The 56,593-nt window shown below is 59.2% G+C and carries 52 protein-coding genes, 1 tRNA gene and 1 pseudogene (2 of these 54 cut by a window edge); 24 read left to right on the top strand and 30 right to left on the bottom strand.

Features of this window, described 5'->3' with window-relative positions; genetic code table 11:
• On the bottom strand, nt 1–40 hold the 5' end (the start) of the coding sequence (locus ACLH0H_RS18410) for an ABC transporter substrate-binding protein (RefSeq protein WP_411379096.1). 884 nt of this gene lie to the left of the window's left edge; the window shows 40 of its 924 coding nt (coding positions 1–40); its start codon is at nt 38–40; the stop codon falls past the left edge of the window.
• A 242-nt stretch (nt 41–282) separates the two neighbouring features.
• Between ACLH0H_RS18410 and ACLH0H_RS18405 the strand changes: the two genes are divergently transcribed.
• On the top strand, nt 283–1,524 hold the full coding sequence (locus tag ACLH0H_RS18405; RefSeq protein WP_411379095.1) for an acyl-CoA dehydrogenase family protein: 1,242 nt from the start codon (nt 283–285) through the stop codon (nt 1,522–1,524).
• Nucleotides 1,525–1,612: 88 nt separating this feature from the next.
• On the opposite strand, the gene ACLH0H_RS18400 is transcribed toward ACLH0H_RS18405, so the two are convergent.
• Complete coding sequence (locus tag ACLH0H_RS18400; protein ID WP_411379094.1) at nt 1,613–2,194, bottom strand: CGNR zinc finger domain-containing protein; 582 nt, start codon at nt 2,192–2,194, stop codon at nt 1,613–1,615.
• Between the two features lie 96 nt (nt 2,195–2,290).
• Here ACLH0H_RS18400 and ACLH0H_RS18395 point away from each other — a divergent pair, with 96 nt between their 5' ends.
• Nucleotides 2,291–3,226 (top strand): alpha/beta fold hydrolase, encoded by a 936-nt coding sequence (locus ACLH0H_RS18395; protein WP_411379093.1) that lies wholly within the window; start codon nt 2,291–2,293, stop codon nt 3,224–3,226.
• Between the two features lie 469 nt (nt 3,227–3,695).
• On the opposite strand, the gene ACLH0H_RS18390 is transcribed toward ACLH0H_RS18395, so the two are convergent.
• Nucleotides 3,696–4,820 carry a mechanosensitive ion channel family protein gene (locus ACLH0H_RS18390; protein ID WP_411379092.1) on the bottom strand — a complete coding sequence of 375 codons (1,125 nt, stop codon included), beginning with the start codon at nt 4,818–4,820 and terminating at the stop codon, nt 3,696–3,698.
• Nucleotides 4,821–5,065: 245 nt separating this feature from the next.
• On the opposite strand from ACLH0H_RS18390, the gene ACLH0H_RS18385 reads away from it, so the two are divergent.
• From ACLH0H_RS18385 to ACLH0H_RS18375, 3 genes are all read left to right on the top strand, one after another.
• Nucleotides 5,066–6,010: a hypothetical protein gene (locus tag ACLH0H_RS18385; RefSeq protein WP_411379091.1), complete on the top strand. Its 945-nt coding sequence runs from the start codon at nt 5,066–5,068 to the stop codon at nt 6,008–6,010.
• A 48-nt stretch (nt 6,011–6,058) separates the two neighbouring features.
• Nucleotides 6,059–6,490, top strand: a complete 432-nt coding sequence (locus tag ACLH0H_RS18380) for a bleomycin resistance protein (protein ID WP_411379090.1) — start codon at nt 6,059–6,061, stop codon at nt 6,488–6,490.
• 77 nt (nt 6,491–6,567) lie between these two features.
• Entirely contained in the window at nt 6,568–7,200 is a 633-nt protein-coding gene (locus ACLH0H_RS18375) for a hypothetical protein (RefSeq protein WP_411379089.1), read from the top strand.
• Between the two features lie 92 nt (nt 7,201–7,292).
• Here the strand turns inward: ACLH0H_RS18375 and ACLH0H_RS18370 are convergent, their stop codons facing one another.
• Genes ACLH0H_RS18370 through ACLH0H_RS18360 form a run of 3 tightly spaced genes read right to left on the bottom strand, consistent with a single transcriptional unit; the run spans nt 7,293 to nt 11,627 of the window.
• Entirely contained in the window at nt 7,293–8,948 is a 1,656-nt protein-coding gene (locus ACLH0H_RS18370) for a N,N-dimethylformamidase beta subunit family domain-containing protein (RefSeq protein WP_411379088.1), read from the bottom strand.
• 44 nt (nt 8,949–8,992) lie between these two features.
• The gene (locus ACLH0H_RS18365) at nt 8,993–10,327 is read right to left on the bottom strand and encodes an MFS transporter (protein WP_411379087.1); all 1,335 of its coding nucleotides are present in this window, start codon (nt 10,325–10,327) and stop codon (nt 8,993–8,995) included.
• Nucleotides 10,328–10,376: 49 nt separating this feature from the next.
• Nucleotides 10,377–11,627, bottom strand: a complete 1,251-nt coding sequence (locus ACLH0H_RS18360) for an MFS transporter (protein ID WP_411379086.1) — start codon at nt 11,625–11,627, stop codon at nt 10,377–10,379.
• 102 nt (nt 11,628–11,729) lie between these two features.
• Between ACLH0H_RS18360 and ACLH0H_RS18355 the strand changes: the two genes are divergently transcribed.
• Nucleotides 11,730–12,698, top strand: coding sequence for an AraC family transcriptional regulator (locus tag ACLH0H_RS18355; RefSeq protein ID WP_411379085.1), 969 nt, complete (start codon nt 11,730–11,732; stop codon nt 12,696–12,698).
• 31 nt (nt 12,699–12,729) lie between these two features.
• Here the strand turns inward: ACLH0H_RS18355 and ACLH0H_RS18350 are convergent, their stop codons facing one another.
• Nucleotides 12,730–14,358 carry a methyl-accepting chemotaxis protein gene (locus tag ACLH0H_RS18350; RefSeq protein WP_411379084.1) on the bottom strand — a complete coding sequence of 543 codons (1,629 nt, stop codon included), beginning with the start codon at nt 14,356–14,358 and terminating at the stop codon, nt 12,730–12,732.
• 210 nt (nt 14,359–14,568) lie between these two features.
• Between ACLH0H_RS18350 and ACLH0H_RS18345 the strand changes: the two genes are divergently transcribed.
• Nucleotides 14,569–15,297: a hypothetical protein gene (locus ACLH0H_RS18345; RefSeq protein WP_411379083.1), complete on the top strand. Its 729-nt coding sequence runs from the start codon at nt 14,569–14,571 to the stop codon at nt 15,295–15,297.
• 716 nt (nt 15,298–16,013) lie between these two features.
• On the opposite strand, the gene ACLH0H_RS18340 is transcribed toward ACLH0H_RS18345, so the two are convergent.
• Nucleotides 16,014–16,592, bottom strand: a complete 579-nt coding sequence (locus ACLH0H_RS18340; RefSeq protein WP_411382433.1) for a DUF1349 domain-containing protein — start codon at nt 16,590–16,592, stop codon at nt 16,014–16,016.
• A 328-nt stretch (nt 16,593–16,920) separates the two neighbouring features.
• Between ACLH0H_RS18340 and ACLH0H_RS18335 the strand changes: the two genes are divergently transcribed.
• The 3 genes from ACLH0H_RS18335 (at nt 16,921) to ACLH0H_RS18325 (ending at nt 18,918) form a co-directional block, all read left to right on the top strand.
• Entirely contained in the window at nt 16,921–17,214 is a 294-nt protein-coding gene (locus ACLH0H_RS18335) for a metal-sensing transcriptional repressor (protein ID WP_411379082.1), read from the top strand.
• A gap of 6 nt (nt 17,215–17,220) precedes the next feature.
• Nucleotides 17,221–18,105 carry a nickel/cobalt efflux protein RcnA gene (locus tag ACLH0H_RS18330; protein WP_411379081.1) on the top strand — a complete coding sequence of 295 codons (885 nt, stop codon included), beginning with the start codon at nt 17,221–17,223 and terminating at the stop codon, nt 18,103–18,105.
• A 468-nt stretch (nt 18,106–18,573) separates the two neighbouring features.
• Nucleotides 18,574–18,918: a DUF6124 family protein gene (locus ACLH0H_RS18325; protein ID WP_411379080.1), complete on the top strand. Its 345-nt coding sequence runs from the start codon at nt 18,574–18,576 to the stop codon at nt 18,916–18,918.
• Nucleotides 18,919–19,332: 414 nt separating this feature from the next.
• Here the strand turns inward: ACLH0H_RS18325 and ACLH0H_RS18320 are convergent, their stop codons facing one another.
• From ACLH0H_RS18320 to ACLH0H_RS18305, 4 genes are all read right to left on the bottom strand, one after another.
• Nucleotides 19,333–20,313, bottom strand: a complete 981-nt coding sequence (locus tag ACLH0H_RS18320) for a hypothetical protein (RefSeq protein WP_411379079.1) — start codon at nt 20,311–20,313, stop codon at nt 19,333–19,335.
• Between the two features lie 39 nt (nt 20,314–20,352).
• A complete protein-coding gene (locus ACLH0H_RS18315) occupies nt 20,353–21,171 on the bottom strand; it encodes a GIY-YIG nuclease family protein (RefSeq protein ID WP_411379078.1) in 819 nt (272 codons plus the stop codon).
• A gap of 658 nt (nt 21,172–21,829) precedes the next feature.
• The gene (locus ACLH0H_RS18310; RefSeq protein WP_411379077.1) at nt 21,830–22,531 is read right to left on the bottom strand and encodes a hypothetical protein; all 702 of its coding nucleotides are present in this window, start codon (nt 22,529–22,531) and stop codon (nt 21,830–21,832) included.
• 227 nt (nt 22,532–22,758) lie between these two features.
• On the bottom strand, nt 22,759–23,643 hold the full coding sequence (locus ACLH0H_RS18305) for a LysR family transcriptional regulator (RefSeq protein WP_411379076.1): 885 nt from the start codon (nt 23,641–23,643) through the stop codon (nt 22,759–22,761).
• 113 nt (nt 23,644–23,756) lie between these two features.
• Here ACLH0H_RS18305 and argC point away from each other — a divergent pair, with 113 nt between their 5' ends.
• The 3 genes and pseudogenes from argC (at nt 23,757) to ACLH0H_RS18290 (ending at nt 28,047) form a co-directional block, all read left to right on the top strand.
• Entirely contained in the window at nt 23,757–24,686 is a 930-nt protein-coding gene (gene argC, locus ACLH0H_RS18300) for an N-acetyl-gamma-glutamyl-phosphate reductase (protein WP_411379075.1), read from the top strand.
• Between the two features lie 1,339 nt (nt 24,687–26,025).
• Nucleotides 26,026–27,180: pseudogene (locus ACLH0H_RS18295) on the top strand (FIST signal transduction protein); the annotation flags it as partial.
• Nucleotides 27,181–27,552: 372 nt separating this feature from the next.
• Nucleotides 27,553–28,047, top strand: a complete 495-nt coding sequence (locus ACLH0H_RS18290; protein ID WP_256664870.1) for a methyl-accepting chemotaxis protein — start codon at nt 27,553–27,555, stop codon at nt 28,045–28,047.
• A gap of 55 nt (nt 28,048–28,102) precedes the next feature.
• Here the strand turns inward: ACLH0H_RS18290 and msrA are convergent, their stop codons facing one another.
• From msrA to ACLH0H_RS18270, 4 genes are all read right to left on the bottom strand, one after another.
• A complete protein-coding gene (gene msrA / locus ACLH0H_RS18285) occupies nt 28,103–28,609 on the bottom strand; it encodes a peptide-methionine (S)-S-oxide reductase MsrA (RefSeq protein WP_411379074.1) in 507 nt (168 codons plus the stop codon).
• Between the two features lie 109 nt (nt 28,610–28,718).
• On the bottom strand, nt 28,719–30,065 hold the full coding sequence (locus ACLH0H_RS18280; protein ID WP_411379073.1) for a hypothetical protein: 1,347 nt from the start codon (nt 30,063–30,065) through the stop codon (nt 28,719–28,721).
• A 73-nt stretch (nt 30,066–30,138) separates the two neighbouring features.
• Nucleotides 30,139–30,522 carry a hypothetical protein gene (locus tag ACLH0H_RS18275; protein WP_411379072.1) on the bottom strand — a complete coding sequence of 128 codons (384 nt, stop codon included), beginning with the start codon at nt 30,520–30,522 and terminating at the stop codon, nt 30,139–30,141.
• A complete protein-coding gene (locus ACLH0H_RS18270) occupies nt 30,519–30,644 on the bottom strand; it encodes a hypothetical protein (RefSeq protein WP_411379071.1) in 126 nt (41 codons plus the stop codon). Before ACLH0H_RS18270 ends, ACLH0H_RS18275 begins: the two co-directional genes overlap by 4 nt.
• 245 nt (nt 30,645–30,889) lie before the next feature.
• Here ACLH0H_RS18270 and ACLH0H_RS18265 point away from each other — a divergent pair, with 245 nt between their 5' ends.
• The 4 genes from ACLH0H_RS18265 (at nt 30,890) to ACLH0H_RS18250 (ending at nt 34,980) form a co-directional block, all read left to right on the top strand.
• Nucleotides 30,890–31,927 (top strand): alpha/beta hydrolase family protein, encoded by a 1,038-nt coding sequence (locus ACLH0H_RS18265; protein WP_411379070.1) that lies wholly within the window; start codon nt 30,890–30,892, stop codon nt 31,925–31,927.
• 92 nt (nt 31,928–32,019) lie between these two features.
• Nucleotides 32,020–32,265 (top strand): helix-turn-helix domain-containing protein, encoded by a 246-nt coding sequence (locus tag ACLH0H_RS18260; RefSeq protein WP_186692170.1) that lies wholly within the window; start codon nt 32,020–32,022, stop codon nt 32,263–32,265.
• Entirely contained in the window at nt 32,258–33,493 is a 1,236-nt protein-coding gene (locus ACLH0H_RS18255) for a type II toxin-antitoxin system HipA family toxin (protein ID WP_411379069.1), read from the top strand. The genes ACLH0H_RS18260 and ACLH0H_RS18255 overlap by 8 nt, the downstream gene beginning before the upstream one ends.
• Before the next feature lie 92 nt (nt 33,494–33,585).
• Nucleotides 33,586–34,980: a PLP-dependent aminotransferase family protein gene (locus ACLH0H_RS18250; protein WP_411379068.1), complete on the top strand. Its 1,395-nt coding sequence runs from the start codon at nt 33,586–33,588 to the stop codon at nt 34,978–34,980.
• Here the strand turns inward: ACLH0H_RS18250 and panB are convergent.
• Entirely contained in the window at nt 34,968–35,783 is an 816-nt protein-coding gene (panB, locus tag ACLH0H_RS18245) for a 3-methyl-2-oxobutanoate hydroxymethyltransferase (protein WP_411379067.1), read from the bottom strand. The two genes, ACLH0H_RS18250 and panB, sit on opposite strands and share 13 nt — an antisense overlap.
• Before the next feature lie 150 nt (nt 35,784–35,933).
• On the opposite strand from panB, the gene ACLH0H_RS18240 reads away from it, so the two are divergent.
• The gene (locus ACLH0H_RS18240) at nt 35,934–36,095 is read left to right on the top strand and encodes a DUF2986 domain-containing protein (protein WP_411379066.1); all 162 of its coding nucleotides are present in this window, start codon (nt 35,934–35,936) and stop codon (nt 36,093–36,095) included.
• Nucleotides 36,096–36,240: 145 nt separating this feature from the next.
• Here ACLH0H_RS18240 and ACLH0H_RS18235 read toward each other — a convergent pair whose 3' ends face one another.
• A complete protein-coding gene (locus tag ACLH0H_RS18235) occupies nt 36,241–37,455 on the bottom strand; it encodes a YeeE/YedE family protein (RefSeq protein WP_411379065.1) in 1,215 nt (404 codons plus the stop codon).
• A 512-nt stretch (nt 37,456–37,967) separates the two neighbouring features.
• On the bottom strand, nt 37,968–38,765 hold the full coding sequence (locus ACLH0H_RS18230; protein ID WP_411379064.1) for a DNA/RNA non-specific endonuclease: 798 nt from the start codon (nt 38,763–38,765) through the stop codon (nt 37,968–37,970).
• Nucleotides 38,766–38,921: 156 nt separating this feature from the next.
• Between ACLH0H_RS18230 and ACLH0H_RS18225 the strand changes: the two genes are divergently transcribed.
• The 4 genes from ACLH0H_RS18225 to ACLH0H_RS18210 all read left to right on the top strand — a co-directional run bounded on the left by ACLH0H_RS18225 (nt 38,922) and on the right by ACLH0H_RS18210 (nt 44,183).
• Nucleotides 38,922–40,001 carry an SDR family oxidoreductase gene (locus ACLH0H_RS18225; protein ID WP_411379063.1) on the top strand — a complete coding sequence of 360 codons (1,080 nt, stop codon included), beginning with the start codon at nt 38,922–38,924 and terminating at the stop codon, nt 39,999–40,001.
• A 232-nt stretch (nt 40,002–40,233) separates the two neighbouring features.
• On the top strand, nt 40,234–40,755 hold the full coding sequence (locus ACLH0H_RS18220; protein ID WP_411379062.1) for a sigma-70 family RNA polymerase sigma factor: 522 nt from the start codon (nt 40,234–40,236) through the stop codon (nt 40,753–40,755).
• Entirely contained in the window at nt 40,752–41,702 is a 951-nt protein-coding gene (locus ACLH0H_RS18215) for a FecR family protein (RefSeq protein WP_411379061.1), read from the top strand. Before ACLH0H_RS18220 ends, ACLH0H_RS18215 begins: the two co-directional genes overlap by 4 nt.
• A gap of 75 nt (nt 41,703–41,777) precedes the next feature.
• On the top strand, nt 41,778–44,183 hold the full coding sequence (locus ACLH0H_RS18210) for a TonB-dependent siderophore receptor (RefSeq protein ID WP_411379060.1): 2,406 nt from the start codon (nt 41,778–41,780) through the stop codon (nt 44,181–44,183).
• A gap of 85 nt (nt 44,184–44,268) precedes the next feature.
• Here the strand turns inward: ACLH0H_RS18210 and ACLH0H_RS18205 are convergent, their stop codons facing one another.
• Both ACLH0H_RS18205 and ACLH0H_RS18200 read right to left on the bottom strand, forming a co-directional pair.
• Entirely contained in the window at nt 44,269–44,727 is a 459-nt protein-coding gene (locus tag ACLH0H_RS18205) for an Hsp20 family protein (RefSeq protein ID WP_411379059.1), read from the bottom strand.
• A gap of 325 nt (nt 44,728–45,052) precedes the next feature.
• Entirely contained in the window at nt 45,053–46,906 is a 1,854-nt protein-coding gene (locus tag ACLH0H_RS18200) for an ABC transporter ATP-binding protein (protein ID WP_411379058.1), read from the bottom strand.
• Nucleotides 46,907–47,089: 183 nt separating this feature from the next.
• On the opposite strand from ACLH0H_RS18200, the gene ACLH0H_RS18195 reads away from it, so the two are divergent.
• Nucleotides 47,090–47,626, top strand: coding sequence for a sterol desaturase family protein (locus tag ACLH0H_RS18195; protein WP_411379057.1), 537 nt, complete (start codon nt 47,090–47,092; stop codon nt 47,624–47,626).
• Here ACLH0H_RS18195 and ACLH0H_RS18190 read toward each other — a convergent pair.
• Genes ACLH0H_RS18190 through fni form a run of 5 tightly spaced genes read right to left on the bottom strand, consistent with a single transcriptional unit; the run spans nt 47,508 to nt 53,482 of the window.
• Complete coding sequence (locus tag ACLH0H_RS18190) at nt 47,508–48,506, bottom strand: phytoene/squalene synthase family protein (RefSeq protein WP_411379056.1); 999 nt, start codon at nt 48,504–48,506, stop codon at nt 47,508–47,510. The genes ACLH0H_RS18195 and ACLH0H_RS18190 overlap by 119 nt on opposite strands.
• Nucleotides 48,506–49,996, bottom strand: a complete 1,491-nt coding sequence (locus ACLH0H_RS18185) for a phytoene desaturase (RefSeq protein ID WP_411379055.1) — start codon at nt 49,994–49,996, stop codon at nt 48,506–48,508. Before ACLH0H_RS18185 ends, ACLH0H_RS18190 begins: the two co-directional genes overlap by 1 nt.
• Nucleotides 49,993–51,159: a lycopene beta-cyclase CrtY gene (crtY, locus tag ACLH0H_RS18180; protein ID WP_411379054.1), complete on the bottom strand. Its 1,167-nt coding sequence runs from the start codon at nt 51,157–51,159 to the stop codon at nt 49,993–49,995. Before crtY ends, ACLH0H_RS18185 begins: the two co-directional genes overlap by 4 nt.
• On the bottom strand, nt 51,156–52,430 hold the full coding sequence (locus ACLH0H_RS18175) for a glycosyltransferase (protein ID WP_411379053.1): 1,275 nt from the start codon (nt 52,428–52,430) through the stop codon (nt 51,156–51,158). The genes crtY and ACLH0H_RS18175 overlap by 4 nt, the downstream gene beginning before the upstream one ends.
• The gene (gene fni / locus ACLH0H_RS18170; protein WP_411379052.1) at nt 52,427–53,482 is read right to left on the bottom strand and encodes a type 2 isopentenyl-diphosphate Delta-isomerase; all 1,056 of its coding nucleotides are present in this window, start codon (nt 53,480–53,482) and stop codon (nt 52,427–52,429) included. The genes ACLH0H_RS18175 and fni overlap by 4 nt, the downstream gene beginning before the upstream one ends.
• Nucleotides 53,483–53,687: 205 nt before the next feature.
• On the opposite strand from fni, the gene ACLH0H_RS18165 reads away from it, so the two are divergent.
• On the top strand, nt 53,688–54,593 hold the full coding sequence (locus tag ACLH0H_RS18165; protein WP_411379051.1) for a polyprenyl synthetase family protein: 906 nt from the start codon (nt 53,688–53,690) through the stop codon (nt 54,591–54,593).
• On the opposite strand, the gene ACLH0H_RS18160 is transcribed toward ACLH0H_RS18165, so the two are convergent.
• The 4 genes from ACLH0H_RS18160 to ACLH0H_RS18145 form a co-directional block, all read right to left on the bottom strand.
• Nucleotides 54,594–55,061, bottom strand: a complete 468-nt coding sequence (locus tag ACLH0H_RS18160) for a hypothetical protein (protein ID WP_411379050.1) — start codon at nt 55,059–55,061, stop codon at nt 54,594–54,596. It abuts the gene before it with no gap.
• Between the two features lie 272 nt (nt 55,062–55,333).
• The gene (locus ACLH0H_RS18155; protein ID WP_411379049.1) at nt 55,334–56,146 is read right to left on the bottom strand and encodes a DUF1206 domain-containing protein; all 813 of its coding nucleotides are present in this window, start codon (nt 56,144–56,146) and stop codon (nt 55,334–55,336) included.
• A 161-nt stretch (nt 56,147–56,307) separates the two neighbouring features.
• Nucleotides 56,308–56,383 (bottom strand) — tRNA-Asn (locus ACLH0H_RS18150).
• Nucleotides 56,384–56,443: 60 nt separating this feature from the next.
• Nucleotides 56,444–56,593, bottom strand: partial view of a LysR family transcriptional regulator gene (locus ACLH0H_RS18145; protein ID WP_411379048.1) — the 3' portion only. Its footprint extends 747 nt past the window's final position; the window shows 150 of its 897 coding nt (coding positions 748–897); its start codon lies beyond the right edge, outside the window; it ends in the stop codon at nt 56,444–56,446.

The following is a 56,593-nucleotide window of genomic DNA, read 5'->3' as shown; positions in this document are numbered from 1 at the left end:
CCAGGCCCAGCAGAGAGAGCAGTGTTCGACGATTGATCATGAAATCACCCACAGGGTAGTTGGTCGGTTTCAACCATCTGTGAGCATGCAGTCTGGTCGTTCGCCCTGGAAGCTATCGCAATAAAAGCGCGGCGTTTAATACTGTTGTGCACTATCGATAGAACTGCCTCACAGCTCGCTAGCTACTTTTCGTATTAAAAATTTCGCCACCCTTGGGTTAGGGTGACGTCACCAGACCACTGGACCCCTGCACCTGAACCACTTTCAGCAAGGTCCATTGCAATGTCGATTCCCGCTTTGAATATCTGGGGCGCACCGCCCACCGCCCGCTACGAACAACTGGCCGCGCCGTTTCGCCCGCTGTTTGCGCAGATTCTCGCGCAGGCCGCCGAGGCGGATCAGACACGCGGCAACCTCGCCTCGGTGATCCAGCAACTCAACGCCCTGGGCTTGCCCCGTTGGCGTCTGCCCGTCAGTTATGGCGGCCAGGACGCCACCCTGGTCGAGCTGCTCGCCCTGCTCACCGAACTGTCCGCCGCCGACTCCAACATCACCCAGGCCCTGCGCGGCCACTTCGGTTTTTGCGAAGACGTACTCAGCGCCAAGGACCTCGACTGGCGTGCCAAATGGCTCGATCGCCTCGGACAGGGCGCCCTGCTCTCCCCCGGCAGCACCGAAGTCGGCACCCAGGCACGGGGCGATTTCGAGACCCGCCTGCACCGCGACGCGACCGGCGCCTTGCGCATCAGCGGCAGAAAGTTCTACACCACCGGCGCGCTCTACAGCGACCTGATCAACACCATCGCCACCGGTGAAGACGGCACGCACTACAGCGTGGTCGTCGACCTCAAGGCGCCCGGCGTGCAGATCGTGGATGACTGGAACGGCTTCGGCCAACGCCTCACCGCCAGCGGCACCTGCATTTTCGACAACGCACCGGTGGTGGACGACGACCTGCGCCCGACCCAGCAGCGCTTTGGCCACGGCCAATCGTTCTTCCAGCTCTACCACCTCAGCACCCTCGCCGGCATCGCCCGCCGCGCTGCGCTGAGTGGCGCCGAAGAACTCAGCCGGCGCGCCCGCACGTTCACCACCGGCAACGCCGACACCGCCGCGCAGGACGTGCAACTGCTGCAGGTGATCGGCGAGGTGGCGAGCCAAGCCTACGCCGCGCAAGCCATCGCGCAGCAGGCGGCGCAACGCCTGGAGCGCACGGCGCACCACGTGATCGCCCATGACCAGCCGCTGCACAATGACGACTCGCACGTGGCGCTGGCGGAGCTGGAAGTGTGCCTGGCGGTCAACCCGGTAGTGGATGCGACGCTGGCGGCCACCACCGCGCTGTTCGATGCGCTGGGCGCCAGTGCCACCGCCAGCGACAAAGCGCTGGACCGGTTGTGGCGCAATGCGCGCACCTTGGCGAACCATAATCCGCGGGTATACAAGTCGCGGATTGTGGGCAATTACCTGGTCAACGGGGTGTTGCCGCCCGCGCAGTGGCGGGTGGGTGTGGCGAAAGTTTAACCTTCTGCGGGAAACCGCGATCCCCAAGAATAGCCTGTCCCCGCAGGGGCGGGTCCGCTCCTGCAACTTGCTATCTTCAACTCCCCCGTCAGGTTTTCTTCCTGGCCCGAAAAGCCGCCACCTTCATCCGATTGCCGCAGGTCGCCATGCTGCACCAGCGGCGGCGGTGTGACTTGCTCAAGTCATGGAACAGCAGCACGCAATCATGGGCCTCGCATTGGCGCACGAATTCGAACTTGTCGTGCGTGACCAGGCTGGCCAAGGCGTCGGCCACCGGCCAGAGCAGGCTGGCCGCACTGCTGTCTTTGGGCTGAGTGGCGACGCGCAACGTCGCTGTATCCGCCGCCCATTCCAGCCTGCTTACCGGACGCCCCGCTTCAAGCACCTGGTTGATCACCGTGAGATCGGCAGGACCGCCGGTCTTTGCAGCGTTCACCACAGCGCCTGCACGCGCGCGAAGGTCACGCGCGAGGGCCAGCAGCCCCGGCGGCGCCATTGGCTCGGCGTGCTCGCGCAACAGCCCCGCCTGCGTCAGCCAGCTCATGACGCCCTGATCATCGATAAAACAGTCATGGCGCTGATCACCCATACCGTACTGCGTATTGATGAAGTCGAGCGCCAGGTTGTCAGCCAGAAAAAGTGCGCCTGGGGCAGTGCTGATCGAATTCATGGGCAGCCTGTAACTAATGAAAATATGTTTGACAGGTTACCAGACTCAGGCATAACCTTCAAACCACCACTTAAACGGTTACACAGGAATCGCATCATGACCACGTCCAAATCCATTGCCGCCGCCGGGCTCACCGCCTCTCTGCTGATCAGCGGTGCGTCCGCTGCAGACACCCAAGTGCATTACCGCCATGCGCAGGTCGGCGACGTGAAGGTCTTCTACCGTGAGGCAGGCAACCCGGACGCGCCGACCGTCCTGCTGTTGCACGGCTTCGCCGGCTCGTCCTTCATGTTCCGCGACCTCATGCCTGCACTCGCCGACCGTTACCACGTGATCGCGCCGGACCTGCCGGCCTTCGGCTACACCGAAGCTCCGCCGCGCGGCAAATACGCCTACACCTTCAGCCAATTGGCAAAGACCATCGGTGAGTTCACCGAACAGCTCAAGCTGGACAAATACGCGCTCATGGTCCACGACTACGGCGCGCCCGTGGGCTGGCGCCTGGCCGTTGCCCACCCTGAGCGGGTGACCGCGATCATTTCCCAGAACGGCAACGCGTATGAAGAAGGCTTGGGTACCGGCTGGGCGCCTATCCAACGTTATTGGCATGCGCCCACCCAGCAGAATCGTGAAGCCCTGCATGACTTCCCGACCCCGGCCTCGATCAAGTGGCAATACCTTGAGGGTGTGGCCGACAAAAGCTCGGTCTCGCCCGATGGCTACACGCTGGAAGGCTTGCAGATATCCCGGCCAGGCAATGCCGAAATCCAGCTCGACCTGGTGCTGGACTACGCCTCGAACGTAGCGATGTACCCGGCGTTCCAAGCGTACTTCCGCCAGTACCAGCCGCCGTTGCTGGCGGTGTGGGGCAAGAACGATCCGTTCTTCCTGCCGGCCGGGGCCGAGGCCTGGAAGCGTGATATTCCAAAAGCGGATATCCGGTTTTATGACACCGGGCACTTTGCGCTGGAAACGCATGGCCAGGAGATCATTCCGGTTATTCGGGCGTTTCTGGACAAGAACATTCGGTAAGGCTCCTGTGGGAGCTCCCGAGCTTTAGCGAGGCTGCGAAAGCGGTGGGTCAGGCGATAAAGATGCCAGCCTTGCCGCCGCCTTCGCAGCCTCGCTGGGGCTCGACAGCTCCCACAGTTGAGCGCTGGTGTTGCTGAGATAGCATTCGCAGGTACAACCTAAATACCGCTGACAGAGAGCCGATCCCCTGTGGGAGCTGTCGAGCTTTAGCGAGGTTGCGAAAGCGGTGGGTCAGGCAATGAGATGCCAGCCATGCCGCCGCCTTCGCAGCCTCGCCGGGGCTCGACAGCTCCCACAGTTGAGCGTTGTTGTGGTTGAAATAGCATTCGCAGGTACAACCTAAATACCGCTGACAGAGAGCCGATCCCCTGTGGGAGCTGTCGAGCTTTAGCGAGGTTGCGAAAGCGGTGGGTCAGGCGATAAAGATGCCAGCCTTGCCGCCGCGTTCGCAGCCGGTTCGTCAGTCTCATCAGGCATGCTCCACACGCGATGGAACCTGCGTCCGCGAAGGCACTGCCGCCTCTGGCAGCGAAGCCACATGCACGGTACGCGACGGGAATGCAAAGCAAGCCCCCAGCTCGGCGACCGCTTCCATGATGCTCAGGTTGATCCGTTGCTGCACATCCATATAGACGTTATAGCTCGCGTCCAGAACGATATAGACGGTCTCGAACTCCAGCGCGCTCTCACCAAAACTCCTGAAATGACAGCGGTCGAACCTGGCCAGTTCTTCACCTTTGATAATGTCCTGCACCCGTTGCGTCACCCGCCGGATCTGTTCGGTGGAGCAGTCGTAGGTCAGGCGAAATTCGAACACGATCCGCCGCTCCTGCAGCCTCTTATAGTTCTGGATGGTGCTGCCGATCATGTCGGCGTTGGCCATGACTATCTGTTCGCCACCCAGGCTGCGGATGCGCGTGGTCTTGAGGCCCACATGCTCAACCGTACCGGCGAGCGTGCCCACCACGATGAAGTCGCCGACTTCAAAGGGTTTGTCGACCGCAATGGACAGCGAGGCGAACACATCGCCCAGAATGTTCTGCACCGCCAGCGCCACCGCGATACCGCCCACGCCGAGGCTGGCGACAAACGCAGTGATATTGACGCCCAGATTCGACAGCATCGCGAGCAGGATCACTGCCCATAACAACACCCTGACGCCCCACAGACTCAGGGTGGCCAGGGCGCTCGCCTGGAACGTGCCAGTGGCGCTGTGCCGAGAAAAATAGCGGTGCAACCCAAGCGCCAAGGCGCGGTTGGCCCACAGGCCGATCTGCAACGCCGCCACCACAAACCACAGGCTGCTGACCCGGCCAAGCCAGCGCTCCGGCAGATCAAGCAGGCCAATCCCGACCAGGATAGAGGCCAACAGCAGCAACGTGGTGCTGGTCGCCGACAGCACTCGGCTGGCGATATAGCTGAGATGACCATTGTCGACGCTTGCCCTGGCCTGGACCTTGCGAAAAACGAAACGGATAGCGGTTCTTGCCAGCCAGTAGCTGAGCGCAGCGGCGCAAACGGCAAGGGCCCAACTGGTCAGCGAAATACCCAGAATGGTGTACGTGGTGAAAAAATCTGTGAAATCCTCGGTCATTGAACCCCCTTTTGCAGCCTGCGTCGGCGCCTGCTTCATCGTGCATGGCCGGTCGTAGCCAGGTAAACGCCGCTTGCTCTGGCGGTGCAGTCAAGTGGCCTGTCTGGGTTAGGCGGCCTGGGTTTTCGGGTGTTCAATCTAATCGAGGGCAATCGCGACGAGGCCGGCATAGGGTATCCTGCGCTGCATCAACCTCGACCCCGGCCTGCGCGCCGACCTTGAAGCCAGTGCATAGAGACCCCGGCATGCTAATTGGGCACCGATTCGAACGCACCGCCAACGGTGATTTGCACATCCACTCATGCAATCGGGTACAGACCGCAACGGTGCTGCTGGTCGGCGCAATCGCCTTTACCCTGCCGGTGGCATGCGTGGGATTCTGGCTCACCGAATGGCAATCACAACTGGCGGACCTGGACCCACTGTCGACCCTGTTGTTAGTGCTCGCGCTGCTCCTGATGCCTGCCCTGGGCCTGTCGCTGATGGTGTACATGGGCATGCGCGAGTCGTTGTTGTTGTCGCGCGTCGACGGTGAAGGCAAGCGCCGCACGCAAAACTTTTTCGGGCGTCGCGAACGTATCGTGTCGGTCTTCAAAATCGACACACCGCGCGCCCTCGAACTTCGCCGCCGCGAGCAGGCCGAGCCCGCCCACACCCAGCTATGGCTGGTGATGCGCGACGGCAGCGAACAGCGCTTGACCACCGATAACGTCCCGGTGGTGCCGGGAAGCAAGCGCACCGATGCGTGGCTGCAGGCGCTGGCCGACTACCTGGAGGTCGCCGCTCCCACCGAGGTCGTCGTTGGGTCGGCAGCCGGTAAGCCGGCACCTTATCGACCTGCCCCGTCGCCCGCAAAAAGCGCCAGATTGCGCAAAGCCAAAGACCCCGCGCCTGCGGTTGAACCCTCTGAAAAACTCGGCATCCCCCTACGCGCCCTGCTCACCTTGCTGGGTGCTTTCCTGGCAGTGCTGGAGCTGACCCAAGTTGTTGCATTGGTGCCCGCGGTGTTCAGTGGACGACTTCGGATCAACGGCTTTCGCTCGGGGTATACGACGTTCTACTGGGCTGAGCAACCGCTCACTTTTTCATTCAATGTGCTGATGGGTGTAGCCGAGGTACTGGTTATTGGCTTCATCGCCTGGGGTTGCCTACGGACGGCGGTGCTGGGGCGGCTGAAAGCCAACCCCTGAGTTCGGTCAGGAACATGACGGAAGGTTTTATGAAATGGAGGTCATCTTATGTTCGAACGTAACAAACTGGTCCCGGAGTTAATGGTCACCCACCTGGATAACAGCCTGGCGTTCTGGGCTTCTTGCCTGGGCTTCAAAATAGCTTATCAACGTCCGGAAGACGGGTTTGCCTATCTGGATTTGAATGGCGCCCAAATCATGCTTGAGCAGGTTGATCCGGACGCGGGTCAATGGTTGACTGCGCCGTTGGCCAAGCCGTTTGGACGGGGTATCAACCTGCAGATTGATGTGGAGGCTGTTGCCCCCATCATCTGCAAGCTTGGTGAGGCCGGTTTTCCACTCTATCGAGCATGCAAAGACACCTGGTATCGGGCTGAACAGGTAGAGGTAGGCCAGCGCGAGTTCATCGTCCAGGATCCCGACGGTTATCTTGTAAGGTTGGTAGAACGGCTGGGCGAGCGACCGGTTTGCTCAAGCTGAAGCCAAGCCGACTGACTGTCTTGGACGCTCTGAAGCGCTGATACACATGGATTGTATAGTCTCATTGGGAGAATAACGTGAACAAACTTCTTGGCACTGCTCTATTAGTTTTTCTGATACAGGGCTGCAGTTATCAAAAAACCAACATCACTAACGAAGTCGAAAAAAACAGCTATAACCCCGAGTCTAGCTCGCGTGTCAGAGTCTTCACATCACCCGAAGTGACGGGCAGATTCAAATCATTTGAAAGCTGCGAGCAAACCCGTCAAATAAAAAACGAAAATGATATGGGATTCAAGAATTTCAGAGACCGCACGCCCACCAAAACATACCTATTATGGCGGCGTGTCGATTTGCTGGGCATGATGGAAGAGGATTACAAAAACAGAGTCATTGGAATACCCGCCACGTTAACGACGGAATCAGTCAAGACGGAGCGTTTAGGCTATAACGAATACGTACTACCTGCGGGGAAGCCTACGCTATTCATAATGAAATATTTTGTCACATCAGATTCCGGTAAATTTTGGTGCTACCCTGATTCAGCCTATCTGACGCCCAAACAGGGCAAAGATTATGAAGTGAAACTAGAGTTCGAAAAAACTGGCCTAATGTCATCCGCATGCAAAGTTGTGGTAAGCGAAATAACAGGTGGCGAATCGATAAAACAGGTTCAAAGCGTTAACTCGAATTCCTGTATGAGTGACTAGCATGCGCTGACAATAGGCATCCGAAATTCTTTACACCTTGGAGATAGCCAGTCGTTGTGACCACCGCCACAACGACCCGGCGATTTCGCCTCCTACCGCGTGCGCAAGAAATGATCGAGCACGTTTTTTGTGATCATCACGGTGTAGATGTCTGCCTGTATAAGTCCATGTACCCATTCGCATGTAGCGGCGGTAAACACCTGGCCTCGACCTTTGTGAAAGTGCACCACCATGCCAGCACCGCGGCTATGCAGACTGATGTTGGCCTCACTAAGGTCGGGCGCCAGGATCGACGCACGAAACCGGGCATCGCCATCACCGAGCATGAATGAATACGCATCCTCGGCGCGGCCGTGCTCGGCGTTGGTCGCCCAGCCCATGGCGAGAATCTGCAGTCCGGCGGGCGCACCGTCTGTGCCGAGCGGTTCCGGGAGACCGTCGACGAAGGTGTATTCCAGGCCATCCACCTCATAGCCAAAAATGTTGGCCTCATCTCCAAACATATCGGCGTAACCCAGGCCCGTCCCCGCAAACGCCCAGTGCTGGTGCCTGAAGACCGTATACCCACGAGGGTTGCGCGGCGCCATTGCACCAAAGCCGGCGTATATCCCCCGCACTGCATTCACCCCAAACGTCTTCGCTCCGGGATGGTCCACCCTCGGGTCTTCCCACGCGCCGGTTAGCCGACGAGGGTCAGTAGCCGCCAAGGGATCGAGTGCGCCGGCGTCGTACTTGTAGGCCACCTGCCGCTGGCCCTCATCTTCCAAGCGAATCTGCCACATGAAATTGCCGGCGAAGCGCGCAACATTGCCGCCCCCTTCGACAAAGGCGTCGACATGGTCGCGCATCTCCCGCGTCCAGTACTCGTCGTGCCCTGCGAAGACGGCGCAGCGGTAGCCCTCAAGCGCATGCGGGTCGTGGTGCAAATCGTCCTGGGTCAGGATGTCGACCGTATAGCCTTGCTGTTCGGCCCAGACCACAAACGGTCTTTCGTAGGAGGCCCACCCCGCCAGCGCGTAGTACTTGGCGTAGCCGTTAAGCGAGGCCCATTCGATGAACGTGTAACGCGCCGGCCCGGGCTTGCGTTGCCGGGTCGCATTGATGGAGCGTGGCGCGCCCTCCGGCAGCCAGACCTGCCCTCGCGCCCAAGGGCGCTGTGCTGAGAGCAACGGCGCGCGGCCACGCGGCGTACCGGGATGAACACCGAAGTAATGATTGGCGCCGCCCCAGTCGTTATAAGCGGCCCAGGTCGAAGTGGCTGCGACGAGCACCAAGGCATCGGCACGCTTGCGCGCCGCCTTGACGATGAACAGGTGATGCCCGAGCACGCTGTCAGCGCTGTCCCGCACTTCCACTACATAGCCACCTGGCTCGGCATCAGCCGGAATTGACCATTGCATAAAGACTGGCCATCCACACCCATGCTCATAGGCACGGTCGGGCACGGGATGGAATCGAGCGTCGAGGCTGCCGGTTTCATGCAGCGTGCGAGCCATGGCTCCATCACGGTAGATCCTGAGTTTCACGTGCAGGCGGTTCGAAGACACATAGAGGCGCACCGAGTCCGCCGGGCTGTAGGCGCGGCGATCCGAGTAGCACCAGGCGGCCGCCGGGCCTGACTCGGTAGGGACTTCGACCCAGGTCTCGCGCGCGGCCTGACGTGGCCCCGAAGTCTGGCTGACCGTTACGCCGGTGCCCGGCCTTTCACCGCGTGCAGCGGTATTTTCCAGGTCTGTTTCTGGGTTCATGGAAGTTGCACTCCTTGGGTCGGCTGATGCTGCGGATAGACCCGTCAATTGAATGAGTCCTGAGCGGCCATTGGCGGCCGTGCGCCTGCTGCCACCCGAGCGCCGGGCGCCTGGATATGCGCAAGATCGATGCCCGCCGTTTCGTCGATAAGCACACCTGCCAGGACGGTGATCACGCCCAACCCCATGACATAGCAGACGTACAGATAGCCAAGGTCGGCGCCGCCAAGGTAGCTGTGTAAATAGGGGGCGGAGCCACCAAAAATCGCCACCGACACCGACGACACCAACCCAACGCCCTGCGCGCGCGCCTGGGTGGGCACCTGCTCGCAGAGCACGGCGGGGAAGATCGCGGCAATCAACGACCAGGCGCCCAGCCCCAGGACTTGAGCCAGGAACAGCGTGTAGGGCTCAGTGGTCACCATTATCGAAATGGGATAGGTCAGCCCGATCACGCCCAGGCCCCAGGCGATGACCATGGGCCGGCGGCCTACCCGATCGGATAACATTCCGCAGATCGGCAACCAGCACACACAGAGAACCTGCGCCAAAAGGCTGGCCACATAGGCGCCCGTAGGGTCCATGCCCTGGGCAATTGCCGTCGAAGCACCGAACGTGACCCAGGCGTAGTAGGTGACATTGGCGGCCGCAGCAAGCATCACGATATTGCGCGCGACGCGCAGCATCTCGCCCCTGGACAGTTTGCGCGGCGGCCGAGCCAGCCCCTGCTGCTCTACGAACACGTGAGACTCCTGCGCACCGCGACGCAAAAACAGCGCGTAGATACCGAGCAATCCACCGATGGCGAAGCCGATCCGCCAGCCGTAATCGCCCATGGCCTGCGCGCCCAGCAGCCAGGTCAGCGCCGCAGCCACGGCGGTGGCCGCCATCACCCCGAGCGTCACCCCGACGTAGACTGAACTGGACCACAAGCCACGGTGTTTACTTGGCGCGATCTCGGCGACATAGGTGTAGGAAACGCCTGTCTCGCCGCCATGGGCGAGCCCCTGCATCAGCCGGAAAAACAGCAGCGCGACCGAGGCATACAGGCCGATGCTCTGGTAGGCGGGGATCACCGCGATGCCAAGGCTGCTGATCGCCAGCAGCATCATGGTGATCACCATGACGGTCCGGCGCCCCAACCGGTCGCTCAGCCGGCCAAACAGCCAGCCGCCGACAGGACGCGCGACAAACCCCACCGCAAACACGGCAAGGGTCGCGAGCATGGCGGAGCGGGCATCGGTCTTGTCGAACAGATTGCTTGCCAGGTACACCGAAAAGGTTGCGTACAGGGTCCAGTCGAACCACTCGAGCGCATTGCCGATACTGGCCGCGCGCAGGGATTTGAGGCGTCCTTGGTGAGACGTCGTATTGTTCATGTTCTATCTCCGGATTACGGACGGGATCGAAGCGGCTTGGGGAGCTGGATCAGAGGTGCAGTGCCGGCTTGTTCCCGCCGGTGCCATGGGCCGAAGGGACACGCACGCGCAGTGCAATCAGCAGCGCGGCCAGCAGCATCAGAACGGCCGCCGCAACGAAGACGCCTGCGCTGCCACCGAGGCTGAACATTGCACCGCCAGCGGCCGCGCCTGTGGCGATGGCCGACTGCACAGACGCCACCACCATGCCGCCTGCGCTTTCCGCCTGGTCAGGGACCGCGCTGGCGACCCAGTTCGACCACGCCACCGGCACACCGCCAAAGGCCAGGCCCCAGACCGCCAGCAGAACGGCCTGCCCTGGCACCGAGGCCGGCAACAGGACCAACGCCAGCGCCGCAACGCCCACCAGCGCGGGCATCAGCACCAAGGTAGCCAGCGGATGACGGGGCAGCAGCCAACCGGCTACCAGCGTGCCGACAAAGTTGGCCACACCAAAACCCAAAAGCATCAGCGACAGCCCTTGCGGCCCAATGCCGGTCGTCCCTTCGAGGAACGGCCGAATATAGGTGAACATCGCGAAGTGGCCGCTGTGCACCAGCACACAACCCAACATGCCCACGGCGATGCCTGGGCGCTGCAACACTTCAAGCACCGTGCGCAGGCGTGCCGGCCGACGCGGCGCAAGGCTCGGCAGCGTGAACGACTGGAAAGCCAGAGTCACCAGCCCCACCGCCGCCGCGGCAAAGAACGCGCTGCGCCAGCCATAGAGCCCGCCCAGAAAACTACCCAGCGGCACCGCAACCACCGTCCCGATGGCAATGCCACTGAAAATGATCGAAAGCGCTCGCGGCAACAAAGCACCGGGTACCAAGCGCATCGCCACCGCCGCCGCCATGCTCCAGAACCCGCCCAGGGCGATGCCCAGCAAAATACGCATCACCAACAGCACGGCGAAACTGGAGGAAATGGCCACCAACAGATTGGAGGCGATCATCAAGGTGGAAAACCCCAGCAGCACCCAGCGTCGGTCAATACTGCGCGTTAAGCCTGGCACCAACAGGCCGGCGAACAGCGCCACCACGGCGGTCACCGTTACCGCCTGACCAGCCAGCGCTTCGGACACACCCAGATCAGCCGCCATCGGCGTCAACAGGCTGGCCGGAAGGTACTCGGCAGTCAGCAAGCCGAACACGCCCATGGCCAGCGAGAATACGGCCATCCACGCGGGGGTTGCAGGTTCTACCTCCAGCCCGGCGCCAGGACGGCTGTCGGGTACGGCGTTGCATACAAGGTCAGTCATTGCACGGATCTCCCAATCTTTATGGCGACCCGCAGTCTAGGCGCGACGAACTGGATGATCTATGATCTAAAACCTCGATTTATTGACCAAAACACCTGAATAATGCCGCCAGATCACTTTGCCCTCTCCTCCGATCTCATCAACGAGCTGTTGCGCGGCATGCGCCTGCGCGGTGTCGAGTACCGGCGTATCCAGGCGGGCCCGGCCTTCGGCCTGGGCTTCGCTGCCAAGCCTGGGCATGCCTGGTTCCACTTCCTGGCGGTCGGCAACGCGGTGCTGCGGATGGAAGACGGGACCACCTATGCGCTGTCAGCCGGCAACGCCGTGTTCATCTCCCATGGCGCGGCTCATCAACTGCTCTCGCATACGGACGCGCCTGTTCAAGACATCGACCTTCTGAACGGCGAGCCCCTCGGCGACACCGTCAGCGCGGTGGACACCGGAACCGATGCCGGCCCCAAGCCCGCCACGATTGTATTCAGCGGCTGCATGGAATTCGAATTGGGCAGCCTCCATGGCCTTGGCAAGCTGATGCCGGGCCTGATGCTGATTGATGCCGGCGGCCAGCGTTACCCCGGACTCGTGCCTATCCTCAGCACCATGGAGCGCGAGGTCAGCGCTGCACGCGTCGGCTTCGCCGGCATCCTCGCGCGACTGGCCGACGTGGTCGCCGCCATGGTCGTTCGTGGCTGGGTCGAGTGTGCCTGCGGCAACGCCTCCGGCCTGGTCGCCGCCCTGCGCGATCCGCGACTGGCAGGTGCGCTGCTGGCGCTGCATCAGCAACCGGGTCGCGACTGGACCGTCGAGCAATTGGCGGAGCAATGCAATACGTCCCGCTCGGTGTTTGCGGAGCGTTTTCAGCTGACGATTGGCATGACCCCGCTGCGCTATGTCACCGAAGTGCGGATGCGGCTTGCCAGCCAATGGCTGACGCTCGAAAGGCTGCCAATTGAAGAGGTGGCGCAGCGTTTGGGCTATACCTCCCAGGCGGCGTTCAGTCGGGCGTTCAAGCGTGTTACGGGTAACACGCCTGGGTTGAGTCGCAGGTTAAGACAGATCGCTGTTTCCTGAAGCCGCAGGAGGGAAATTCAAAATCCCCCTCTTAAATTTGAAACTGCTTGGTCAACCGGTTCAACCCGGAAGCGAGTTTAGTCAGCTCCGCAGTGGCAAGGGCCGTTTGGTTTGCACCCGCGGAGGTTTCGCTGGAAAGGTCGCGAATGCTCACCAGATTTCGATCCACTTCACGCGCCACCTGGGCTTGTTCTTCTGATGCCGTGGCAATCATGAGATTGCGCTCGTTGATCTGGTTCAGCGAGGCGGTGATAGCCGCCAATACCGCACCCGCCCCATTGGCCATTTCCAAGGTTTTATTGGCCTGGACACTGGTCTGGTTCATCGAGGACACCGCACCGTTGGTACCCGACTGAATCGAGCCCACCATTTTCTCGATTTCCTGGGTAGATTGCTGAGTGCGATGGGCCAAGGCCCTGACTTCATCCGCCACTACCGCAAAGCCGCGACCCGCTTCTCCCGCCCGGGCCGCTTCGATTGCCGCGTTGAGTGCGAGCAAATTGGTTTGTTCAGCAATGGCCCGAATCACGTCCAGGACCTTGCTGATGTCGGCAGCCATGACGGCCAGGGATCTCACCTCGGCGGAACTGGACTCAACATTGGAGACCATCAGATTGATCGCAGTCACGGTGTCTTCAACTTGAGCACATCCGGCGATCGCCGCAGAGCTTGATTGCGCGGTCAGCTCGGAAGTAGAAGTTGCATTGCTCGCAACCTCCTCCACAGCGGCGCTCATTTCGGTCACCGCAGTGGCGGCCATTTCAATCTCGTGGCTCTGGCGCTGGAGGGTCCGCGAAGCACCCTCGGTGACTGCATGCATTTCTTCACACGTCGCAGCCAACTGCGTGGATGAGTCACCAATCAACGTCAGCGCTTGGCGCAGGTTTTCTTGCATGAGCGCTAATGCTTTGATCAACCGAGCGGCTTCGTCGGTACCTTCGAGCTTGATGTCCTTACTTAAATCGTTTGCCGCGATACGCTCGGCAATTTCCAGCGACTCGCCAATGGGCCGAGTAAGACTGCGGGTGTACATCAGCGCGAGCAGCAACGAAGTCGCCAAGGCGACAGCGATAAAGAGGCCGACAATCAACAGGGTTTGCTGATAAGTATCCTTAGCGTCGGCGCCAGCTTTTCTGGCTTTGCCATCGTTGACTGCTACCAAACCGGCGATCGTTTTTTCCACCGCCTGGGCGGCATCTTTCATTTGGCCATTGGATATTGCCACTGCAGTCTCAAGTTGCCCCGCTGTAATTGCTGCCAGATAAACATCCTGCACAGCGTTATAGCCACGTTGTGCTTGTAAAACCCCCTGATACGCTTCTCGGCCTTGGGGGGTCACGATCAGCGCGCCCAACGATTGCAGGTAAGTGTCGATCAACTGCCGAGACAGCTGGATATCGCTGAGTGCTTTCGTCCTGCGATCCTCAGGTTCAAGGGGGTTGCGCAACCGAGCGTTATTACCCCTGATGCCTACGAACTCTCGATCCAGTTGCCCGAGCAATTTGACGCTGGGCAGAACATTGGTCTCGACGTATTGCTCTGCGGCATTGAGACGGCCGGCTTGGCGCAGAGCAAGCAATCCAATTGCAATGATCATCACGCAGAAAAAACCGAAGCACAGGGCGGAGCGTGAGGCGAGGTTCAATTTTCTGAGGATCATGGCGGGGTAATCTAAGGGTGTGTAGTCAGTTATCGCCTTGAGTTGCCGATACTTGAGTACCGGGACAGGTTTTACACCCCTGGAATCGATTGCAGCCGTGTGGGTGATTCTCCTGGCCAGCCAGCAAGCCGGAGGCCGTGGGCTGACCTAAAGCTTGCTCCACACCCGCCGATGACCTGCATCAAACCCAGCGAATCAAGGACTGATTAAATGCTATCGCCCGTCAGCTCAACCTACATCCCGCCGGCCGATACTCGCCTCACGCCTTCTAACCAGAAGCTTGAGTCCCAGCCGATAACGGATACCGCCATGGAGGCCCTGGCAAATGCCGCGCCCGCAGTGATCTACCATCCCAGTGAAGACGCCAGCGCCACGGTAGAACCGCTGGAGGCCGTCGATACCTGGATCGGTCGCTCCCAATCGCCGGACTTCCCTCGATTTGCCGAGCTGGCCGCCAGCGCGCACGGTGTACTGAAAGCCTCTTTCCAGGCATTCCAGGCAACGCTGTGGAGCAGCGCTCCCGACCTTGCCAGTAAAAAGTACGGCTTCACAGTCGAGGCCGATGGCAAGCTCAAGGTGCTCGATACCGCCGGCCAGCTCAGCAGCTCGGACACCCAGCGGCTCACCGATCTACTCAACAAATCCCTTGGCCTCAAAGCGGCAGCGGTGACCTATCGCGATGCCTCCATCGACCTGGTAGACGCCGATTCACCTTGGTCGGGCAGCTACATGGGTTTCTACAGCCTGACCAAGGAAAACTTCGCCACCACCATTGACCTGGCGCCCTTGTTCAAAGACACGCGCACCATGGTTCCAGCGGAATTCAAGGATGCGGTTTTTTTTACTCAGCTGTCCTACAAAGGTGAGCGGGCCACACGTGAGACGGAAACCGCCATGTTGGAGCGACGCGCAGCGCAGCGGTTTTCCGCGCAGGCGTGACTGGCAGACCGAGCACATCCTGCGTAATCACTTGTAGTGAGCGGGCTTGCCCCGCGCTGGGCTGCGAAGCGGCCCTAAACCAGGCGACCGGGATTTATCTGGGACACTGCGGCGTCTTTATTGGGGCCGCTTCGCAGCCCAGCGCGGGGCAAGCCCGCTCACTACAGGGTATTTTTCAGCCTTGAAAGTCGTGTAGGAAAGACCAGGACGCGTCCTACACCGAGCTTGCGTACCTTGCCGCATTGCCTACAGTTGCGTCAGAATCCGCCGGCTTGTGCGCTTGAGTGGGCGTCTCTAAGGTGGCTCGTCGCTGAAAATTCAGTGATCGGGTTTAGTAGCCTGAGTGACAACATAAAGTGCATGAGCTTCATCAATCAGATGTTCTTGTCTGTGCTTGATGGAGGCTGTGCGCAGGGCGCCCACGGGCGCGCCGGCTTTGTGTGTTTCCCCGGTCTACTAACCTGCGTCCAGCCGCCACCCTTTCGTTTAGTAGCGAAAAGGTGCTGGCCCTAAAACAGGCTGCGCATCGTGCGATTGACCACTACCTCAACACAGCCGCCGAATCGCAAGAGCCGCCTCCCCCCCTCGACAATTCTTTCCACCTAAGTAAATCCGCCTCCCTCTGCGGGTAGAGAGCGCTTCTCGATGTTTGCATAGCGCAGGAGGCTAACCGTCCAGCCTGTTCATCTACAGGATTGGCCTGCCCGACCTACAGGCTAGCTCAAATCATGCAGGTCTCGCCCGAGAGGCTGGCTCAAAGACCATTCAGAAAACCTTACCCTCAACCCCTGTCGCTGCGGTGTGCAGCACATAGGGCCCACCGTATAGCTTTGCGCCTCTGGAAAGGGTGCAAGCCTGAGCAATGGCCAAGTCAAACCCTCTGTTGAATATTGCAAGCGCAGTACCCCATCGGAAACGGTCAGACGAAGCCAAAAATCGTCAGGGTCGCCAGCAAAGCAGCCAGTCGCCCAGTCCGACTTGCCCTGTGTCAGCACGCTACTGATCATGGGCTTGCCATCGTTATATTCAATCCCGGCCTTGAGCCAGGTTTGCTCATTAAGCCTGACCATAATTCCCGCTTGATCATATAACTCACGGAAATCGGCGTTAATTCTGACTTGAGCGGTAAAGCCCCCAGTGGTTTCAAATCCCAGGAAATGTCCGCTGTCTCGAACGAATCCGTAGTGGGTTTCACGCCAAAAATCGGTTTGGAAGTCAGTAAAGACTTCCAGAGAGTGGTCAGGATAGGTTTGGCAAAGGCTCGGTTTATTCAGCCAGTTAGCCGCTTGCCAAATCGACGTTTCAACGTTTTGACCGACCTCTGCAATCTGCTTTTTACCCACCCTGCTACCTCCACCATTGATTAGTTGAATCCTGCTGTGCAAACCCATACTTCTGCGCATTGAATCGAAGGCAACCTTAGCGTGTTCAAGGCTGAATAGGTATGCCCGACCCACGCGGTATAAAAGGCTAGAGCCAGAACGATTGCCCCTAGGGACGGAAACATCTTCTTTCTCGATGCTCTCAAAACCGCCTCGCTCGAAGAAAATAATAGCCTTTGACTATATCCCCCCCCTGGGGGATAGGATCACCGCGCAATCCATTGCTCAAAGAGGCCCAAGCATGACCGAACACACGCATGGCCATGACCATCTCCACCAAAGTCATGACGCCATCATCAAGCGCCTGAAACGAGCGGATGGGCACTTGCGCAGCATCATCACCATGATCGAAGAGGGCCGGGAGTGCGTCGATATCGCGCAACAGCTGCACGCGGTAGAAAAAGCTATCTGCCAAGCCAAGCGCACGCTGATTCAAGATCACATTGATCACTGCCTGGAGGACACCGTCAACGCTTTGAACAAAGGCGAGCGCGCGCCCCTTGAAGCCTTCAAGCAAATCACCAAATACCTGTAGGTCGACATGCCGAATTTCGCAGAACTGCTGCAACAAGGCGGCGCACACGCGTGGCTGTATTTCCCGAGCGCCATCCTGTTAGGCGCTTTGCATGGGCTGGAGCCCGGCCACTCCAAGACCATGATGGCGGCGTTTATCGTAGCGATTCGTGGCTCGGTAAAGCAGGCCGTACTGCTCGGCCTGGCCGCAACGATCTCTCACACTGCGGTGGTCTGGTTGGTCGCGCTGGGGGGGATGTACCTCGGTCGTGGCCTTGATGCCGAAACCACCGAACCTTACTTTCAGCTTGCCTCGGCCGCGCTGATTATCGCCATTGCGCTATGGATGCTTTGGCGTACCTGGCGTGGTGAGCGGATGTTCCGTTTGGAAGTCGCTCACGATCACCACGCCCATGCCGAAACACGGCGGGTGAACACCTCGCACGCCGGTCACCACCATGATCACAACATGGACTCTGCAGAACACAGTCACGACCACGGTCATCCAACGCTGGAGCTTGGCGACGAGGGTTATCAGGACGCCCACGAACAAGCGCACGCCAGCGACATTCGCAAACGCTTTAGCAACCGCGAGGTCACCACGGGCCAGATTATCGTCTTCGGCCTGACCGGTGGCCTGATTCCTTGTCCAGCCGCAATCACTGTCCTGTTGCTGTGCCTGCAAGTTAAGGCCGTCAATCTCGGTGCGGTGCTGGTGCTGTGCTTTAGCCTTGGGCTGGCGTTGACGCTGGTAACGGTGGGCGCTGCCGCCGCCATCGGTGCGCGGCAAGCCTCCAACCGTTGGCCATGGCTGAGCAAGGTGGCTCGCCGAGCGCCTTACCTTTCCAGCCTGTTGATTATTGGCATGGGCATGTACGTAGGTATCAACGGTTGGATTGGTCTGAGTGCATGACGGCGAAAAAGAATCTGTAACCGGACCTGCGCATAACGGTGGTTTGGACCGGGTCAAGATCCTGACTCTGTTGAGGATGAGTATTTCCAGCGGGTCATGAGGCACAGCTTGGTAGCTGCCGCGCCATGTAGGACGACCTAAGACATGTCCTACATCAAGCTTGCGCACCTTGCCGCATTGCCTACAGTTGCGTCAGAATCCGCCGGCTTGTGCGCTTGAGTGGGCGTCTCTAAGGTGGCTCGGTCGCTGACAATTCAGTGATCGGGTTTAGTAGCCCGAGGTGTAATTTCCGCTTGGTGCACAAGCGTCATCCTCCAGACTTCCCGTCTGTGCTTGATGGTGGCTGTGCGCAGGGCACCTTCGGGTGCGCCGGCTTTGCGGAATTCCCCGGTCTACTAACCTGCGTACAGCTGCCACCCTTTCGTTTAGTAGCGAAGCGGTGTCGGCCCTAAAAGGGGAATTTCGTACATGTACAAAGTCACGCCCAACCCTCCAAGCAATCCCGACCTGAAACTGAATCAGGCGGCGCATCGTGCGATTGATCATTACCTCAACACAGGCACCGAACCGCCAGAGCCACCTCCCCCACCCTCGACAACGCTATTCAGCGTTGCGGACGATGCCAGCAGTGAAGTACTGATTGCCAATAGCTACGAAACCTTCTCTTCGGTGACCGCGTTGTTGCTTGACCTGTCGGATGAACTGACGGGGAAACAGCGGGATGTCGCGTTGGCGATTCACCAGTTGAGTGAGCTGGGGGTATTGTTGGTGGATAAATTAATGGAGCGGGAGGGTGCTGGAGCAGCTGGCTAACCTTTCGGACTCGATAGATCGCTGAGGCGTTGTGACCACTGTTACGACGGCTCGGCGATTTACCTGCGGGTAAACATTCCGACTTCTAAGCTCTTGGCAAGGGAACTGTTCTGTCTAAAAAATTCCTCTACCCGAAAGCAAATATGCGCGAGGGGCTGCTTTCGGCCAAAAGCGGTCACTCCCCGAACAAATCCTATTGGCCAGTGGCAACTCTTCAAGGATACTCGTGACCAAGGCTAATCTTAAATTAAATCGCTTCAGACAGCCCATCAACAAACTACACCAAGCTTTGGCAATAGAAGTCATGAATAATAAACAACCAAGCGGCCAGCTCACTGGCGGATTGTGCCATCGATAGTGCTATGTCAACTATCACCATGCCAGTGATTGAAAGAAGCAAGGCTTTAATAAAAGTCATCGCTCACAAATCTCTTGGTATCTCTCATAGAAATCTCCGCAGCCACTGATATCTTGTAGCAGCCTTACTCTGCTTTTGTGGCTTTTGTAGAAATTAAAGGATAACTCAATATTAATTAAAAACTTACTAATATCAGAATCATCCATGACCACGATAATGCAAGTGCTACTAAGGTAGTCGGTTATTTTGAATACTTCACACTTCTTCCTCATTAAAACAATCGCCAGCTTTCCAAAGCTGGAAGCGCGAGAATATCTCTCAACTTGATTTACCGCATCAATAAACTGTTTTCTCACGGATGTGTTTTTGCATTCTACAACTATCGATTTTGATTTAGTTTCGTTTAGAAGATTATTGAAATTTTGATCATCAGATATTTTGGCCCTGACAAAAAAGTCTCTTCGGTGCTGATTAGATGCATTTGCTTGTTGGTAAGAAACTTTAAAACCGGCAGCCATGAAATATATGTTTAAAAAAATACCGACAAGCTTTTCGTACTTGTAACAATCTTCCTTCCCGGTTTTTGTTTTTTTTAGTTCTCTATCTAAGAATTTCATGGACGGCAAGATGGCTCTTTCGTAAAATTCCATGAATGACTCGTCGTCAGCCAGCATGCAATAAGACATTACAAGCGGAAGATTTGATGACAACTCATACATCGTATCAAGCTCATTGACAACCTCGAAGTATTGCCGACTCATGTTGCAATATTCAGCCTTCAAGCTGGTAATAACGTCATCTTTAAGTTTTTCTTCGGTTGCATCGGACAAAAACCCAAGCGATACGTTTTCTACGCAGTGATAATTGAAAAGATAAAATCTTCGCTCGACTTCAGAGGTTTTCGGGCAACGACTGTACCGAAATGAAACGGCGTACCCATGACTCTCTAAGTAGTCGTAGAGTATTTCTAAAGAGCCTGCACCTTTTTTATCTATCAGGTCTTCTGTGGTTTTTTCATAAAGAGTACTTAAATCCATTCGTATGCCTGCTATGAAAAAGTGACGAGGTGATGATCTTTAATTTTTATTATATCCATGAGTCTTGGTCAAGAGAGCGGCTTTCCAAAAACCCTCTCTCAAGATAATTGTTTTATCATCAACTTTCCTTTGATGGTATTCCAGCAAGCTGATCGAAAAGTTATCAAGAGCGTAGTCTGGCCCCATTTCTTTAGTCAGCCGAAGCAGCTCAGTATTGTTGCCATGTCCGGTCTTAGCGTAAGACGTCCATCTTGACCACAAACCGTGCTCACCATACGCTGATCCAACATATTTTTTCCCTGTCGCATTGTCCGCGATCAGATATACCCCTTTGATGTTAGATAGTGCAGCCACCCAATCTGATGGGTTATCGTATGCCAGCGCTCGAAGTTGGCGAAAGCTTATGTGGATATTCTCATACCCTGGGAACGGTTCTCCAGTAAAGGGTTCCCGCAGAACTTCAAGCACACTAATATTTTCTAAGTGAATCTCACCTTTCAGGAAGGGCTTGGATGCACTTCCTCGGTTAAATTTTAATTTTAATCTGCCGACCAAACCCTTCAGTTCGTCCCGATGACGAGCTTCAACACCCTTCTTTGCGCTCGCCCAAATATCAATGAAGCCTGCAAATAGCCAGATATTACGCCGTGAAGGAAATTCCACTAATGAAATTAGTGCATCGCAGTTGATGCTTTGTGGAATATCAGTTTCTTTAAAGACTTTCGGCCAACCAGCCATGTCCTTCCGAAACACATCCAGAGCGTTGAATTCGCCTACTTTTGTCGCAAGATGAATATCGATCTTTTCGAGAAGGGTTTCCGGGACAATTTCTGCAAGTTCAACTTTCGTATAAATCATCTCAAACCCTTACTTATTTTTCTGTTGGACTGTTTTCTTCGCAAAACCTTATCCGCCCTGCAGAGTTGCATACAGATGAGCCTCTGTGAGTGAGCTGTCTTAACTCATCCGGCTGAGCAATTCAGCCCCCCGCGTCTATCGAAAGGCTAAAGCACATGGCGGGGCGCTAGCCAGAAGACGATTTGGTTGGTATCAACACTGTTCCGCCTCTGAACTGTCATTTGTAGCTGGCAGGCAAGAAGCTTTGAACATCGGGCGTAAAGACTAACTCGTGCATCGCTACTTTCATCTGCAGAGAAGCAAAGGCCACGGCCCGGCTGTTTTTTTGAGAACTCAACGATGATCATGCGGACTGTCTTGAAAACTTCGTGCGGTGATCCGGCACCCGTAACTTTTACAGAGTTATCTTTCTGAAGCGCAAACGAAACGCTCCATGTCGGTACTCCCTCCGGTGCTGCGTATGCAGGTACATAGAAGAAACAGACCCTATAGCCGGTACCTCGCTTGGTAGAGAAGTAGGCAGTATCACCTGCCTCGTTCCAGTGCCACGGTTCTGTCATAAAATTCTCGCTGTCGACGGACTATATGTAAAGAAGAACAAGGTCGGATGCCTTGCGTCGATCTGCAACTGCCTCAAAGCCATTGCGCACCCCGCTTATTACCGACCATAAAGCGAACGCTCCACGTCCAAAGCGCGCCAGGGGTAGGTCTGTCCGTCTCGGTCAGCCCAGTGCGCCTTTGGTCCCAACTCATTAAGTAGCTCCGCTCTCGCTGACAGCATGCTGCAATACGTTTGGTAGTGTTGAAAGTTTTCTGTTGAGGTACTTACGTATTTTCCATTTAGTTTGAATCCAAATATGGGGTACTTACGGGAAATTACTGAGTCGATGACGCCGCATTTGATTGGAGCAAGAAATGCGACTATTTTCGACGCAAACGCAAATTGCAATTGTGGTAAAGAACACAGATTACGTACCGCCTCGCCGTATTGCCCAGAGTCCACAAGGCTCGCTGCCTCACGCAATAAGCGGACGGCCTCATCGGGAGCGAAGTCGACAAGACCACGTCGCCTACGAATTTCCCCCAGGCGCAGAAAGCTCGACCCATTGATGGCTGTCTGCACCTTAGACAAGGCACGAGCGCGGTTCGTATTCCCCTTGGAGGTCGCATAGTGCCCCCAATAAAGTACGCTTAGATAGCCCAGCAATAACTGCTCATCGAGCGTCGAACGCAACAACTGATGGTGATACCGATCCAATTCCGACGACGTGCTGAACTCGATATGCATGTGTTGAGATACGGTGCCGGCTAGTCCAACAAAAGGGTAGGAATACGCTTCGCGGCTTTCTTTAGGTTCCATTCGAGCGGCCTAGACATCAAAGCGACACTATGCCATATGGCAAGCAATTCCGGGGCTTTTGGCACCTATTAATTCACCATATGCCTTTGCAGTCATGCTCGTTTCGAAGCTGGCAATCCCAGGTTGGAGCTCCCAGATCTGAGGGGCAGCCTTCAGCCGCTAGCAGCCCTTAACGAAGGTCTGCTTCGGGTCGACAGCGGTCCTTTCCTTTCTCTGACAACATCGCCCTAGCCCGCACTTAACCCCCACAACACATCCAGCACATGTTGCGTCGGCCGTTCGACGTCCCCACCACGGTGGGCAATACCGAGTTGACGCCACAATAAGGGCTGTAATGGCCGCATGACGATCCTGGTATCGGGCAATGGCGTGGAGGCTTCATGCGGCAACAACGTCGCACCATAACCGGCCGCCACTAGGCTTTTGATCGCATCGTTGTAGTTCAGTTGAATACGCGGCGTGGGCTGCCGTCCATCACTTGCGAACCACTCTGAGGTCAAGCGCGAAAGCCGAGTAGTGTTGTCATTCAGAATCAATGGCTGAGCGGCCAGCCAACCGGGGGTCACAACATCCGGGCATTCCCAACGTGCCGGCAAGAAGGCCATGACCGGGTCCCGCCGCCATGGTTCGATCCGCAACTCCTTCACCGGGGTCTGTGGCAGCGCGACCAGGCCGATCTCCAAAGAGCCCTCGACAAGCTTCTTCAAAGTTTCCTGTGACGTGAGCACCGCGACCTGCACATCGATAGCGGGATGACGTTGGCTCAACGTCTCCAAAGCTTGCGGCATCAACTGTGCGATAGCCCCTGTGGAGGCACCCAGCCGCACACGCCCGGCCAAGCCATGCACCTGACGCTCCACGTCCTCAAGCGCCTGCTCTGCATCTGCCAACAGGCGCCGCGCGCGTTCCACCAGTGTTTTCCCAATCGCCGAAGGCTGAACGCGCCCACGCGTGCGCGACAACAGCTTGCCGCCAACCCGCGACTCCAGGTCGGCGATATGCAAACTGACCGTGGGTGGTGCTAGGTGTAGCACACGGGCCGCTTCGGCAAACGAACCCTCGTCGGCAATGGCCACCAACGTGCGCAGACGGTCCAGGCTAATTTCGCGCATGAGTCATTCCTTGTTCAGAAAACTGAATTTCATCGTTTGGAAATTCAACTTTCCCTATCTTAGCCCCGCATTGAAGATTGGAACTCCTGATTTCCTATGTCCGAGAGCATTCCATGGCAAGTCCCCTCCTATTTATCGACGGCGACCAAGGCACCACCGGGTTGCAAATCCATCAACGTCTGAGCGACCGGACCGATCTGCGGCTCATCACGCTCAGCCCCGAACACCGCAAGGATCCACAACGTCGCGCCGAAATCATCAACGCCTGCGACATCGCGATTCTCTGCTTGCCCGACCAAGCCGCACGCGAAGCTGTAGCGAGCATCACAAACCCCGCCGTTCGGGTGATCGATGCGAGTTCGGCGCACCGCACTCATCCAGACTGGACCTATGGTTTTGCGGAGATGAACTCGCAGCAGGCCCAACGCATCGCCACGGCGCGGCGGGTCAGCAATCCCGGTTGCTATCCCACGGGGGCGATAGGGCTGCTGCGCCCATTGCTGGAGGCCGGGTTGCTGCCCAGGGACCTCCCGACGAGCATTCATGCTGTGTCGGGCTATTCCGGAAAAGGTCGCGTCGGAGTGCAAGAGCATGAGGGAGAAGGCGCCTCACAGGCACCGTCATTTCAGGTTTATGGTCTGGGGCTGGCACACAAACATATTCCGGAGATTCAGCAGCAAAGCGGTCTGATGGAGCGGCCGATGTTTGTGCCGGCCTATGGGGCTTTTCGGCAGGGGATCGTGCTGACCATACCGTTGCAACTTCGGTTGTTGGCCTCGGGCGTGGATGCGGTGCGGTTGCATGCGTGTCTCATGCAGCACTACATCGATGCGGACCATGTACAGGTGATGTCGATGCAGGAGGCTAAAGGGCTGACGTACCTTGATCCTCAGGCGCTTAACGGGACTGATAGTTTGCGATTGATGGTGTGTGAAAATGATGAGACTGGGCAGGTTTTGTTGGCTGCGGTGTTTGACAATCTTGGGAAGGGAGCCGCCGGAGCGGCTGTGCAGAATCTGGATTTGATGGTTGCAGGAACATGACTCCGACTACCACTCCAGTCTGAGAGCCCCGTCAAACGAGATAATCCGATTGAGCGTTCACACACCGATTCGGAAGGGCATGTTGAAAAGTTTCAATCCGGCGAGAGGACTGACGCAATTGATACGGAACAGCGGCTGCTTCAGTGGGGTGGGGCGTTTCAGATTTAGGCTGGCAAATTGGTCTGCCTCAGTTGTTCAGCTATCAGACCGTGCGATTTTTTGATTTCGGTCGGAACCTCGGGCGGTCCAGCCTGCGCGAGCACCCCAGCAACCGCACGTCGTGCAGGAGCTGTAATTATTCACATCAACAAAGATCCGGTGAACCTGGCAGCGGAGAACGATATCTCCCTGATTGGTGATGCGACGGCGTTGCTCTCGACGCTGGTAGCAGGAGAGTAAATACAACGTCTTCGCGCGGGTTTCCCTACGATTTTCCGTTGAAGGGAGGAAACTCCAAGTGTTCATCTAGATGCATTTGCAGTAACGCCGCTTCTATTCGCCTCGATGTGTCTTGGTCCTCTACGACGGCCCAGTGAAAGGTAATCATGTGCCCAATCGCCAATAGCTGAGCGGCTTTTGATCTGATCAGCCGGCCGTGCCTGCCTGATGGGTAGCGATAACCGTAAAGGCGCGACCGATCCGAGTCGCCCCCCAGCTGACCCGTCTGGCCAATGTAAAGCACTTGGCTGTCGCCCAGCAGGCGTGGAAATCTTTCTCCAAGCATCAGTGCGTACACGGCAGGGGCAGATGAAAAGTGTCGGCGATCGCGCAGAGCGTCCATCCATGGTGAAGTATTTGGAAGGGTGGAGATGATGTGCTGGGTGGTTGCCATGAAAGATGTGATACGAGGGTTGGACGGAGTAGGAATATTGCATTTTGGCATCAGCCCTGCAATTCAGCGCCCGGTGACGCAAGCATGAGCCTCTAACCCGCTGTTTGAAAGCCCGGCTTTGTAGGCGCCTCCAAATCTCAAATAGAGCCTTGGTTAACGTCCGCTTCTGGCCGATTCTGTTGAAAAAGTCAGCTTCGAACTCCGCGCCAGAAAAGTACGCGCCTGAGATTGAAATCTGAATTCTTGGCAGTAGGTTCAGGACTCGGATTTCACGTAGCGGCGTGAAACAGAGTTGTTTTCATCCATTAATATTCGAGTGTTTTGGGAAACCGACTTTTTCAACACAATCGGCCGAATGCTGCCTGTCAAAAGACTGTTCTTCGCCAACCGCGTCCATCCGTCGCACCCCTCAAACGCCCCCTCCTGCCCCCACCCCACCCCACCCGCCGATAACTTGAATATCCAAACGCCTCCCCACGCGTCCACACGAATCGAGCCCCTCCCACCATGAACCCACTCAACCTCCTCAAAAAACCCCACCCCACCCGTCAAGGCACCACCACCCTCACCTGCACCGCCAACGAACTCGACGCGTCCCTGGCGACCCTGCGCATCAGCCCCACCCTGATCACCGGTTTCATCTCGCCGCACCTGGACATCGACCAGGTTGCCGTCAAGCTCAAACGTCGCTTCCCCCACGCCACCCTCAGCCTCTGCACCACGTCCGGCGAACTCTGCAACGCGTCCAATACGCTGTATTGCGCCACGGGCGAGCGCTGGGACCGGATCGTGTTGCAGCTGTTCGACGACAGTGTGATCGCCTCGGCCGAGGTGGTGATGGTGCCGCTGGAGTGTGAGGACATTCGCAGCGGCGGCAAGCGCCTGGGGATGCAGGAGCGGATCGCCAAGTTGGTGAGCAATATCAAGCGGGTGCAGGTGCGGACGTCGATCGATCATCGCGATACGTTGGCGTATGTGGTGTTTGATGGGTTGTCGGCGTCGGAGTCGTTTTTCATGGAGGCACTGTATGAGTCGGGGCGGTTTCCGTGTCTGTTTGTGGGCGGGTCGGCCGGGGGTAAGGCGGATTTCCAGAAGACATTGATTCACGACGGCCAGCGCAGTTATCAGAACCATGCGCAGATTGTGTTTTTGAAGACGGCGGCGCAGGTGCGGTTTGGGGTGTTCAAGAGCCAGAACTTCAAGCCGGCGGATGTGAGCTTCAGTGTGCTGACGGCGTCGGTGGAAGACCGCACGATTGATCAGGTGATCGACAGTCAAGGCAACATCAAGAGCATGGTGCAGGCGCTGTGTGATGCGTTCAGTTGCACGCCTCAGGCGCTGGAGACGAAGCTGGCGGATTATTCGTTTGCGATTCGGGTGGGCAGTGAGCTGTTTGTGCGCTCGATTGCGCGCATCGACTATGAGCAGCAGATCGTGCAGTTGTTTTGCGACGTGGCGCCCGGCGAAGAGTTGGTGATGGTGCGGCGTACGCCGTTACGCGAGGCGACGCGGTTGGACTACGAGCAGTTCTTGCGCGGCAAGGGCGGCCAGCCGGTGGCGGGTATCTTGAACGACTGTATTTTGCGCCGGCTGAATAACGGCGCCGAGCTGGGCAGCATGGCCGGCACGTTTGGGGATGTGCCACTGGCGGGATTTTCGACCTTTGGGGAGATTCTGGGGTTGAACCTGAACCAGACGCTGACGGCGATTTTCTTCTTTCGGGTGGCCAAGGGTGCGAGTTTTACGGACGAGTACGTGGACAATTTCATCGCGCACTACGGCGAGTTCAAGGCGTTTTTCCTACGGCGCCAGGTAAAGAAGCTGGCGGGGTTGAACCATGTGGTGGTCAAGCAGATTGCCGCGTTCAAGAACAATGACTTCAGCACCACCCTGAATACCCGTGGGCTGGACCGCAATATCCTGCCGGTGTTCGAGGGCCTGGCGGACTTGGGCCAGGTGTTGGCCCAGGCCGAGCGTCAGCAGGAGGATATCGCGGCGCAGCTCAAGCATTATTCGGGTGAGTTGCATGCGTCGATGGATGACTTGGTGGGCACCATTGACCGACAGAACACGGTGTCTGCCCAGGCCGGAGCCACGGTGGAGGGGCTGTCCAGCCAGGCGGATGTCGCGGTGGAAGGCGCGCGCACCCTGGCCGGGTCGAGCCTACGTATCCAGTCGATTGTGCAGGTGATCCAGCAGATCGCCGGGCAGACCAATTTGCTGGCGCTCAACGCCGCGATTGAAGCGGCGCGTGCCGGCGACCTGGGCCGGGGCTTTGCGGTGGTGGCGGACGAGGTGCGCAAGTTGGCGGAAATCACGCGTAAGAATGCGGCGGACATTGGTGTGGATATCGACCTGTTGTCCAGTGAGATTCAGCGCGTGGCGCAGCAGATCGAAGACCAGTCCACCGGCGTGGGCGCGCTGCGCGAGATGCTCGATGCGCTGGAGGCATCCAGCCGTGAGACCGAAGGCACGGCGCAGCGCACCAAGACGATTGCGGACACCTTGACTGGGCTGACCCACGCTTAGGCATCAGCGTGGTCACGCCCGAATGCGGCGCCCTTTCCCGAGTGCGTCGCTCTCTTCAAGCCCGCTTGGGCAAAGTCCAATTCGGCCGGATGAAGTGGCACGTATACCCATTCGGAATGCGCTCCAGGTAATCCTGATGCTCCGGCTCCGCCTCCCAGAACGGCCCCGCCGGCTTGATCTCGGTCACCACCGGCCCCGGCCACAAGGCCGAGGCATCAACGTCGGTAACCGTATCGGTGGCGATGTCCCGCTGCTGTTCGCTCAGGTAATAGATCGCCGAACGGTAACTGGGCCCAAGGTCATTGCCTTGTCGATTCGGCGTGCTCGGGTCGTGTATCTGGAAAAAGAACTCGAGAATCTGCCGATAAGTGATCACCGCCGGATCAAACACAATCTCAATGGCCTCAGCGTGGCTGCCGTGGTTGCGGTAGGTGGCATTCGGCACATCGCCGCCGGTGTAGCCGACGCGCGTGCTCAGCACGCCAGGGTAGCGGCGCAACAGGTCCTGCATGCCCCAGAAGCAGCCGCCAGCGAGGATGGCGGTTTCGGTTTGGTTGGTCATGGTCTGCCCTTGCGTTTAATGGATACAGGGGTAGTTATGGGGCTGTGTTGGCTAATACCAAGCGTCAACGACGGTCAGCTGTCCGGTAAACGACGAAATGTGCCAGGCCTCAGGGTTTGAAGTTTTTCATCAGCTTGAAAAGGTGACCGGGCCAGAGCCATCGTGTCTTAGGTTGCTCCCCCGTGTCGGAGAGGGCTTGGAAGAGGCTATTGTTGCGCGCCTCGCTGGCGGGATCGTTCAGGGTTGAACGCTGTTGCGCTTGATCCGTTGGTGGCTCGGCGGGCTTATACACCTGGCGGGTGGCTTTATCCAGCCTGTAACCCTCGGCCTTGCCGTACTCGGTGAGGCTCCATACACCGTTGACGACCTGTGTGACTGCTTTGGAAGGTGGGAGCCTTATATCCTTGTGCGTGGTGCTGACGACATGATCTTCGACTCTGGCTCTTTTGAAGGTGGTGAACTCACTGCCAAGTGGAGGTTGATCCGCGCCCTCACTGGAGAATTTTTTTACCATCCGCTCCAGGAAAGGTATGCCGCCAATGTTGATGAACGATCCGTGGTCCGGGCTCAGAATGTATCGCAAAAAGCCCTGGTCGATACGGGTGCTATTGATTGCCGAACCGTTGAGTATGCTGGAGGCGGTTGCGGCGTCCTCCGGCTTGAAATCCAAGGTCACTCGATACCCGTCCGTGTCGTAGCCATTATTGCCACTGAGTTGACGCCCGTCGCTGTAATAACGGTAGGTGCTGAGTGACATGACCAATCGATCGACGTAAGCCAGATCTGCGCCTTGCGACTGTGCATAGGCGTACATGTCCCCGATCAAGGCGCGATCATCAAGGGTCAGGAATTCGCTGCGTCTTTGAGTGATGTTCTCAAAGGTCGCCGGTGGCAAGGCGACGGGGGGTTCGCGATTGTTGAACAAGCGCGAAACCATGATGTCACGGCCATTGACAGAGACCGACTCCGAACTCGACGCAGTTGGAGACTCCATCGATTGCATCGTTTCCCAAGCTGCGCGTCGCTCGTTAACAGTGAAGGCGCCACTGTCATCGCGGGCAATCAGGTTGAGTTGATCGCGCCCAAGCCCGTTGAAGGGGTTTGTGTCGTGGCCGTTCAGGAAGTCAGTCGCTTGTCGCGCCCGTGCCAACAGTTCCGGGTGGGTGGTATTGGGTATTTCTGCGTCGTGTTGCGTGTTGTTGGCGAAATATTCTTCGCCTGTGATCGGGTCGAGCGGATCGGTGCTTTTCTGCTCCACACTGGCTGCAGCCCGCGTTGCCGCGTCACTCAGTTGAAGTGCCAGGATTGAAACCGTAGTGGAAGTGCCACGATTTGAAGAAATGGACGCGGCATTTTTGCTGTCCTCCGGCGACACCGGGCGCCGGGCAACAACGCTGGCGGCATCGTTTGCCGGGCGGGTGTTAGACGAGGACGTAGATGAACTGACGTTAATCATGGGTATTCACCTTACCTATGAACATTCATTAAAATGCGCATCATCGAAACGAGCGTGAGCGTTTGACTCCTCATCAGTACCTATATTTAAAACTTACCGAGTCCACACCAGCGGGACGAGCGTAAGGTCGCGCGCCGCCTAAAACTTTATGATTAATCACAACCTTTGAACCATGACCGAAGGCTTGATCATTAAAAAGCATCAATGTCCCGGAAGCATTTGGATAGATTTTTTCGCAGCTATTTTGAGAACTGAACGGCAGAAAATAACATAACTGGACTTCTTCATTGATCGTCCCAGGATAGTAAGTTGTACGCCAACTAATCTCCAACAGCTGCTTGGGCCCCACGAGTGTTCCCGCAGGAATGTCGGGGTACAAAATGTCGAAGACTGCGAACCCGACACCGGGATCAATATTAGAATTAGACAATATAAGTACCGGACTGGGCGCCTTCATTTACTAATCATATGCTCCGCAGCAAACGTATCAGCCTGTGTAAAAATAATAAAACCGGCAAACAGAGCAAGCGATAACTGACTTGCGTTCTTGCTGTTTTGACGCACCATCAAGCTTTTCATAATCATCACCATAGAGTCGTGTATTAACACTTAAGGATCAAATCAAGCCAGCTGTAAGGTTCACGCCTCTACCATTGCACGATTAATTAACCGAAGAAAGCCATGCACTTCCTAAAATAACGAAGGACAACTCCGTCAGACTCTAAAGTAGGAATGCGTGAGCCACTTCCTAGTCCCGCCTGCCCTCTACCCAAACGGCCTGTTTGGGTACATGCTGCGCCACCTCATATCAAGGACGATAAACAGTGAAAACCACCCTCGCCGCCCTCCTTTTGCTCTGCTTGACCGCTGCCGCGTCGGCTGAGGAAACCGCCATTGGTTTTCGAAGCAGCACCCTGCCCGACGTGCAAAACCACCGCGAACTGCAAATGGTGGTCTGGTACCCCGCCGCCACCGCTGCCACCCCCGAACTGATCGCCGACAACCCTGTCTTCGTCGGTGCCCCCGGCGTGCCCGACGCACCGCCGGCTGGGGGTGAGCATCCGCTGTTGGTGCTTTCCCATGGGTATGGCGGCAATTGGGGCAACCAGGTGTGGCTGGCCAGCGCCTTGGCTCGCCAGGGTTATATCGTCGCGGCGGTCAACCACCCCGGCACCACTAGCAAAGACCGTAGCCCGCAAGCGGCTGCACAGTTGTGGCAACGTCCCCAAGACTTGAGCCGCGCCATTGACGCGGTACTGACTCAGCCAAAGCAATTTGGCGCGGTGGCGAAGCAGCGGATTGCCGCAGTGGGTCATTCCATCGGCGGCTGGACGGTGATGGAAATCGCCGGTGCGCGTTTCGATCCTGTGCTGTTTGCCCAGGACTGCGACATCCACCCCAAGTTAGGCGGCTGCATCGGCTATAAAAAGATGAACCCTGCCGGCACGCCAGTCGGGAAGGCCGAACTGGCCAAGGATTTGAGCGATAAGCGCGTCACCGCCATCGTGTCCTTGGACTTGGGCCTGTCGCGCGGCTTCACCGACGCCAGCCTGGCCGCGCTGCCGGTGCCGGCGCTGGTGATTGCGGGAGGCGTACCCACCGAGGATATGTCGCCCGAATTGGAGTCGGCTGACATGGTCAGGCGCATGCCCAAAGCGTCGACGCAGTATATGGAGATTAGCGATGCGACCCACTTCAGTTTCATGGCGATCTGCAAACCGGATGGTATGGCGTTGATTGAAGAGGACTCGCAGGGGGATGGGATGATTTGCCGGGATGGTCAGGGAGGTCGGCCACGGGAGGCGATTCAGCAGCAGGTTGTGGAATTGATCACAGCGTTTCTGGCGCGTACAGAGTCCTAGTCAAAGAAAACGCTACTCAACGCAAAACGTATGAAATACGATGCATAAATGTAAAATTCCGCATATTTGCACTGTATAGGATGCAATTTGATATGGAAGATTTGGGTCTGCTAATCAAAAGCCTGCGTAAGGCGGCAGGCCTTTCGCAAAGTCAGCTCGCGCTTCGGCACGGTATGAGCCGAGCAACCATTTCGGGGATTGAGAACAACACCATCCCTGAAGTGGGGGTCCGAAAGGTAGCCGCTATCCTTGAGGGGTTGGGCTATGAATTGACCGCGACGCCCAAGCGTCGCCGCAAGACGCTCGATGAACTGAAAGCAGAAAACTTCCATGACTAAAGAAAGCGAACGGCTGAACATCGGGGTCAGCGGCATATTGGCCGGAATACTTGGGCGCAGTGAAGAAAACCGACACGACTCGGTGTTCTCATATAACCAAGCGATTGCCGAAAAGGACGCGGTGTCCTTGACGATGCCGGTACGCTTGGAAAGCTACACCTGGACGTATGGAATCCATCCTCTGTTTGAGATGCACCTTCCCGAAGGGCATTTGAAAGCCGAACTTGTGCGCCGCTTCAGCAAGTCCGTACGCGGCTTTGACGACTTCGCTCTGCTGGGTATCGTCGGTCCGCACCAGCTAGGTCGCGTCAGCATCACCCACGCCAGCGCTGGCGAATCGCTGCCTGAAATCAAACTCTCCGATCTGCTGATGTATGACGGGGCGAAAGACCTGTTCGACGATCTGATGAAAACCTACGCAGCCTATTCAGGTGTGTCCGGCGTTCAACCTAAGGTACTGGTGCGCGATGCTGGCGATACGGATCCCGATGTTGCGCGCCTCACCCACCGTGGCGCCACGCACTTGGTGAAGGCCTTCAATGATTCAGACTTCGCGCAACTGGCAGCCAATGAGTTTTTCTGCCTGCGCGCGGCCTTTCATACAGGCCTTGAGGTACCTGAATGCCAGTTAAGCCAGCAGGGCAAGTTTCTGGTGGTGAAACGGTTCGATATCCGGGATGGCGCCTACCTGGGGTTTGAGGATATGTGTGTTCTCTCCGGAAGGGGAACAGACAGGAAATACGACGGCAGTTACCAGGGCTGCGCAAAGTTGATCAAGGCGTACGTTCCCCCTTCCCGGGTTACCAAGGCATTGGAAGACTTCTTCTTGATGGTGGCGCTCTCGGCGGCGATCCAAAATGGTGACGGGCACTTGAAGAATTTCGGGCTGCTCTATGAGCACTGCGCCGAAAACGCCGATGTTTGGCTCGCGCCAGCCTACGACCTCGTGACCACCACGGTGTATCAGCCGAACGACATCATGGGCCTGCTGCTCGGCGGCTCGAAAGCGTGGCCAAAGCGCAAGCTGCTGGTGCAGTTCGGACGTAATTCGTGCAACTTGACAGAGGCGCGCTGCAATGAATTGCTCGCCAGGGTACGCAGCGGCATGAACCGCGCGATGCTAGAGCTATCGGATTATCGAAGCACTCACCCGGCTTTTGAAGCGGTGGGCGAAAAGATGACCGCCGCGTGGGCTGCAGGGCTGGCGAGAAGTATTGAGCCGGCGTAGACGTTGCCTGCCGGCTCAATGCAAGTCGCTGCCCTCGCGACGTGCAAGCCTGTTAACCCGCCTCCCTGTAACAGCGGCCGCCAGGAATGATCATGGCTAAACCCAAAGACACCGCCTTCGCCTATCAGGCCGTGTACCGCTACCTCGTCGAATGGATAGAGGCCAGCCCTGCCCAAGGTGATCGCAGGTTGCCGTCCCTGCGCCAATTGGCGCAGCGCCTCGGTGTATCGGTGTCGACGACCAAATACGCCTACGCGCTGCTTGAGGATGAAGGGCGCATCTACGCCAAGCTGAAGTTGGGGTACTTCACCCGTTCGATACCGCCGCCTCCATCGACTGATCACTCGCCCAGCCTGCTCGACCAGGTCTTCGCCAGCGCCCGCCAGCCTGGAATGCTGGCCTTGAGCAGCGACGCCCCCGCCCTGTTGCTGTCGCTGGAGAACCCGCTGCTGCTGATGGAGCGGGAGCTGACCCGTCATTACCCGCGCCCACTCACACCGCTGTACCTGCCCTTCGGCGAACCGGAGCTGCGGGCGGCGTTGGCCGAACGCTATACCCGCTCCACTGATTGCTACTGGCAGGCCGATCAGGTATTTATTGGCGCGGACCTGCACAGCGTGCTGGAGGTGTCACTCAATGCCCTGGACCTGGCGGGCACCGTGGCGCTGGTGGAGTCGCCCTGTTCGTGGGCGATTCTGCGCCAGTTGCAGGCTGCGAATATCCGCGTGATCGAACTGGCCCTGGGCGCCGACGGGCGTTTCGACCTGCACGCGCTTAATGAACGGCTCACGCATGAGCCCATCGCCCTGGCAGTGCTGTCCTCGACAGTGAACATTCCCCACGGCAGCCGCATGCCGGACGAGGACAAGCGGCAGATCTGCCAATGGCTGGCTGAGCGGGATATCTGGCTATTCGAAAACGACACGTACGGCGAGTTGTATTTCACCTCCCAACCGGCGCGCTATCGTGACTTTGCCGCCCCGCACAGACTGGTGGTGTTCTCCAGCTTCGACAAGATGATCGGCGCGGAGGCGCCCTATGGCTATCTGCTGTGCCGCGGGCATGGGCTGCAGTTGCAACGATTGTTCCTGGAGCGGGCGTTTCGTCTCTCACCGATCCGCCAGAAAGCGATTGCCAAGCTGTTCACCTCCAGGCGCATCGACACGCATCTGCATAAGCTGCGCGCCTTGTTGCAGGACTGCATGGTTCGCATGAGAGGCTTGCTGGACCAGCATGGCAATGGCGCTTTCCACGCAATGATCCCGCAAGGCGGCGCGTGTTTCTGGCTTGAGGCCACACAGCCGGTCGACATGCAACGGGTGTTCGAGCGGCTGCTGGCTGAACGCATTGTCATCGCCCCTGGGGAGCTGTTCAGCCAGCAAGGTGCCTGGAGACAGCATGTGCGCTTGAGCTTTACCCTCGATTGGAGCAAGGACATCGTCCGTGCCGTGGCGCAACTGGGACAGGCAATCCGTCAAAGTCCGTAGCAGTGCCGCGCCTGCGGGAAACGCCCGTGGCGCACGTCTTCAGCAAAGCGCTCGCAGGCGTCGCGGATCACCGCGCCAACGTCGGCGTACTGTTTGACGAAGCGCGGTGCCTGTTCGCCGCCAAGGCCCAATACATCTTCTGTCACCAACACCTGGCCGTCACAGGCGGGGGAAGCGCCGATGCCGATGGTGGGCATCGCCGAATCAAGGGTGATCTGCCGGGCAACGCCCTCGGCCACCCCCTCAAGCAACAGGCTGAACGCGCCCGCCTGCAAGTTGGCGCACGCATCCTCGGCAATCAAGGCGCCGGTCTCGGCGGTAAGGCCCTGGGCCTTGAAGCCGCCCATGACATTGACGAACTGCGGCATCAGCCCCACATGTGCCATGACGGGAATACCGCGCGCCACCAGAAATTCGACGGTGCCGGCCAAGGCCTTATTGGCTTCCAGTTTGACGGCATCGCAACCGGTACGCGCCACTACTTGTGCGCAATTGCGAAAAGCCTGTTCATTTGATTCCTGATAGCTGCCAAACGGCATGTCGGCGATGACACAGGCCAGGCGCGTACTGTCGACCACGGCCCGGGTGTGGCCGATGATTTCTTCGAGCTGCATGCTCAAGGTCGAAGGCCGGCCATAACCGACCATGGCCGTGGAGTCGCCGACCAGGATGAAGTCGACCACCGGGTCGATCAGCTTGGCGATGGCGCTGGAGTAGGCGGTGAGCGAGACGATTTTCTGCTGGCCCTTCATGGCAACCAATTGCGGGACGGTCAGGCGTTTGGTGCGGGTGTGGATGCTCATCAGTGTCTTCCGTTGTGCGCTGGAGGACCCGATTATTGGCAAAAGGGCAGGCGATTCAATGCACAGATCGGCGCTAAAAAGCGCCCCAGGGAACGGCCCCGGATTTTATGCTGGTATCATCCCGCGCCTGAACAATCCGGATAGAACGATATGAATCGCCAGAAAAAACTGCAGCAGCTCTTCAAGGCCAAAGCCAAAAAAGCCAGCGCCAAACTGGCGCCGAAAAGTAAGGATAAATACATCAGCAAGGCGGAGCGGGAGAAGCTCGCTGTGCAAGCGGCTGAGGACTCAAGCCCTTCACAAGAGAGCTGATCGAAGGGCAGCCCCGGCTTTGTAGACCTACGATGGCGAGCTGGCGGCAATGAAGACGCCAGCAGTGCCGGCCCCTTCGCAGCCTCGCTGGGGCTCGACAGCTCCCACAGTGGAGCTTCAGCGCGAGCCAGAACCCGCGCACTGTTCAGCACCCGCTCAACACCGCCTTCGGCCGCGGCTCACCGGCAAAGAAAAACGGCCGCAACCGCACGCCCACGCTGTTGCCGATGAATGCCGCCACCAGCCACACCCAGCCATGCAGGCTACCTGAGGCGATGCCGCTGAAGTAGGCGCCGATGTTGCAACCGTAAGCCAGGCGCGAGCCGTAGCCTAGCAACAGGCCGCCGATGACCGCGGCGATCAGCGAGCGTGCTGGGATCTTGAGGCTGGGAGCAAAGCGGCCCGCCAGGCCGGCGGCCAGCAGTGCACCGAGGACGATGCCGATGTCCATCACGCTGGTGATGTCTTCCCACACCGGCGCGGCTAAGGCCTTGGCATTGCCCGGCATCTGCCAGAACGCCCAGGCGCTGACATCCACACCCAACCCGCTCGCCACCTTGGCGCCCCACAGCGCGAACGCCGAGGTGATGCCCCACGGGCGCCCGGCCAGCGCCAGGGTGGCGTAGTTGAGCAACGCCAGGCCAATCGCGCCCCACAGCAGTGGCCAGGGTCCGCGCAGGAAACGGCGCAGGCCCTGATGCTCGCTTTTTACACCCTCTTCCAACTGGCCGTGGCGGCGCTTTTCCAGGCGCACCGTGACCATCGCAATGATCGCGAACATGGCCAGGCTGGCGAGCAATGCCGGGAAGACACCGAAGCTCTTGACGATGGAGACGGCGGGGAACGCAGGCAGCGCGAACCACCAGTCCACGTGATGTGTGGCGATCAACGAACCGCAGATAAAGAACAGAAGTGTCACCAGCATGCGCGCATTGCCGCCGCCCACGGTGAACAGCGTGCCCGACGCACAGCCGCCGCCCAACTGCATGCCGATGCCAAAAATGAACGCGCCGAACACCACCGACACCCCGGCCGGCGCCACCAGCCCAACCACCGGCTGGCCGAACAAGGTGCCCGCCCCCAGCGCGGGGAAGAACAGCAGCACCGCCAGCGCAAGCATCACCATCTGCGCGCGCAAGCCGGCGCCACGGCGCTCATTGATAAACACCCGCCAGGCCGAAGTGAAGCCGAAGGCGGCGTGGTAGAGGGTCAGGCCCAGCGCGGCGCCGACCACCAGCAACAGCACCTGGCGCGAGCCAACGCTGTTTTGCAGGAACAGGCCGCCCAGTACCAGAATGACGAAGGCCACCAGCGGCGCGAAGGGCTTGCGCGCAGGGGTGAGAGGGAGAGAGGTGCTCATGGGATATCTCGGGCTGTTTGAGAGGTGATTTCGCGGGGGTAAGTATAACCCCTTGAAGCGATATCCATTTGGGGGAGCTGTCGAACTTCAGCGAGGCTGCGATAGCGGTGGGTCAGGCGCAGAAAATGCCAGCAATGCCGCCGCCTTCGCAGCCTCGCCGGGGCTCGACAGCTCCCACAATATTCGTCGCACCTGAGATTACACCAGCCCCAACAACGCAAATCCAACCAACAAAAGCCGACCCCTGTGGGAGCTCCCGAGCTTCAGCGAGGCTGCGATAGCGGTGGGTCAGGCGCAGAAAATGCCAGCAATGCCGCCGCCTTCGCAGCCTCGCCGGGGCTCGACAGCTCCCACAGTTGATCTTCGTCGCACCAGGGATTACGCCAGCCGCAACAACGCAAATCCAACCCACAAAAGCCGACGCCTGTGGGAGCTGTCGAGCTTCAGCGAGGCTGCGAAGGCGGTGGGTCAGGTGAGGAAGATGCTGGCAATGCCGCCGCGGCGCTGAAGAGTTACGTCCTCCCCACCGAGCCCACAACCGGAAGGTTCCCCAACAATTTCAGCCCAGTGCTTTTGACAAAAGCTTCGTAGTCCATCGGCCGTTGGATGCGTGTCTCTGTATTAGGCAACACATACGCCCACGCCCGCTGGGACGAGGCGTCGTACACCAGCTTGAACAGCCGCGTCGGCACCCAGACCTTGTTGTCGCCAATGGTGCCATGGCCGGCATCGAACAGCGGCCCGGTAAAGACATACACGTCGCCGCCGGCGCGCATGGCGAACTTGCGGACGTCAGCCTCGACCTTGCTCCAGATCTTGCGGTTGTTGGTGGGGTCTTGCGGCACCATGTTGGACAGCGCGAAGGACTGGGCCATGGCTAGGGCACTCGGTGCGTCGGCGGCCGGGGATTGGTGACCACGGTCCATCGCCGGGTGTTGGTCGCGGTAGTCGCTCAGTTGCGCGCGCCCGGCCATGGGGACGCGCGGGTCGGCGTAAAAATGGTTGGTGCGCTCTTCACCCTTGGCATCGCGCAGTTGGCGCGCGTTGAGGCGCTCGACCACCAGCAGTGGCGTTTTGCTGGTCTGCGAATACAACACCGCAAAGCTATTGGAGCACAGCGCCAGGGGTTTCATCGATGCGGGAACGGTGGCCGTCTTGATCGGCGTGGCAGCGGGGAACAACGCAGCACAGCTGTCGAACGAGAGCTGCCGTTGCTCAGCGGAATACAGGTCAATCGGGCCACGGGCCTGTGCTGCGGTGGAAAACAAAACCAGGGCCGACAGGCCAACTGCAAAAGTGCGTAGGAGCATGCTGAGATCTTTTTACCGAAGAGTGAACAGACGACACGGACGACCGTGGGGGCCTATGGACCCTGATAAACAGGATTAGTGCGCGCAGACCTACAGATCAGGTTGAACCTCTCCTACACACCTGGGCTCACAAACCTACATTCTCGGGAGAATCCTATGACCCAGACCGCATTAGTCGTGGGCGCCAGCGGCATCGTTGGCAGCGCCATTACCCAATTACTGCTCGAGCAAAGCTGGCAGGTCGCTGCCTTGTCCCGTCGGCCCTCGCAGGTGCCGGGGGTGATCCCGGTCGCCGCCGACCTGCAAGACCCGGCCTCGCTGCAACAGGCCCTGGCCGAGCTCAAACCCACTCATGTGTTCATCACCACCTGGTCGCGCCAAGCCACCGAGGCCGAGAACATCCGCGTCAACGCCGCCATGGTGCGCAACGTGCTGGACGCCGTGCGGCCCGCCGGAACGGTGCAGCATGTGGCGCTGGTCACCGGCCTGAAGCACTACCTCGGCCCGTTCGAAAACTATGGCAAGGGCAGCCTGCCGCAAACCCCGTTTCGCGAGGAGCAAGGCCGTCTCGACGTGGAAAATTTCTACTACGCCCAGGAAGACGAAGTTTTCGCGGCCGCGGAAAAGGACGGCTTCACCTGGAGCGTGCATCGCCCGCATACCGTCACCGGCGTGGCGGTAGGCAACGCGATGAACATGGCGACCACCCTCGCCGTCTACGCCAGCATCTGCAAACACACCGGGCGCCCCTTCGTATTCCCCGGCTCGCGCGTGCAGTGGGACAGCCTCACCGACATGACCGATGCGCGGCAATTGGCCAAACAACAGCTGTGGGCAGCCACCACACCGGCGGCGGCGAACCAGGCGTTCAACATCACCAATGGCGATGTGTTCCGCTGGAAGTGGATGTGGGGCCGGATTGCGCACTACTTCGGCCTCACGCCGGCCGACTTTCCCGCAACGCCCGCCCCGCTGGAACAGCAGATGGCCGATGACCAGGACAGCTGGCGCCAGATCGCGGCGGCGCACGGGCTGAAGGAAACCAATATCGGCCGTCTGATTTCGCCCTGGCACACCGACGCCGACCTCGGGCGGCCTATCGAAGTAGTCACGGACATGTCCAAAAGCCGCATGATGGGGTTCACCGCCTACCAGGCCAGCGACCAGGCGTTTTTCGATGTGTTCGACACATTGCGTGAAGCGCGGTTGATTCCGGGTGGCGTCAACCCTGCCTGATTGAGGGTCGCGTCGATCAACAGCGGCGGGATGAGTGCTGCGGGAAACGGGCCCGTAGTTCCCGTTGCCCGCCCGCTCAGGTCCTGCTCGCACCCAACCGACCACCGCACCCAAGAGCCTCCGTTTATCGACCCCGACCACCTAAATACAGACCGTGCGCCGGCCACGCTTGCATTCGCTGATGGCACACCGCTAATCTTGCGAATAATTCTTATCCGCAGACTTACCCTCGATGCCGGCCAGCAACCCTACCTTGAACCAGGCTGTCCATATGCTCTACACCGAGCACCATGGCTGGTTGTTCGGCTGGCTGCGCAAAAAGCTCGGCTGCCCGCATAATGCGGCGGATCTTTCCCACGACACCTTCATGCGCATCCTCGCCTCCCGCGACGCGCTCGGTGCGATGCGCGAACCACGGGCCTTCCTGACGACCACGGCGCGCCACCTGATCATCGACCGCGCGCGCCGTCGCCAACTGGAGGATGCGTACCTGCGGGAACTGACGCTGACCATCGAGGTGATGGAGCAGTGCCAGCAGTCGCCGGAGCAAATCCTAGTGACCCTCGAAGCGCTGGAGCAGGTCGCCTTCGTGCTCGACGGCCTGGCCATGAATGCGCGGCAGGCGTTCCTGCTGTACTTTCTCGAAGGGCAGCGCCAAAGCGAGATCGCCAGCCGCCTGGGCATCTCCGAGCGCATGGTGCGCAAACACCTGATGAATGCCTTGCTGCATTGCAACCACGCGCTGGACGTATGAGCGCCGACCTCGACCAGCAAGCCGCCAACTGGGTAATCCGCCTCAACGAAGGCAACCTCAGCGAGCGCGAACACCAGCAATTGGAGCGCTGGAAAGCCGCCGACCCACGGCATGCCGCAGCCTTTGAGCGCATGCAGGGTTTTGTCGGACGCCTGCAGGCGCTGCGCCCGCAGCAGGCGCCGGTGCAGGCTGCGCTGGAAGCCGTGCGGATTCGTCGGCGCAACCCGGCCGGCCGCGTGCTGCTGGGGTTGCTGCTGGCATTGCCGGTGGTCCTGGCGCTGCGGGCCTACCCACCCAGCTATCTGCTGGCCGACCAGCGCACCGCGCCGGCGCAATGGCAACGCATCGATTTGCAAGACGGGTCGCAACTGACCCTCAGCGGCAACAGCGCCGTGGATTTGACCTTCGACGGCCAGCAGCGCCAGGTGCGTTTGCTGCGCGGTGAAATCCTGGTGCAGGTGGCCCATGATGCGACGCGGCCCTTTACCGTGGCCACCGACGACGGCCAAGTGCGCGCCCTCGGTACGCGCTTCACGGTCAAGCGCGAGTCGCCGGGCACCCTGCTCGGCATGCTTGAATCCAAGGTCGCCGCTACCGGCGCCAGCCAGCAGAACGCTGTGCACGTCAGCGCCGGCGAGCAAGCGCGCATCACGTCGGATGCCGTGACGCTGCTGGGCAAGATCGACCCACGCACCACCGACGATGCCTGGCAACGCCATCAACTGGTGGTGCAGGACTGGCCATTGCCGCAGGTGCTGGACGAACTGGCGCGCCAATACGGCGGCCATGTGCAGTTCGACCGCGAGCAACTGGCGGACCTGCGCGTGTCCGCGGTATTGCCGCTGGATAACCCGCGTCGCGCCCTGCAGTTGATTGCCGATGGCCTGCCGGTGCGGATCCGTGCGTTCAGCCCGCTGTGGTTGCAGATCGAGCGTGTTGAAAAATAGTCTGGCGTGCCGGGTTCCGCTTTTCACGACTGCTGCGTCAAGGAAGAAAGCACCTCAATAACAGGAATGTCTTCCATGCCCCGCCACTTCAAGCGTTCTCCCTTGCCCCTCGCCCTGGCGCTCAACCTGGCCAGCCTGGCGACGCTGAGCCTGGCCGTCAGCAGCCCGGTGGCGGCGCAGGAAACCGCGCGTTATGCCATTGCCGCCGGCGCCTTGGGCCCGGCATTGAACCGGTTCGCCCAGCAGGCGCACGTGGCGCTGCTGTTCGACAGCAAGACCGTCGCCGGCCTGAACACTGCCGGTTTGCAAGGGCAATACCCGGTGGCGCAGGGCTTCGCCCAATTGTTGCGCGGCAGCGGTTTGCAGGCGGTGCAAGGCGCCAACGGCTACGTGCTGGTGCCACTCGATACCAGCGGCTCGCTCGAACTGGACCCCACCGCCATCACTGGCCTGAGCGAAGAACGCAGCACTGAACACGTCAAAGGCTATGTCGCCACGCGCAACCTCAGCGCCACCAAGACCGACACCCCGATCATCGAAACCCCGCAATCGCTGTCTGTGGTCACCAGCGATGAGATCCGCGACCGCCAATCCGAAACCCTCTCGCAAACCCTGGACCTTACGCCGGGTTTCACCAGCCAGCCGACCAGTTTCAACCGCACTTCGGACCGCTTCCGCATTCGCGGTTTCGATGTGGAGTCCGCCACCGGCGGTTCCCTGCGCGACGGTCTGCGCCTGCAAAACAATTCCTACGACGGCGTACAGGAACCCTATGGGCTGGAACGCGCCGAGGTGATTCGCGGCGCGGCGTCGGTGCTGTACGGCCAACTGTCGCCGGGCGGCTTGATCAACACCGTGAGCAAGCGCCCCAGCCAGACGCCCTACCACGAGATCAACCTGCAAGCCGGGCAGAACAACCGCAAGCAACTGTCTGCCGACTTCACGGGCCCGTTGGGTGACAGCGACACCTTGAGCTATCGCCTGACCCTGCTCGACCGCAAGAGCGACACCGCGGCCGACCATATCCAGAACGACAAGGTCTACGTCGCCCCGGCGCTGACCTGGCAGCCCGATGACGACACATCGCTGACCTTGCTGTCGTTCTATCAGAAGACCGAGACCGGCTTCTCCGCGCCCCTGCCCTATCAGTTGACCAAAGGCGTGGGCAGCGGCAGGTTCCAGATCGGCCGCCACGACTTCATCGGCGAGCCGGACTATGACGAAATGAATGGCGAGATGTCGGCGCTGGGCTATGAGTTCGACCACCGCTTCGACGAGCACACGCGCATCAGCCACAAGCTGCGGTATTACCAGTCGGATGTGACCTGGCGCTACCTGCAAGTCAACACCGCCGGCATAGCGACCGCGCAAACCAGCGGCATCCTGCGTCGCCAATACAGCGACCGCCAGGAGCGCTCACGAGGCCTGGCCAGCGACACCAACGTCGAGAGCAAATGGCAATTCGGTGACTGGCAGCATACCTTCCTGCTGGGTTTCGACGGTTATGACACGAGCTACGATTCGCATAACTTCCGTGGGAATGCACCGTCGCTGAACCTGGCCACCTACCAGTACGGCCAGCCGGTGGTGGTCAATAAAAACCCCGCCACCGACCGTGGCTCGCAGATCGACACCCTGCAAAAAGGCATCTACTTCCAAGACCAGATCAAGTTCGATGAGCGTTGGATCCTGCTATTGGGCGGCCGTCACGACTGGGCGGACCAGCACACCGAGCTGTTCCGCAATTCGGCCGACAGCGGCAAAAGCGATGAAGCCACCACCTGGCGCGCGGGCCTGGTGTACAAGGCCGACAACGGCCTGGCGCCCTACATCAGCTACAGCGAATCCTTCTTTCCGGTGGCCGGCACAAACAAGGCGGAGCAAAGCTTCGTGCCCACCGAGGGCAAGCAATATGAAATCGGTATCCGCTATCAACCCGAAGGCAGCGCCACGCTGCTGAGTGCCGCGGTATACCAGTTGGAACAGCGCAATGTGCTGAGCCAGGACCGCACCGACATCAACTTCTCGGTACAGGTCGGCGAAGTGCGCTCCCGGGGCTTCGAGCTTGAAGCCAAGAGCGACGTCACGCCCAACCTCAGCCTGATCGCGTCCTATGCCTACATCGACGCACGCATTACCAAAAGCGATATCGCCAGCGAGATCGGCCAACGCAGCGAAGACACCCCTTACCACCAGGCCGCCCTGTGGGCCGACTACCGCCTGGCCGCACTCGGCATCCCGCAACTGCGCATCGGCGGCGGCGCCCGCTACAAAGGCACCACCCAAGCCTCCGGCGTGCCGTCGGCAATGCCCGCCTACACCCTGTACGACGCCCGCGCCAGCTACGAAATCGATCCCCATTGGGAAGTCGCGCTTAACGCCAACAACGTCACCAACAAACGCTACACCTACTGCGAATTCGCGATTTGCCGGTATGGCGATGAGCGGCAGTTGGTCAGTTCGTTGACGTATCGCTGGTAAGTGATGCGTACCGTTTACGGACCGGACAGAGGGGGGATAAAACAAAACCGGAGGCGCCGTGACCGGCGCCTCCGGTTTGTTCAACTCACTGCTCGCTGATGGTTTTCACATCAGCCTTGGCAGCACCACCAATCGCAATGCGCTTGGGCTTGGCTTCCTCCGGCACGACCCTGAGCAGATCGATGCTGAGCAAACCATTGGCAAGCTGTGCGCCCTGCACTTCGATATGGTCCACCAAGCGGAACGACAGCCGGAACGCGCGCTGGGCAATACCCTGATGCAGGTAGGTGATGTTTTCATCGTGTTCGCGCTTGCCGCCAGAGACGGTCAACACGCCTTTCTCCACCTGGATCTCCAGGTCATCCTCAACCAGGCCTGCGGCCGCAATGACGATTCGGTAATGGTCATCGCCGTGTTTTTCCACGTTGTGAGGTGGATAGGTGGTACCGGCCTCGCTGCGAAGCGCCGATTCGAAAAGGTCGTTGAACCGGTCAAAACCAACGGAATGACGGAACAGTGGGGCCAAGGAAAGAGTAGTAGCCATTGCAAAATCTCCTGAGTTTTCTCCAAGTGATTTGATACGCGACCCGTCTTCGGCATCGCGTAAAACCTATGTAGGTTCAGGGGAAAAATTTTCAAGCGTGGCTCACAAAAAAATTTTCAATGCCGTGCCCTGCCTTCCCTCAATGCCCGTCAGTCAAGCGCAAATTCCCTGTGGGAGCGGCGGTTCGACGCTTCGACTTGCTCGCGAATGCGGTGCGTCAGTCAATATATATGTGACTGATACACCGCTTTCGCGAGCAAGCCCGCTCCCACATTTGATCTTCGTTGCCTTGAGTATTAAATGATCGGCATAGCCCCACTTATGCCTATTCCAGCACTTGCGCCACGCCCTGATCCTCTCCCAGGAACCCTCCGCTCTGGTGATGCCACAGCCGCGCATAGGTGCCGTTTTTCTCGAGCAGTTCAGCATGGGTGCCTTGCTCGATGATGCGCCCGTTATCCATGACGATCAGCCTGTCCATGGCCGCAATGGTCGACAGCCGATGGGCAATGGCAATCACGGTCTTGCCCTGCATCATTTCATCCAGGCTTTCCTGGATCGCCACCTCGACTTCCGAATCCAGCGCACTGGTCGCCTCATCCAGCAGCAGGATAGGCGCGTTCTTCAGCATGACCCGGGCAATCGCCACGCGTTGGCGCTGGCCGCCCGACAGTTTGATGCCACGCTCGCCGACCAGGGTGTCGTAACCGTTGTGGCCCTGTTTGTCGCTCAATTGGCTGATAAACCCATCGGCCTGGGCGCTGGCCGCCGCGCTGCGGATTTGCTCGTCGGTTGCATCGGGACGGCCATAGGCGATGTTCTCGCGAATCGAGCGGTGCAACAGCGACGTGTCCTGGGTGACCATGCCGATGGCGCTGCGCAAGCTGTCCTGCGTGACATGGGCGATGTTTTGCCCGTCGATCAGAATCGCGCCCTTGTCCACGTCGTAGAACCGCAGCAGCAGGTTGATGAGCGTGGATTTCCCGGCGCCGGAGCGCCCCACCAGGCCGATCTTTTCTCCCGCGCGAATGCTCAGGCTCAGACCATCGAGCACCTGGCGCTCGCCGTTGTAATTGAAGCTCACATCGTCGAACGTCACCGCGCCGCCAGTTGTCACCAACGCGGGTGCCTGCGGCGCATCCTGCACCTTGGGCCCACGCGACAAGGTTTGCATGCCGTCCTGCACGGTGCCGATGTTCTCGAACAGCCCGGTCATCTGCCACATGATCCAGTGCGACATGCCATTGATGCGCAACGCCATGGCCGTAATCGCCGCCACCGCGCCCGTGCCGACTTCGCCTTGGTGCCACAACCACAGCGCATACCCGCCGGCGCCCATGATCAGCGCGACCACCAGGGCCTGATTGACGATTTCGAACTGGCTGACAAGGCGCATCTGACGAAAGCCGGTTTGCTTGAAATCCTCCATTGCCGCCCGTGCAAAATGCGCCTCACGCTTTGAATGAGAAAACAGCTTCACCGTGGTGATATTGGTATAGGCATCCGAGATACGCCCGGTCATGGACGACCGCGCATTGGCCTGCTCCTGCCCGACTTTGCCCAGGCGCGGCACGAAATAGCGCATGGCCAGACCGAACAGCGCCAGCCACGCAATGAAAGGCAGCATCAGCCTCGGGTCGAAACCGGCGGCCAGCGTGATGATCGCAATGAAATACACGCCGATCCCAGGCGCGATCTCGATCAGGGTGAACAACACCTCGCGCACCGACAGCGCCGTCTGCATCACCTTGGTCGTGACCCGGCCGGAAAACTCATCGGAGAAAAACGAAAGACTCTGGCGCAGCATCAGCCGATGGAAATCCCAGCGCAGACGCAACGGCAAATTGATCGCCAACACTTGGTGCTGCACCATCGTGCGCAACGCCACCAGCCCGATGCTGATCACCAACACGATGCCGATCCCCCACAACACACGGCTTTCCTGCCCCGCCGCTTCGCCACCGGCCTGCCAGGTCGACAACAGGTCCACGACCTGCCCGAGAAACGAAAACAGCCAGGCTTCGTAAATCGACACCGCGGCACTGAGCAGCGCGAGCAAGAGGATATAACCACGCGCACCGCGTGTGCAGGCCCACAAAAACCGCGCCAGGCCGTCGGGTGGTGGCGGTGTTTCGTCAGGGGGAAAAGGGTCGAGCCGTTGTTCAAATTTGCCAAGCATGGAGCTCTCCAAAACGTTCCAGTGGGGAGATTCTGGCATTTAAATGTGGGTTGAGGGACGTTTGAGGGCTGAAAGCCCCCAGCCAAGGCTTTATTGTTTTGCCCAACCCGACCATTGAGCACACACTCAGAACGTTGCGCACTGAAACGAGTCTGAACAGCTGACTTATCATGAGTGATTCAAATGATTTTCAACGCTCTGGTGTTCCTGACCACCCTGATCGGCATGGAAGGCTTCGCGTTCGTGGCCCATAAGTACGTGATGCACGGATGGGGTTGGGGGTGGCATCGTTCTCACCATGAACCCCGGACGGGATGGTTCGAGAAGAATGATTTGTATGCGGTGGTGTTCGCGCTGTTCGCCATCGTGTTGATTGCCCTCGGCAATCAGGGCGTGCACCCGCTTGAGTGGATTGGCGCAGGCATGACGGCGTACGGTTTCCTGTACTTCCTCGCCCACGACGGCCTGGTGCACAAGCGCTGGCCGCTGCGGTACGTGCCGAGAAACGGCTATCTGAAGCGCCTTTATCAGGCGCATCGGATGCACCATGCCGTTTCAGGTAAGGCCGGGTGCGTCTCTTTCGGCTTTTTGTACGCGCCGTCTATTGCGACACTTCGGCGCCAGCTTCGCGCGCTGCATGGCGGCCCGCTGGAGAAGCGTGACGGGGACGTTGCCAAAGATCAGCGGGGCGACCCGGCCAGCGGCGGCCACGGGACCTGATGGCGCGCCAGAGCCCCGCCAGCACCAAGCGCACCTTGTCGAATTTTGAGGTTGAGACACGTGTATCCCAGGCTTTGCTGCCGCGCTGTTTGACCTTGATACCGATCTCCCGGTAAACCCCGCTGGCTGTCGCCACCGCCCAGGCAGAGCGCCACGGCAAGGCGGTCAAACCCGCCTCGGCGCTGACGTAGAAAGGCTCCGCCCTGTCGACCAGACGCTGCGCCAGTACGGCCAGGGCTGCTCGATACTCAGGCTCGGCCAGGTGCTGCTGCGGTATCGCGAACTCATCCAGCCATGCTTGCGGCAGATAGCAGCGGCCCACGCCTGCGTCCTCGACGATGTCCCGGGCGATGTTGGTCAGTTGAAAGCCCATGCCCAGGTCACATGCTCGGTCCAGAGTCTGTTCGTCGCTCACACCCATGACTTGCGCCATCATCAGCCCGACCACGCCGGCAACGTGATAGCAGTAGTCCAGCGTGTCCTCGATGCGCTGATAGTGGCGTTGTTGAACGTCCATTGCGAACCCGGACAGATGTTCCAACGCGTACGTCTCGTGCAGGCGATGACGGATTACCACTTCACGAAACGCCGCGAATGCCTCGGTCTCGACGGGCTGGCCGGCGAATACCGCATGCGTCTGGGCAATCAGCGCTACGAGCCGTTGATTGACCTCGTCCTGCCCGACGGGCGTTGCCGCGTGGCCGGCGTCCTGGCCATCAATCACATCGTCGCAATGTCGACACCAGGCGTAGAGCATCACGGCGCTGCGGCGCGTGGCCGGGTCGAACAGCCGCGACGCCGCCGCGAAACTCTTGGAGCCGACGGCGATGCTTCGGGTCGCATGGTCGAGCAGCGTCTGATCATCACCTTCAATAGCCATCACCGGTGCAGGTCCTCCAGCATCAGTCCGGCGGTGGCCTTGGCGGACCCGATCACGCCGGGCACGCCAGCGCCAGGATGGGTGCCCGCGCCGACCAGATAGACATTGCCGAGTTTGGCGTCGCGGTTGTGCGGGCGGAACCAGGCGCTTTGGGTGAGGATGGGCTCAAGGGAAAATGCAGAGCCCAGGTGCGCGTTCAGTTCGTGTTGAAAATCCGCCGGCGTAAAGATACGACAGGTGACCAGGTCCTCGCGCAGTCCCGGTATGTAGTGTTTTTCGAGGTAGTCGAAAATCCGATCCCGATAGCGCGGTCCTTCGACGTCCCAATCAATCGGCGCGTTGCCCAGATGCGGCACAGGGGACAGTACGTAGTGGCTGGAGCAGCCCGGCGGCGCAAGGCTTGGGTCTGTGACGCAGGGCGCATGCAGGTAGAGGGAAAAATCCTCGGCCAGCGCCTTGCCCTTGAAGATCTCCTGGATAAGCGCGCGATAACGCGGCCCGAAGCACACGGTGTGGTGCTGCAACTGAGGCTGCGGGCGCTTGAGCCCGAAGTGAATCACAAACAGCGAGTTGCTGAAGCGCTTGCCCTTGAGGCGAGTGCTTTCCTGCGTTCCCCGGGGATGCGCGCCCAGCAACTTTGCGTAGGTGTGCACCACGTCCGCATTGGAGGCGACGCAGTCGGCGTGGAGCTGGCGTCCGTCTGCAAGGCACACCCCGGTGGCGCGGTCGGCAACCACTTCGATGCTGGCCACATCGGCGTTGAGTTCAATGCGCCCGCCGATGTCCTCAAACAGCTTGACCAGTGCGTTCACCAACGCGCCGGTACCGCCGCGGGGAAACCAAACGCCCCACTCGCGCTCAAGCGCATGAATGAGGGTATAGATCGACGACGTGGCAAACGGATTACCGCCTACCAGCAGCGAGTGAAACGAGAACGCTTGGCGCAACCTCTCGTCTTCGATAAAGCTCGATACCTTGGCGTACACGCTGCGCCAGGCCTGCAGCCGGGCGAGTTGCGGCCCGGCCTGGATCATGTCGCGAAACGACAGGAACGGCACCGCCCCCAGCTTCAGATAGCCCTCGTGGAACACCGCCTTGGAGTACGCCAGGAAGCGTTGATAGCCTGCCACGTCACGTGGGTTGAACTGGGCGATCTGACGATCCAGCGCCGCCTGGTCGTTGGCGTAATCAAACCGCGAGCCATCCTCCCAACACAGCTGGTAGAACGGCGCCACGGGAAGCAACTCGACGTAGTCGGCCATGGTTCGACCGGCAGCCGTGAACAATTCCTCGATCGCCGTCGGGTCGGTGATCACGGTGGGGCCTGCGTCGAAGGTGAACCCTTCATCGTGATATACGTAAGCGCGGCCACCGGGCTTGTCGCGCTTTTCCAACATGGTCGTTTGTACGCCGGCAGCCTGGAGCCGGATTGCCAAGGCAAGCCCGCCAAATCCGGCGCCAATCACGATGGCCTTTTTTGCGTCGATCATTCTCGATTCTCGTAGTGTCTGGGCAGGTAACGGCACATCGCATGCAAGGCTTCGATGACCGGCACGGGCGGGCTGCCGGAGACCACCCGCAGTTTGTCCGCAACGCTGCTGTTGCCGGCGTAGAAGCGGCTGATCAAGCCTTCGGGAAGGCCATAAAAACGCTGCATCACCCGCCAGCGGTCTTCAGGTTGCCCGGCCAGAAACAGCATGCGATTGAGCAGGCGGTAGAAGCGCTGACGGCGCCAGGCCTGATGGGCGAAGGCCCGTATGCTTTTATCGAGCGCCTCGGCACTCAGGTCGCGTTGTTGCGCGATTCTGTCAGCCAGGCGCATGGCATGGGGCAACGAGTAGCCTGTAGTGCAGTGGAACAGTCCGGCGCGCAATCCGGCCAGCGGCTGCCCCTTCGCTTCACGCCAGAACTGCGTGAAGTCGCCCGCCAAGGTGATGGGCAATACGCCCTCCTCCTCACGCAGGCAGGCGGCGACGCTCCAGCCTTGCTCGCTGACGTAATCGGCGATATGAGCGCGAAGCTGGTCGGCGGACAATGCCTGGCGGTCCACGTAATGAGTGTCTTCAATCAATAGCGTGTCAGCGCTGAACGGCAGCACATACACGAAACGATAACCCTGCCCCTGGGCCACTCGGGCATCCATGATGATCGGTGCATCGAGGCCATGGGGGGCGTGCAATTGCAGCAATTGCCCCAGGAACGCCTGCCGCCCGAGCACCATCTGCTCACTCTCCCGCACGCCACGGCCGTCGATGACCGCCTGGGCCACAAGCGTCTCGCCGGTGGCGAGGGTGACTGACTGCGGTGTCACCTGTGTAAGGCGCTGGCCAGTGCGCAGGTTGTCACCGAGTGCGGCCTGGATGACCTCGGCAAAGCGCTCGGAAGTGATGCTGGCGTACCCGGAAGAAAGACGCCGTGACCGCGCCGGGAAATGCACGTCGTAACACGGCCAACGGCGCACCACCAACGGTTCGATCCATTGATGCTGGGCCGGACTCAGGTCGCCGTCATGAAACGACCAGGTGTGATTGCCGCCGATGCTGGCTTGCTCTTCGATACACAGCACGTTCAATTCAGGCCGCAGTTGCTTGAGTCGCCAGGCGATCAGGCCATTGGCCAGACCGCCGCCGGCTAATATCAAATCGTAGGTCATGGCAGGGTCTCCACGGGCACGGGCCTGCCGGTGCGCACGACCGTTTCGATGATGTCGGCCGCCCGTTGCGTGCCGCCCGCCTGGTCCAATTGCGCCGCCAGCCGGTGCAAAGGTTCGAGGGGTTGTTCAAGCAGCCGAGCCAACGCGTCATGAATCCTCGGCGCGCGCGCGTGTCGGCTCAGGTTCAGGCCCACGCCGGCGTGGCTGACCCGCGCGGCCACGCCCGGTTGATCAAAACCGATGGGCATGACCAACACTGGTGTGCGTGCCTTGATCGCATCCATCACCGTATTCAGGCCGCCATGGGTGACCACCGCATCCGCTCTGTCGAGGACCCACTGTTGCGGCGCAAAATCCACGACCCAGGTTGCCCCGCTGCGCTTGAGGCGCTCTTGCTGCGCACGGTCCAGGCCCCCGCAATGGGCAACCATCAACTGCGCGTCGAGCCGCGCGCAGGCCTTGGCGATCTGGCGGAACATGTTCATGCGCCCACCCTGCAAGGTGCCCAGGCTGGCGAAGATGAACGGGCGCTCAGGGTCGATCGTCCACTCGCCCGCTGCCTGATGCCCAGGCGTTCGTAACGGGCCGACGGCGTGAAAGGTCGCAGGCAACTGCTGGCGCGGCAGGTCGAATCCGGCAATCGTCTGGCTGATTTGCGCGTAGGGCGAAAGACACTGGTGAAGTGCATCGCGCGGTTCAATCGCAAACTCCCGGCAGGCAGCGCGGATCACATCGCGCAACGGCCGCATCAGCCAGTCATACACCCGCTGGCTGCCTTCGTACAGGCGTCGGCTGCGCTCATCCGTGCCATAGGCAAACGGCATGACGGCCAGCGCAATCCCAGGCTCGCGATTGACCGGCAAGGCACAGGCCACGGAAATGAACGGCACGTCCAGCGCCTCCGCCACCAGGCCACCGGCGGCCTCCATCTGGTCGCACAGCAGCGCATCGATGCGGTTCTGGGTCAGCGCCTGGGGCAATTCACGGCACAGCATGCGGGTGGTCGCGCACAGATCGCGAATCACACCAAGCAGCCGCAGAGGATTGTTTGACGTCGCGGCCCGTCGCAACACGCCGGCGAGGCTGCCCGGCGGATGGCTGGCGGCGCCCAGTGTGTGGAACCCCACACGAGGGTCGGTGAGCCAGCGGCGCGCATCGGCCTGCTGAAAGAACGTGACGCGATGACCACGGTCGATCAACGCCGACGCCAACGCCTGGAACGCCTGGAAATGGCTATAGAACGCCGGCGCGACGACAGCGAAATGGCTCATGGGCGCAGGGCCAACGAGGGGGTGGCGGACAGCAGACGCGCACTTCGCAACGCCGCAAGGTTGGCCGAGCCGGTGCAGAAGCAGGCAATGCGCAGCTGCCTGATGACGATGTCGAAATGCTCGATGACCGCCGACGTCGACAGGGTGGCCTCGCGCAGAACGCCTGCCGCCTGGCCAATCACATCGGCACCCAGGCAGATGGCCTTGGCCGCGTCGACGCCGTTGCGGATGCCGCCAGAGGCAATCAAGGGCATGTCGGGCAATGCGCGCCGAACGTTTTGCAGGCTGGTGGCGGTCGGTATGCCCCAGCCGGCGAAGGCTTCGGCTACCCGTCGATCTTGCGGGCGCACGGCGCGGGCAGCTTCGACCGCTGCCCAACTCGTGCCGCCCAGCCCCGCGATGTCGATAACCTGCACGCCGGCACCGGCCAGCGCCAACGCGACCTGCGCCGAGATCCCGGCACCGACCTCCTTCACCACGACAGGCACTCCGACCGTTTCCACGGTGCGCCGGATGGCCTCCAGCACCCCGCACCAATTGCGGTCGCCTTCGGCCTGGACCGCTTCCTGCAGCGGGTTGAGATGAATAATCAAGGCGTCGGCCTGCAGCGTGTCCACCGACCGACGCGCCAGGTCGAGGCCATCGCGCTCCAGTAATTGCGCGGCGCCGATATTGCCCAATAACGCAATATCTGGCGCCAGGCGGCGCAGTTCGCGGGTCAGGCCTTGATCATTGCCACTGCGCAGTCCCACCCGCTGCGAGCCGACGCCCATGGCGATGCCAAGCGCCTGGGCCGCCTCGGCCAGATGGCGGTTGATCGCCGTGGAACGCTCGGCGCCGCCCGTCATGGAACTGATCAGCAAGGGTGCGCGCAACGTTCTGCCGACCAGCCCGCCGCTCAAGTCGATGGCGTCGAGGTCCAACTCAGGCAGCGCGCAGTGTTCAAATTGCAAGGCATCGAAGCCTGTGCCGATGCCGCTTGGGCAGGCGCTTGCGTTGAGCACGATGTCCAGGTGATCGTCCTTGCGTCTACTCAGATCGTTGTCACTCATTACAAGCCCCACATTGCTTGAATCATTTTGTGCTCGACACTGTCAGCTACTAAGATAACTTATACAAACAAGTGATGACCGCATAAGTTTTTTTTGCCGCTAAGACTGAGGCACCTCCGATGCGCAGTCGTTCCCAACTTTTAGCGTGGCAGGTCAACGCCACCGGTGCGCACGCCCATTCGCAACAGCAGAGGTAAATACATCGATGACCACGCAACCCGGCGCCATCCTCGATCTCGGTTTTACCGAGCGCCTTTCTCAGGTACGCGCGTCCATCGAGAAGCGCCTGGATGAGTTACTGTCCGAAAGCCGCAACGAGCGCGACCTGGTGGCGCTCGCCATGCGCGAATCCACGTTGGCGCCCGGCAAGCGCATGCGCCCTATCCTGCTGATCCTGATTGCCGACGGGCTTGGGCATAAAAGCAACTGCGCCCTGGACCTGGGCTGCGCGGTGGAGTTGATCCACGCCGCGTCGTTGGTGCTCGACGACATGCCGTGCATGGACAACGCATCGCTCAGGCGCGGCCGGCCAACCGTGCATTTGAAGTTCGGCGAGGACGTGGCGATCCTGACCGCAGTCGCGTTGCTGAGCCGTGCGTTCGGTGTAATTGCATCAATCAGCGACTTGGCGCCCGCGATCAGGACCCAACTCGTCGAGCTGGCCGCCAACGCGGTGGGCATGCAGGGGCTGGTCAGTGGACAGTTTCAGGACCTGCGCGACGGCCAGCGATCCCGCAGCCCCGAGCAGATCGCCTTGACCAACACGCTCAAAACGGGGGTCTTGTTCGGCGCTATCGTGGACATGGCCTGGCTGATCAGCAACAGCGACGAACGCGTACGCGCGGTCTTGCAGAACTTTGCCCTCGAGTTGGGGCAGGCCTTCCAGATGTATGACGATCTGTGTGACAACTGCCCGGACAGCGGCAAGGACCAGGGCAAGGACGTGGGTAAGTCCACCTTCGTTTCAATTTACGGCGCGGACAAGGTCAGGGAGCAGCTCTATACGCACCTGGCCAACGCCGAGCGCAACCTGCGCCAGGTCTTCGACGATGCCGACATGATTGCCGGCTTCATGGCGATGGTCTTCAAAAAAGCAACGATCACCCGCTGATCAAGGCTGTGGTCGCTGCGCAATGGCCTGCTTGAGCGCCGTGCCGTCGGTGAACCGTTGCTCCTGCATGACGGCGCCGCCCTTGAGCGTCAGCCATTGAACCGAATCACGGTCGCCCTTGTACTCACTGGCGACCCGGCCATCACGGTCCAGCAGGATCCGGTATTTGGCAGAACGCATCGCCGGCACAGCCACCATCTTGACCAGGGAAGGCATCTTTTCGATATCTGCGACATAAATCATGTGACGGGCTTCGAGATAGCCGGCGGGTGAGTCTTCGATGGCGGCGTTCACCAGTTTCGCCGCCGCCATGCTGCGGGCCACCAGCAGCACCTGGGCATCGTCGTCGAGGGTATAGGCTTTGTCATTCTGGTCGAGCAACGTCCACTTTTTGACCGGCACAATCGCGTCGTCCGCCAACGCGCTGAAGCACTGAAGCAATAGGGCCACGAGAACAAGACGTCGCATCGTAGAAAACCTCGTTAACGAAAGGGATCCCTATACTAAGTCAGTGGTGCTCAATTCGTCTGGTCATTATCGCGATGGGCGTTGCGGCCTTTGTGCAACTGCGCTGGCCGAACGCGGCGTGCTTTCCTGCAACGCCGCAGCAGACGCTCGCGGAGGCCGGCGGGTCTGAAGGATAGGCAGGCGTTCCAAAAAGTGGGTAGGTGAATGAACCTGCTCTATTCCCCTAAGCGTGAGCGGCATGGATCCGAACTGGTGCGACGATTGCTGGCACGCTACGGTCTCGGTATTCCGGGCACATCCATATTGATCTTGCGCCAGAAGGCTTCAGCGAAGCTGTAAACCGAGAACGCAATCAGCCCTAATGCCATCACTATCAAAATCAACCAACCAGCTGGTAGATTTTGGAGCGCGTCCAGTGCTTCCTTCATACCAGGTGGATCCATGGCTTGATAAGTGGAGCCGCTGATTGCCAGCAGCACCGCAATCTCTAGAAATACAACCCCACGGGCAACCAGGCCGAATCGAGATACAGGACGGACATACTGCATGACGTCTTCATCGGCCTCAAAATATTTCTCGAACGACGCCTTTGCTCCCTTGATGATGTGAGCAATACCTACGCCCAGCGGAACGAGTGCGATCAGGTACACCATCAAATTCGAATGATCCCAAGACAAAACATGCGCCAGCCAGTCTTTGGCCTGCCCACTGGATTTACCCGAACTTCTAATGCCGCTAATGAGCAGGCTCAATGCAAAAAGCGCTAAAGCGCCGTTAACCATACCTCCCGCCAACAGACCTGCGCGAATCACCAGGCCTTTGAGTTCTTTGCCGTGATGATCGACATCACGCGTAGCTTGCAGGACGCGCCAAGCCGCAAATGCGAGCAGACCTGTCACCACAAGCCCAACTAAAAAATAGCCAAATGGTTGGCTTAGCAGTGCTTCCAGGCTCTTGTGGCTGTCTTTCGGTTTTGTCGAATCATGTGCTGCCAACAGTGCGAAGATACCGATGATCAAATAAAGCAGTCCCCGAGCGGCGTAGCCTCCCCGAGCAAGTATCACTAGGCTGTTTTGCGCGGACATTCGATTATTCCCGAGTTCAGATAAAGGAGCAGACCCCTTTCGCTGGGTTGGGTTCTATTTTAACGGCTTCATGCTGGTCACGCTGTGCGCTTTGATCCCCCCGAAAAATCCAAGGCAAAAAAAAGCCTGCATCGCTGCAGGCTTCTCTTTGTCTTGCTATCTGGCTCCACGACCTGGACTCGAACCAGGGACCCAGTGATTAACAGTCACTTGCTCTACCAACTGAGCTATCGCGGAATGCGCCGTATGTTACTGATTGAAAAGGATAAGTCAAGCCTTCTCTGGCCCTGACCGCGATTAAACCGGAGGGTCGGTTGAAACCGCGTGCTCCCTGGCCAACTCCAGCCAGGCCAAGGCCGCCGGCGGCAGGTGGGCGCTGGCGCGCCAGGCCAGGGCGATGTGCCAGTCGGTTTGGGGTTCGTCCAAGGGGATCAGGGCGATTCCCGC

Origin of the sequence: Pseudomonas sp. MPB26, assembly GCF_046605355.1 — a bacterium.
Lineage (GTDB): Bacteria > Pseudomonadota > Gammaproteobacteria > Pseudomonadales > Pseudomonadaceae > Aquipseudomonas > Aquipseudomonas cedrina.
This window is presented reverse-complemented; position numbering and strand designations above follow the sequence as displayed.

Coding starts and splice junctions, on each gene's coding strand:
- ACLH0H_RS18385 (WP_411379091.1), top strand. CDS start 5,066: ATGCTAATTGGGCACCGATTCGAACGCACCGCCAACGGTGATTTGCAC.
- ACLH0H_RS18365 (WP_411379087.1), bottom strand. CDS start 10,327: ATGAACAATACGACGTCTCACCAAGGACGCCTCAAATCCCTGCGCGCG.
- ACLH0H_RS18235 (WP_411379065.1), bottom strand. CDS start 37,455: ATGAGCACCTCTCTCCCTCTCACCCCTGCGCGCAAGCCCTTCGCGCCG.
- msrA (WP_411379074.1), bottom strand. CDS start 28,609: ATGACCAACCAAACCGAAACCGCCATCCTCGCTGGCGGCTGCTTCTGG.
- ACLH0H_RS18400 (WP_411379094.1), bottom strand. CDS start 2,194: ATGAATTCGATCAGCACTGCCCCAGGCGCACTTTTTCTGGCTGACAAC.
- ACLH0H_RS18200 (WP_411379058.1), bottom strand. CDS start 46,906: ATGCTTGGCAAATTTGAACAACGGCTCGACCCTTTTCCCCCTGACGAA.
- ACLH0H_RS18395 (WP_411379093.1), top strand. CDS start 2,291: ATGACCACGTCCAAATCCATTGCCGCCGCCGGGCTCACCGCCTCTCTG.
- ACLH0H_RS18370 (WP_411379088.1), bottom strand. CDS start 8,948: ATGAACCCAGAAACAGACCTGGAAAATACCGCTGCACGCGGTGAAAGG.
- ACLH0H_RS18315 (WP_411379078.1), bottom strand. CDS start 21,171: ATGATTTATACGAAAGTTGAACTTGCAGAAATTGTCCCGGAAACCCTT.
- ACLH0H_RS18240 (WP_411379066.1), top strand. CDS start 35,934: ATGAATCGCCAGAAAAAACTGCAGCAGCTCTTCAAGGCCAAAGCCAAA.
- ACLH0H_RS18230 (WP_411379064.1), bottom strand. CDS start 38,765: ATGCTCCTACGCACTTTTGCAGTTGGCCTGTCGGCCCTGGTTTTGTTT.
- ACLH0H_RS18360 (WP_411379086.1), bottom strand. CDS start 11,627: ATGACTGACCTTGTATGCAACGCCGTACCCGACAGCCGTCCTGGCGCC.
- ACLH0H_RS18405 (WP_411379095.1), top strand. CDS start 283: ATGTCGATTCCCGCTTTGAATATCTGGGGCGCACCGCCCACCGCCCGC.
- ACLH0H_RS18255 (WP_411379069.1), top strand. CDS start 32,258: ATGACTAAAGAAAGCGAACGGCTGAACATCGGGGTCAGCGGCATATTG.
- ACLH0H_RS18390 (WP_411379092.1), bottom strand. CDS start 4,820: ATGACCGAGGATTTCACAGATTTTTTCACCACGTACACCATTCTGGGT.
- ACLH0H_RS18280 (WP_411379073.1), bottom strand. CDS start 30,065: ATGATTAACGTCAGTTCATCTACGTCCTCGTCTAACACCCGCCCGGCA.
- ACLH0H_RS18175 (WP_411379053.1), bottom strand. CDS start 52,430: ATGAGCCATTTCGCTGTCGTCGCGCCGGCGTTCTATAGCCATTTCCAG.
- ACLH0H_RS18380 (WP_411379090.1), top strand. CDS start 6,059: ATGTTCGAACGTAACAAACTGGTCCCGGAGTTAATGGTCACCCACCTG.
- ACLH0H_RS18260 (WP_186692170.1), top strand. CDS start 32,020: ATGGAAGATTTGGGTCTGCTAATCAAAAGCCTGCGTAAGGCGGCAGGC.
- ACLH0H_RS18350 (WP_411379084.1), bottom strand. CDS start 14,358: ATGATCCTCAGAAAATTGAACCTCGCCTCACGCTCCGCCCTGTGCTTC.
- argC (WP_411379075.1), top strand. CDS start 23,757: ATGGCAAGTCCCCTCCTATTTATCGACGGCGACCAAGGCACCACCGGG.
- ACLH0H_RS18195 (WP_411379057.1), top strand. CDS start 47,090: ATGATTTTCAACGCTCTGGTGTTCCTGACCACCCTGATCGGCATGGAA.
- ACLH0H_RS18250 (WP_411379068.1), top strand. CDS start 33,586: ATGGCTAAACCCAAAGACACCGCCTTCGCCTATCAGGCCGTGTACCGC.
- fni (WP_411379052.1), bottom strand. CDS start 53,482: ATGAGTGACAACGATCTGAGTAGACGCAAGGACGATCACCTGGACATC.
- ACLH0H_RS18345 (WP_411379083.1), top strand. CDS start 14,569: ATGCTATCGCCCGTCAGCTCAACCTACATCCCGCCGGCCGATACTCGC.
- ACLH0H_RS18320 (WP_411379079.1), bottom strand. CDS start 20,313: ATGGATTTAAGTACTCTTTATGAAAAAACCACAGAAGACCTGATAGAT.
- ACLH0H_RS18305 (WP_411379076.1), bottom strand. CDS start 23,643: ATGCGCGAAATTAGCCTGGACCGTCTGCGCACGTTGGTGGCCATTGCC.
- ACLH0H_RS18205 (WP_411379059.1), bottom strand. CDS start 44,727: ATGGCTACTACTCTTTCCTTGGCCCCACTGTTCCGTCATTCCGTTGGT.
- ACLH0H_RS18160 (WP_411379050.1), bottom strand. CDS start 55,061: ATGCGACGTCTTGTTCTCGTGGCCCTATTGCTTCAGTGCTTCAGCGCG.
- panB (WP_411379067.1), bottom strand. CDS start 35,783: ATGAGCATCCACACCCGCACCAAACGCCTGACCGTCCCGCAATTGGTT.
- ACLH0H_RS18330 (WP_411379081.1), top strand. CDS start 17,221: ATGCCGAATTTCGCAGAACTGCTGCAACAAGGCGGCGCACACGCGTGG.
- ACLH0H_RS18155 (WP_411379049.1), bottom strand. CDS start 56,146: ATGTCCGCGCAAAACAGCCTAGTGATACTTGCTCGGGGAGGCTACGCC.
- ACLH0H_RS18225 (WP_411379063.1), top strand. CDS start 38,922: ATGACCCAGACCGCATTAGTCGTGGGCGCCAGCGGCATCGTTGGCAGC.
- ACLH0H_RS18190 (WP_411379056.1), bottom strand. CDS start 48,506: ATGGCTATTGAAGGTGATGATCAGACGCTGCTCGACCATGCGACCCGA.
- ACLH0H_RS18335 (WP_411379082.1), top strand. CDS start 16,921: ATGACCGAACACACGCATGGCCATGACCATCTCCACCAAAGTCATGAC.
- ACLH0H_RS18325 (WP_411379080.1), top strand. CDS start 18,574: ATGTACAAAGTCACGCCCAACCCTCCAAGCAATCCCGACCTGAAACTG.
- ACLH0H_RS18165 (WP_411379051.1), top strand. CDS start 53,688: ATGACCACGCAACCCGGCGCCATCCTCGATCTCGGTTTTACCGAGCGC.
- ACLH0H_RS18210 (WP_411379060.1), top strand. CDS start 41,778: ATGCCCCGCCACTTCAAGCGTTCTCCCTTGCCCCTCGCCCTGGCGCTC.
- ACLH0H_RS18270 (WP_411379071.1), bottom strand. CDS start 30,644: ATGAAAAGCTTGATGGTGCGTCAAAACAGCAAGAACGCAAGTCAGTTA.
- ACLH0H_RS18275 (WP_411379072.1), bottom strand. CDS start 30,522: ATGAAGGCGCCCAGTCCGGTACTTATATTGTCTAATTCTAATATTGAT.
- ACLH0H_RS18355 (WP_411379085.1), top strand. CDS start 11,730: ATGCCGCCAGATCACTTTGCCCTCTCCTCCGATCTCATCAACGAGCTG.
- ACLH0H_RS18290 (WP_256664870.1), top strand. CDS start 27,553: ATGGATGACTTGGTGGGCACCATTGACCGACAGAACACGGTGTCTGCC.
- ACLH0H_RS18185 (WP_411379055.1), bottom strand. CDS start 49,996: ATGATCGACGCAAAAAAGGCCATCGTGATTGGCGCCGGATTTGGCGGG.
- ACLH0H_RS18220 (WP_411379062.1), top strand. CDS start 40,234: ATGCCGGCCAGCAACCCTACCTTGAACCAGGCTGTCCATATGCTCTAC.
- ACLH0H_RS18310 (WP_411379077.1), bottom strand. CDS start 22,531: ATGGAACCTAAAGAAAGCCGCGAAGCGTATTCCTACCCTTTTGTTGGA.
- crtY (WP_411379054.1), bottom strand. CDS start 51,159: ATGACCTACGATTTGATATTAGCCGGCGGCGGTCTGGCCAATGGCCTG.
- ACLH0H_RS18215 (WP_411379061.1), top strand. CDS start 40,752: ATGAGCGCCGACCTCGACCAGCAAGCCGCCAACTGGGTAATCCGCCTC.